This window comes from Xanthomonas vasicola (genome assembly GCF_000772705.2).
In the GTDB taxonomy this organism is placed as follows: Bacteria; Pseudomonadota; Gammaproteobacteria; order Xanthomonadales; family Xanthomonadaceae; genus Xanthomonas; species Xanthomonas vasicola.
Genome location: NZ_JSBW02000050.1, coordinates 57672 through 100478, shown reverse-complemented (window position 1 = coordinate 100478; position 42807 = coordinate 57672). Strand labels below are relative to the sequence as shown.

Below are 42807 nucleotides of genomic sequence, written 5' to 3'. Positions count from 1 at the left end.
CATGGGCGGAAATTGCAAGAAACCAGCCTTCAGCGTAGCGAACACTGGTAGTTTTAGCACGCCGGTGCAGACATCAAGGCCTTGCGGTCGTTGGGTGGTTGGGGTTTTTCAGGGGCGACTAATTGACCAGTTGAGCCGTGCCGACATAGGCGTGGAACAGCTCGGGACTGGCCTTGGTGATAGTGACCGCCAGTGCCGAGCCACGATCCACCCATCAGGATGAGTTTGGATTTGCACAGCCGTTGCGTGGCATAGCGGGCAACCTCGCTACCGTCCTGGGTCAGCCGCTGCATGGTCAGCGTCTCACCCTCGGCAGGCTTGCTTGTGGCCTAGGTCTGCCGGAGCCGCGCTGGTCCCATTGCACGATGGTGAAGTTGCGCGTCCAGCGGCTGAACAGGCGATGCGCGAACGGCGTGTTGGGGTTGCCTGGCCCGCCATGGACAATCAGCACCACGGGAACCACGGGAACCACGGGAACCACGGGAACCACGGGAACCACGGGATTGCGGCAGTCCTGGCCTTCGATCGTGACCCATTGCTGGATGCCTCCCATCTGGACAAGACCTGCCTCGTGCACGGCGTTGCCGGGGACACGACAAGCGTCATTCAACGAGGTTTTTCCTGACGCTGCAGCGCTCACTCCCGGCACGCAAAACAGCACTAAAGCGACAGCTATCCAGCATTTCTCCATGTGATCCCCGTTGCATGGCGTTCCGTCATTGCGTCAGCCACCTGTTCTGCGGCTCCCGGTTCCGGGCGTCGCGTCTATGCGAGTTCGACTGCAAGGATTGCCTCGAATAGGGGCAGTTGCGGAACGAACTTTCAATCCATCTATTTAAAATGTGAATCATTCCCATTAAAATACCGCGTTGCCGGTGCTAAGGCACCCCGTTCTCCCCCTTGTTGCCGGCGCTATGCCTGTGCGGTGCGTGCGGCCCGATCCGTCTGCGTTGGAGTCACCCGATGAACCGTAGTACCGAAATGCGTCTTGTTTCTACGGGCGCCCGCCGCCACACCCTGCCATGCGCACTGTTCGCTGCGCTGTGCACGCTGGCCGCCGGCCAGGCCCTGGCCGAAGCGCCCGCCGCCGCCGATGCCGAGGTCACCACGCTGGACCGGATGACCGTGCAGGGTGAGCAGGTCAAGGGCTACACGGTGGAAAAAACCTCTGCCGGGACGCGCATGAACCTGGCGCTGCGCGAGATTCCGCAGTCGGTCACCGTGATCACCCGCGACCGCATGGACGACCAGAACCTGCAGAGCATCACCGACGTGCTCAACAACGTCACCGGGATCTCCGCGTCGCAGAACGACAGCGAACGGGTGGATTTCTATGCGCGCGGCTTCTACATCGACAACTACCAGTTCGATGGCATCCCCGTGTACATGGAGCAGGCGTGGAGTTACGGCGATTCGGCGCTGGACCTGGCGCTGTACGACCGCGTGGAAGTGGTACGCGGTGCGACCGGTCTGTTGACCGGTTCTGGTAACCCGTCGGCTTCGATCAATCTGGTGCGCAAGCATGCGGTCAGCCGCGATTTCACCGGCACCGTGTCGGTGGGTGGCGGCGACTTCAACAAGACCCGCAGCGTAGCCGATGTCACCGTGCCGTTGAGTCCCGAAGGCACCGTGCGCGCACGCGTGGTGGGCGTGTATCAGGACGGCGAATCCGACATGGACCGCTACAGCCTGCGCAAGAAGATCGGCTCGGCGATCATCGATGCCGACCTTACCGACAGCACGCTGTTGAGCGTGGGCTACGAGTATCAGAAGAAGGAATCGAACGATGTCACCTGGGGCGGCTTCCCGCTGTTCTACAGCGACGGCACGCGCACCGACTACAAGCGCTCGTTCAATCCGGCGGCCGACTGGACGTTCTGGAACACGCGTCTGCAGCGCACCTTCGCCAGCCTGCAGCAGAGCTTCGACAACGGCTGGACCCTCAAGGCCAATGTGAGCCACGAAGAGACCGAAGCGACGAACCACCTGTTCTATCCGTACTACACGATCTTCGGTTTCGATCGCGCCACCGGTGGCGGCGTGGTGCCGTATTCGGGCAACTACCAGACCGAGCGCAAGGCCGATGGCGCCGATGTGTATGCGCAAGGCCCGTTCCAGTTGTTCGGCCGTGAGCATCAATTGGTGGCCGGCGCCAGCTACAACCGCCGCGAGTACGTCAATAACGGCACCTTCGATTTCCCGGCGCCGCTGGACAGCTACCTCGGCTGGAATGGCGCGTACCCGGAGCCCAACTGGAGCCCGCGCGCGGTACAGAGCGAAGGCACCAGCAAGCAGAAGGCCGCCTATGTGGCTGCACGTTTCTCGCTGGCCGATCCGCTGACGCTGCTGGTGGGCGCGCGCTATACCGATTGGCAGATCGATGGTGGCAACTTCGACGCGGCCCAGGGATTGCTGCCGTTCTCCGACAACCAGAAAGAAGTCACCCCATACGCCGGTCTGGTCTACGACATCGACGATGTGTGGTCGACCTACGTTAGTTACACCGAGATCTTCAACCCGCAGACCCTGCGCGATGCCAATGGCGGCTATCTGGAACCGTTGAGCGGCAAGGGCTACGAAGCCGGCGTCAAGGCAGCGTGGTTCGATGATCAGCTCAACGCCTCGCTGGCAGTATTCCGCATCGAGCAGGACAACTTGGGTGTGGCTACGACGACTTTGGTTCCGGGTAGCAGCGATTTTGCTTACGTAGCAGCCAATGGCGTGGTCAGCGAAGGCTTCGATTTCGAACTGTCCGGGCGTCTGACCCAGGGCTGGAATGCTACCTTCGGTGCGTCCCATTACACCGTGCGCGACGACAGCGGCACATCGATCAACACGCAGCTGCCGCGCACCACCATCAAGCTGTTCAGTAGCTACACTCCGCAGGGCGCGTGGAGCGATCTGACCGTGGGCGGTGGCGTCAACTGGCAAAACCGTTCGTACTATGTGGACTCGGTATATGGCACCTTCCAGCAGAGTGCCTACGCACTGGTCAGCGCATTCGCGCGCTACCGCCTGTCGCCGCAGTTTTCGGTACAGCTCAACGTCGATAATCTGCTCGACAAGCGCTACTACGCGCAGTTCAACGGTGGCTACGGCGCATGGGGCGCATCGCGTAACGGCATGCTGACCTTCAACTACACGTTCTGATTAAGAACCACATCGGGCGTTGGTGACGCTTGAGGTGATTGATAAATGGCACAGACATCTTGCGAAGATGTCTGTGCTTTTTTGTATGTGTGCCTGACTCAGAGCGGCTTGCAGATATGGCGTAACAGACGTGTCAGTTACGTTCATCGCACGATCACTGCAGCGCACGGATATGCAGGTGTGTTGCTCTGAAACGTGTGCTGTGTCATTGAACAACACCTGCGCGATGCTCTGGCCGTCAACGACGCTACGCGTGCGCTACAAGAATCGCGATGCCGGCATTTGCTGTGCATGACTCCAGTGGCCGCGCAGCAGGCTGCGCTGATGCGCGTGCCGCTTATTGCGATAGCGGCCGCAGATGCGGCGCCATCACATCGGCCACCCAGTCCATAAAGGCGCGTACGCGTTGCGGCAGATGGCGGCGCTGCGCGTAGAGCAACGTGACCGGCATCGGTTCTGCGGCCAAATTGGGCAGGATTTCGACCAGTGCGCCGCTATGCAGATGCGCACGTAGCGGGCTGGCCGGCGCCTGGATGATGCCCAGCCCCGCCAACGCGGCAGCAAGATAGCCATCGCCGTTATTCACCGTTACCGGGCCGCGCATCGGCAGCAGTTGATAGGCCTGCCCGTCGTAGTACTCGAAGCCGGGCGAGCGCTGGCCCAGCGTGGGCACGTAGTGCACCAGATCGTGCGGGGCCAGGTCGTCCAGGCAGTGCGGTGTGCCGCGGCGGGCGAGGTACTGCGCGCTGGCGCAGCTGACGATGCGAAAAGCACCGAGCGGGCGCGCGACCAGATTGGTGTCTTCCAGCGTGCCAACGCGCAGCACGCAATCGAAACCCTCGCGCACCACATCCACGCGTCGATCGGTGCCGCTGATTTCCACTTCCAACTGCGGGTGCTGCGCCAGAAAGGCAGGCAAGGCCGGTATGACGAAGTGGCGCGCGATGCCAGCCGACATATCCACGCGCAAGCGACCACGCAACTGGCTACGCTCGCGCTGGAACATGCTCTGCAATTCGTCCATGTCATCGAGCAGGTCGCGGCTGCGCTGATAGAACGCGGTGCCGTCGCCGGTGAGCTGCACACGCCGGGTGGTGCGGTGCAGGAGCTGGGTGCCGAGCGAGGCTTCGAGCCGTTGCACGGCGGTCGAGACGCTGGCCTTCGGCAGCCCTAGGGTTTGGGCAGCGCGGGTGAAACTGCCCAGCTCGGCCACGCGCAGGAAAGCGCGCAACGACTCCATGGTGTCCATTGATTGGTCGTTGATCTTGAACGGTGCAATCAGGGTGAGCGGATTTATGCGGCACGGCAAGCGCAATAGCCTAGCTACTCCCTAATCACCGAGTACGCGCATGTCGACGACCATCACCACACCCATCACCCTGATAACGGGCGGCAGCCGCGGCCTGGGTCGCAACGCGGCGCTTGCGCTCGCTGTCAACGGCAGCGACATCGTGCTCACCTACCGCAGCCAGGCCGATGAGGCCGCTGCTGTGGTTGCAGAGATTCACAAGCGTGGTCGGCGCGCGCATGCCTTGCAGCTCGATGTTGCCGATGCCGACGCTTTCGCCGCCTTCGCCACGCAGCTGAAGCAAGTGCTGGCGGGTTGGGGACGCAGCCAGTTCGATGCGCTGGTCAACAACGCCGGCACCGGCCTGCACGCGGCCTTTGCCGACACCACGCCGGCACAGTTCGATGCCTTGGTCGCCATCCATCTCAAGGGCCCGTATTTTTTGACGCAGGCGTTGTTGCCGCTGATTGCCGATGGCGGGCGCATTCTCAACGTATCCAGCGGGCTGGCGCGTTTTGCGCTGCCGGGTTCATCGGCTTACGCGATGATGAAGGGCGGGGTGGAGGTGTTCACTCGCTATCTGGCCAAAGAGCTGGGCGCACGCGGTATTCGTGCCAACACGCTGGCGCCCGGTGCGATCGAGACCGATTTCAACGGCGGCACCGTGCGCGATACCGCGCAGGTCAATGCGATGGTGTCCTCGGTCACTGCGTTGGGCCGCCCCGGGCTACCGGACGATATCGGGCCGGTGGTGGCCGCGTTGCTTGCACCAGGCACTGGTTGGGTCAATGCACAACGCATCGAAGTCTCGGGTGGGATGTTGATTTAGCTGTAGCGGGTCACATGGTTGGGTCGCTGCGACGAGCGCTGATCCAGATGCGTGACGCTATGCGCCGCATCCACTGAATTGCAGGGTAATGAAGCGCTGTGTATGAATAGATCGATGGACTGCTGCTTTCAGAAAATCAGGAACTGCTAACGACGAAAGGTCTGCACAACGCGCGCAGGCCCTTGGTCGTATTCATTCGGATCGCCTTTCTTAGTGCAAGGCCTGATCGTCGTGCAACGCCGGATAGGGATTCAACGCCTCTCCCTTCCACCATTCTTTTTCCGGCCCCAGCCGATGGATCTCGAAGTGCAGATGCGGGGCGGCGGGATTCGCGTTGCCGGTGCTGCCGACGTAGCCGATGACCTGGCCGCGCTTGATCGATTGTTTCTCTGCCAAACCGTCGGCATAGCGCTCCAGGTGCGCGTAGTAGTAGCAATACGTGCCGCCGGGCTCGAACTGGTACACGGTCAGGCCACCGCGGTCGCTGGTGAAGAGTTTTTCGACCTTGCCGTCGGCAACTGCCACAACCGGTGTGCCGGTTGGCGCAAGGATGTCGATGGCATCGTGCACACGGCCTTGGCTGCGCGCATCGATGAAGGTGTCTTGCAGCTGGTTGGCGCTGATGCCTTGCACTGGAATCAGCAGGCCGCTGCCCGGGGTCGCGGTATCAGCAGTTGTCGTTGTCGTTGTCGTTGACGCCACCGGCGTGCTGGTTGGTGCCGCGTGGGTTGCTGACGCAGTGGCAACCGACGGTGTCGCCGCAGGTACTGGAGCAGGCGCTGCCATCGCTGCGGCACCCGCTGCAGTGTTGTCTGCCGTCACTGGTGCAGTGCTGGACAGCGACTCCACCTTTGCTCCCGGCGCAGTGCGTTCTAGCCACCAATAGCCGGCTGCACCCAGCACGACACCCACCAACAATGTCATCAGCAATTTCATGCTTACTCCTGCATCACCACCGGCATCGACGGGCCCACCACACTGGCGAGATTGACCACGTCCCAGTTGGTCAGACGCACGCAGCCGTGCGATTGGGTCTTGCCGACATGGCCGGGTTCGGGCGTGCCATGCAAACCGTAATGCGGCTTGGACAGATCGATCCAGACACGGCCGACCGGGTTGTTCGGACCCGCTGGCAACGTGGCCTTTTGATCGCCCTTTTTCGCGTCCCAGAACAGTTTGGGGTTGTACTTGAACACCGGGTCGCGTGCGACGCCGAGGATCTTCCAGTGGCCGATCGGCAGCGGGTCATGCTTGCTACCGGACGACACCGGGAATTGCGCATACATCTTGCCGTCGGCATCGAATAGCCGCAGCGTCGAATCGGATTTATCCACCACCAGCTTTGCCGGCTTAGCTAACGGCGGCACGCCATCAATGTTCGGCACCTGGATCACGCTGCCGGCTTTGCTCAGATCCACGCCAGGATTGAGTTGGCGCAGCAGTGCGGGGTCTGCATGGAAACGTTCGCCCAGTGCTTCATCGACCGAGGCGTAACCCAGTGCGGTGAGCTTGGCCTGTTCGGCCGGTCCTTTGGGAATGGGTTGGAACGGGCCAGCGACATCGGCGTCGGTGAGCGTGTACTGCACCAGGGCCGGCGTGGTGTCGGCCTGCAAGGCCTGCCAGGTGGCGTCATCCAGCTCGCCGCTGACCTTGATGTTGTGTGCGGCCTGGAAGCCGGACACCGCGCGTTTTTGATTGGAGCCGCGCTCGCCGTCGATCTGGCCCGGCGAAAAATGTGCGCGATCCAACAACACTTGCGCGTGCAGATCCGAACGCACCCCGGTGGGCACGGCCTTGCCCGCTGGAGCGGCGGCGGGTGCCGGGGCAGCGGCAGGCGCGGGCTGCTGCGCTTGCGCCAGCGCCGACAAGGAGGTGCCCAGTGCAAGGGCAAGCAAGCAGACGCGAACGTAGGAGCGTGGTGGCATGTGCAGGTCCGAAAGAGGCATGCGCGCACCTTGCCGCAGCCGCCTGCGTTTTCTGCGTGAAATCGCTGCACCGGCCCTGACTGGGGAAAGCGGTGCGATGCGTCTGCCCTGCGAGTGGCCACGCATGCTGTGCACGACAGCGGTCGACTTCTTTGGTCGAGGACCGGTATACCAATGTCGTGGCATAACGATGAGGTCGCGATGCAGTTGCGCACCAGGCAATGCCAGTGCTCCATCCGCTACATCGCGCGCACGTAACAGCAGCAGCGGCGTCTTGCATACGCAAGATCACCGCTGCAGCGTGCCTGCCGCTCCCGATCAGTAGGTGTAGCCCAAGGTCAGCATGTAGGTCCGCCCGGTTTGCACATAGGCACCGTCGGCGCCGGGATCGTAGGCCATGTAGCGTTTGGACTTACCCTGCGTTTCGTTGAAGGTGGCAGCATTGAGCAGATTCTTTGCCGCCACGCCGACATCGATGTGGTGCGGCAAGTGATAGGTCGCGTTGAAATCCAACGACTTCACCGGCTGCAGGTAGTAATTGAGGCGGTCGGTGGTGAGCCCCAGCAGTTGCAGGCCGGTGTAGTTGTAGCTCAGGTCGGTGCGCAGATGGGTGTCGTCGTAGAACAGGTCCAGGTTGTAGATGCGCTCCGGCGCACGCGGTAGCCAGGTCTTTTCCGGCTGATCACTGCGTTTGCTATCGGCTTCGCTGTGTTGCAGCGTGAGGTTGGCGGTGACGCCCAGATTGCTCCACAGCCCGGGCAATTGTTGCAGCCGTTTGCTCGCTGCCAACTCCAGCCCATATAGCTTTGCGGTGCCGCCATTCTGCGGCATGGTCACCGGCACGCCGTTTTCGAACGTGGTGCCGGTTGGCACCAGGCCGCCCAGGGTGCTGTCGTTGCTGGTGGCCGATTGCGAGGTGTAAATGAAACCGTTGATGCGCTTGTAGTACGTCGATGCGCTGAGCACGCCGCCGCTGTGGTCGTAGAACTCGGCAGACAGGTCGGCATTGTCGGCGGTGCTCGCCTGCAGGTTGGGATTGGGTTTGGAAATGCCGACCACTTTTTGGGTGTCGTCGATCGAATACACCGTCTCGCCGGAAATCAGCCCAAACGCCGGGCGGCTGAAACTGCGCCGCACCGCCGCGCGATACACGGTGAGATCGTCCGGGCGATAGTTGATGCTGATGCCCGGCAAGACCTTGCCATAGGTGCTGCCGGTGCCGACGAAACTGCCGGTGCTGCCATCGCCGCTGGATTGCCAGGAATCGGCCGAGTACCGCGTCAATTCGTAACGCACGCCGGGCAGCACGCTCACCGCGCCAATGTGCAGCGCGGCCATCGCGTAGCCCGAATAAATTGCCTCGGTGCTGGAGGTGGTGTTGGCGTTGTAGTCGTTGGCGGTGTAATTGCCTGCGCCGTTCGGATCGTCAACATATTTGTACGGCAGCGCCTGCGCGCGCATCCAGCTGCGGTCGAGCAGTTTGAACGGCCCCGCGTAGTGGCCATCGAATGCGTTGTAAGTGATGCGGCCGGGGATCGCGCTCAGCGGCGCACCGCCGGCAGTGGGGAATGCGTAATTGGGTCCGCCAAAGTACGGACCGTTGGTGACGAAATTGCCATCCTTGTGGAAGAACGGATGGTCGTAGGCGCCGCGCTCTGAGTGATCGGCCGACAGGCCGAGCTTGACGCTATCCAGTACAGCGCCATCGACTTGATACGCGATATCGGTATGCGCGTTGAAGCGGTTGTCATGGCTGCCGGCATCGTGGCCTTGCACCTTCCACAACAGCGACGAATCCAGGTTGTAGAAAAAGTCCTTCAACGCCGGTGAACTTGGGCCGATGCTTGGGTAGGTCGGGTCGCTGAGGTCGAAGGCAAAACTGCCCGGCGTAAATCCATACAGGCTGGCGGACACGTAATCCGGCCGGCTGCGCGTGCCACGCCCGACCGAGGTGCCGTAATCGAAGTGCAAGCGATCGAGCGTGGTCTGGCCTCCCAGTTGCAAGGTGGCCAGCGTCTCGTCGATATCGTGCGTATTGAAGTACCCACCGCGCACCGCGGTGGGCTGGTTGCGATAGGTTTCCAGGCGTGCACTGGACTGGTCCTGCGTGCCCGTGACGCCGTAACTGCCGTAGATGGCACGCGCATACAGCGCGCTGGTGTCGCCTTGCCAATCCAGCGACAGGTTGCCGCCATAGCGTTCGATCTGGCTGGTGTAGAGGCTGTACTTGTAGCGGGTGCTGATCAACGGGCCGACATCGCGCAGGTCGGTGGCGTTGGCAAGCGTAGGGTCTGCCGGAACATATTTGCTGTTGGGCGCCGGTGCCTGCGCCATGTTGTTGTTCTTGCCGTAATAGGCCGATGCGTAGATGCCGAAGGCATCGCCTTGCCCGAATTTCCAGGCTAGCTCTTGCTGGAAGGTGCCGCCGCTGTCCTTGCCACCCAGGTGGTGGGCCAATGCGTTGAACTGACCTTGCGCGGTGCTCTTGGCATAGACGTCTTGACCGAAATCGAACGCATTGGGGGTGCGCATATCAATCGCGCCGCCGATCGAATCGCCGGGCATGTCAGGCGTGGGCGATTTGGAGACCTGCACCGACTGGATGCCGAACGGTGCCAGCATGTTCAACGAAATGGCGCGTGTCGACGAGTCGGTTTCCGGCATGCCAAACCCGTTGAGGGTGTACGCGTTGTAGCTGGCGTCCATGCCGCGAATGCTGACGTAAGCATTCTCGCCGGTGGTGGCCTGCCCAAGATGCATGTCACTATAGGACGACAGCCCCGGCATATGCGCCACCACATCGGCAATGCCGCCGGATGGAATCGCATCAATTTCCTGCTTGCTCATCACGCTGTTGACGGAATTGGATAAGCGCTGTTCGTTGAGCGATCCCGGTGCTGCGGCGTGGGTGGCTTGCACGTTGACCGAGTCCAACGTGGTGGTGGTCATCTCGGCAGCGCACGCAAGCGCGGGTGCGGAGAGCACCACGGCAATGGCGCAGCTCAAACGATGGAAGGTGCTGGGGAACTGCATGCTGGGGGCTCGCGTGATGGGATAGGGAAGTCCGCGCCCGATAAGCGGGTGCGGTGATAGATTGCCGACGCCTTCCATTGCGATAGGTCTGCTACGTGGGGATGGCTTGCGCCTGCGCGCGCATTGCTGCGCTCAGTGGTGCAGGTCGATGCCGTCGCAATGCGCGCTTGGTCGCTGCGGATTGCAACGCGCCACGGCATCGTTATCGAAACGCACCACGTAGCCGTTATCGGCCGGTTCGTTGATCGGGAAATCGGTGCTAAGCAATTGCGCGCCGCTGGCCAGCATGGCGTCGCGCCGGGAGGCGTCGTTGCGCTGCGCTTCCTTCAAGTCTGCATCGGTACGCGTGCGCACCAGATAGCCGGCCTTGACCAGCTTCCTGATGTCATCTGCAGGGCCGTCGTTGAGCTCCACGAAGGCTGCATCGTCCTCGCCTGGTGCCGCATTGGTGAAACACACGCGGCCGCGCAGCGATGGGTGACCGGGCAGGTAGCTGGCGCCGGCAACACGTTGGTCGAGCAGAAACACCACCTTGCCGCGCGCCTGGGCCAAGGACGGCCAGCCATGCGCAAGCACGCCGGCATTGAGCGTACGTGCGTTGCCACGCACCTGATCGGGGCTGATGTATTCACCGGGTTGGAAGACCGAGCGTAATTCGGCATCCAGCGCATCCATCGCCTTCGCATCGAACGGTTCGGGTTGCACCGTGGGGAACGCCAACTGGATTGGCGACTGCTTGGTTTCGAGCAGGATGAAGATCGGCACATGGCCCGGGTGCTGCTTCGACCAGGTGCGGATTTCCTGCAGGCAGGCGATCAAGGGTTGGCAGTTGCTGCGCTGGTCCAGATCCTGCACGTGCATGACCTTGAAGCCGGGCTTGTCCATCACCCCTGCGGGCGCACTTGCCGGCGCGGCCGGCAGACCGGCCTTGGCGATCTGCGCAACGATGGCCGGATGCACGTAACGCCCGCCTCGTGCATCGGCGAAGACATCCAGTTCGAGTTGGCGCACGCCATCGTCGAGTTGCTGCGTCAGTACAGGATGGCGGTAGTCCAGCGCGGCAAACAGTTCTGGGTTTAGTTGCTTCAACAACGCTGCTTCGCTGGGCGCAAAGCCGGCGTGGTAGCTATTGTGGCTGCCGATGTACTGCAGGTCGGTAAGGCGTGGCGCAGCTTGCGCAACAAGACCGCTCAGCAATAGCACGCTGAAGATGGCAGTGCGCGGCATTTTTCTTCGCTTTGCGCGCAGCAACTTCGTTTTGCGATTGAGACCAGAGGCAACAGCAATAAAGGCGCGAAAAAGAGGCATGCAGCACAGCCGGAAAGCGACGAGGTCGCCATCATCGCGGCCAAGTTTGACGCATATCTTTCCGCTGTGTGTCCGTGATGCGTCAGGCTGTGCCGCTGTGTTGATGCCGTTTGCAAATCGCGGCACTGTTTTTTTTATGAAGCGGCGGTCTGTCGCAGCGCATAGCTCAGCAGCCGCGCCTGCAGGCGATCGCCAAGGTTTCTTGGTGCATCCAGCGCCATGCGTTGCAGGCAGGCCACATCAGTGGCGTTCGACACCCCGCGCGTGAGCAGTGCGCGGCTCACCGTGGCGATTTTTCCGCCAGTGCTGGCGGTCGCACGTTTGAGCCAACTCAATGCCGGCAGCAGACGCTGTTCGATCTCGGTGAAGTCGCTGCCGAGCGGGTAATCGGGCAGGCTGCCGTCACGCCGAAATGGGGCCAGGGCCTGTTCGAGTGCCTGTGGGGTATTACGTTGCGCACGGACTGGCAATACTGGCGCTGTGCGCAGCTTGCGCGATTGTTTGGCCTGGGCAAGCAGGTCTTGCTGGAAGCGAGCATCGCAGATGGCGGCCATTTCCAGCGCGCAGTCCTGATCGGTTTTGTGGCGCAGGTCGGCGATGCCGTATTCGGTGATGTAGAGATCGCGCAGATGGCGCGGAATGGTGGTGTGGCCGTAGTTCCAACGCACGTTGCTGGCCGTGTTTGCGCCCGCCTCGCGGGTGGCGCGCAGCATCAAGGCGCTACGTGCCTGCGGCAATGCATGCGCCATCGCCACGAAGTTGTATTGCCCGCCAACGCCGGACACAATGCGGCCATCCTCCAGCCCATCGGATACTGCCGCACCCAACGCGGTGGCCATCATGCAGGAATTGAAAAAGCGTGCATCCTTGCGCTTCAACCGGCCCAACGCCTCGTTGCCATTGTAGAGCTGATTGATCTCGCTGATGCGACGCATGCCGATCGCCGCGCGTGTCGGTGCATCCAGATCGCGCAGCCATTGATAAAACGCCGGCGAGCCGAGGTAGAAGGCGCCATGCAGGAACTCGCCTTCCTCGGCAAGACGTGCACGGTCGGCTGCGTCGGCGCTGCCATCGGCAATGCGCTGCATCAGCGCTACATCGTCGTGCACCTTGCGACGGATAACGCCGCTGTCCACCAACTGTTTGAAGCCTTCGTTGAGCATTTCGCTACAGCCGTACAAGCCGTTAGCGAACGGCTCCAGGCCGCCGCTGGCCTGCACGGCCGGGTGGTGCTCCAGTGCCGGATCCAGTGCATGCAGCACGCGGCGATAGGTCGCATTATCGGTATGCCGCAGTATCAAGGCATGGCTTAGTGCGTCGGCGAGCGTGCCGATGCCGATCTGCAGGGTGCCGCCATCGCGCACCAGGGTGCTGGCATACAGGCCGATGGCGTAGTCGACACTCGTCACCGGCTGTCGCGGCAAACCGAACAGGTGTGGTGACGGGCCAGGTAGATCGATGATCAGATCGAAGAACGCGGCATCCACTGCTGCGGTGCCACCCATCCATGGCAGCTGCGGGTCCACTTCGGCCACCAGCATCGGCCGCGGCAAGCCGAGTGCCCGCACCGCATCCAGCGTGTCCTGGGTGATGTCGTTGTTGCACGACAACGACAGCCGCGTGCCGCCGGGTTCGCGCGCCACCTTTTGCACGATCAGGTTGGGCGCGCGTTGCGCCACCGCTGTGGCGGCATGCGTGTAGTTGAGACTCGTGTAGTCGGCCTGCGCCTGGGTGGAATGCAACAGCCCGCCGGACTGCATGTAGAACTCTTCCACCTGCACATGCGCGGGCAAGGCGTCGCGCAGCATCGCGTCGACATAGGCAAGGCGCGGGAAATCGTCACCAAAATGACGCGCGATGAACGCTGCGGCGAAGCGCGCTTCGAGTCCGGTACCCGGCTTGGGCGGGTTGAGCGATAACGCCGTGTAAATTGCCAGTGGCCGCGACGGCGTGTCCTGGATCTGCGCGTATAGGGCGTTCAACAGCCGGTGCGGCTTGCCGATGCCCAGCGGTGCGCCGACGCGCAGCGGGCCGTCGATACGTTGCAGGATCCGCTCCACGGCGGCGCTCAGGTCAGTGAGAGATTCGGTCATCCGCGCAGGGTAGCCGAGCCGGTCGTGTGCTGCCTGCCTACCAATACCCGCGCGCTATGCCTGACCGCCATCAATGCGGGAAGGTCTCCGGAATCCGGGTCGTGATCGAAGAGGGCGGCTTGATTAGGCCAGCTCACGCCTATCGCGCGGCAACGCAATGGCACGCAGTGAACTGAGTGACTAACGAAGACGGACAAAGATCGTCCAGGCTGGCATCGATATCCATCTGAGAACACGTTACACGCAAACTCCGTATCAACGTGCAGTCCACCTTCAATCCAGCACATGCACGCTATCAGCAATACGCTGTACTTCATCGGCGTTGTGGCTGACGTAGAGCATCGGCAGGCGAATCTCGTCGCGCACGCGCTGCAGATACGGGATCAATTCTTCGCGGCGCGCCTGATCCAGTGCCGATAGCGGTTCGTCGAATAGCAGGATCGCCGGTTGCGCCAACAATGCGCGGCCAATCGCCACGCGCTGCGCCTCGCCACCAGAGAGGTTGTGCGGCCGGCGTTGCAACAGCGGCGCAATGCCGAGCAAAGCCACCACATCGTCGAAGCCGAACGGCGCCGTGCCGTGCGCATGCCGGCCATAGCGCAGATTGCTGCGCACATCCAGGTGCGGGAACAGCCGCGCATCCTGAAACACGTAACCGATCCGACGCTTGTGCGTGGGCAGGTCGATGCCTTGCCCAGCGTCGTACAGGCAACGCCCATCGATATGAATATGCCCAGCATGCGGGCGCATCAATCCGGCAATCGCGTTGAGCACCGTGGTCTTTCCCGCGCCGGACGGACCCACCAGCGCTACCACGCGCGCATCATCTTGGATGCGGATGTGGCGTTCGAATGTGCCGCGTTGTAGCTGCAGATCGATATCCAGCATTAGTCTTCCTCGCGCGGATGCGGCCGACGCACCAGCCACTCGGACAACAGCAACGCGGCCAGCGAAATCGCCAGCGCCACGCCCGCCAGCCGCCAGATGCCCGATTCCATGCCCGGCACCTGCATCAGCCCATAAATGGCCGACGACAAGGTCTGCGTTTCACCAGGGATATTCGAGACGAAGGTGATGGTGGCGCCGAATTCGCCCAGCGCCTTGGCGAACGCGAGCGCCACGCCGGCGACCAGGCCTGGCCATGCCAGCGGCAAGGTGATGCTGAAAAATACCCGCCACGGCCCGGCGCCCAGCGTGGCGGCGGCCGCTTCCAGCCGGTGATCGGTTGCTTCGATGGAGAGGCGAATTGCGCGCACCATCAGCGGGAATCCCATCACCGCGCAGGCCAGCGCCGCGCCGGTCCAACGGAACGCGAACTGGATGCCGAAATGTTCCAGCAACCAACTGCCCACCGGCCCCTGCGTGCCCAGCACCACCAGCAGCGCATAGCCGGTGACCACCGGCGGCATCACCAGCGGCAGATGCAGTAGCGCGTCCAGCAAGGCCTTACCCGGGAAGCGACGCCTTGCCAGCAGCCAGCCGCAGGCAATGCCCGGTGGCAGGCTGGCGAGCGCCGCCACGATCGCGACCTTGAGACTCAAGCCGATCGCGGTCAGCTCTTCCGGGGTGAACATCGACAAGCGGTGTGCCTCAGTCCTTCAACGAAAAACCACGGCGCGCGAAGATCGCCTTGGCCGGCTTGCTTCCCAGCCAGTTCACGAATGCGGCAGTGGCGGGGTTGCGGCTGTTTTTCAATGCAGCAACCGGATACACGATGGCGTCGTGGCTGTCGTCAGGAAAGGTGGCGATCACGCGCACCTTGGCATCGGCACGTGCGTCTGAGCCATACACGATGCCCAGCGGCGCTTCGCCGCGCGAGACCAGCATCAGCGCCGCGCGCACGCTTTCCGATTCGGCAAGACGTTTGCTGACGCTGTCCCATTGGCCGAGCTTGCGCAACGCAGCGGCGGCATATTTGCCGGCTGGCACACTGGCGGTCTGGCCAACGGCCAGGCGGCCGTTCTCGCCAAGCGCCTTGGCAATGGCGCCAGGCGTGCGCGGGTCCACGCGCAGCTTGCTGTTCGCCGGTGCGACCAATACCAGCGTGTTGCCGAGCAGGTTATGCCGCTGCGCCGGCAGCACCAGGCCACACTGCTGCAGATAATCCATCCACTCCAGGTCGGCCGAGAAGAACACGTCCGCCGGTGCGCCTTGTTCGATCTGGCGTGCCAGCGCAGAGCTCGCTGCATACGACACCCGCACCGACGTGCCGGTCGCTTTCTCGTATGCGGCCGCGGCGTCGTCCATCGATTCTTTCAGGCTGGCAGCCGCAAACACCGTGACCGATGCGGTCTGCGCACTCGCCAGCATCGGTAGTGCCAGCATCAGCACGCACAACGCGCGCTGCCAAAAACCGATTATCCGCATGGGACGTCCTCATCAGGTAGACCCCGATCATAACGGCTGCGCGATGTGGCCCGCGTGGCGGGCATGCGCTAGCGCGACGGAACCACTCCCGTGCAGCGCCCCGCCTGAAGATTGGTCTGCAAGGCAGGCCGGATCAGCTTGGGCGCAGGCAAGCTGGCATCGCGCGCCTGCCGCTGCGCCACAAACACTTCGACATCCACACCGTCGCGCACATGGATATTGCTGCGCCGCTGTTCGCCAATGCTGGTCTGATGCGCCACAGCGCGCCCGCCCGGGCCGTAGTCGTGGCAGACGAATACACGGGTATTTTCCGGCAGTGCATACAGGCGCTGGATCGACGCAAACAACTTGCGCGCATCGCCGCCGGGGAAATCGCAACGCGCCGTGCCCGCATCGGGCATGAACAACGAATCGCCAGGAAACAGCGCATCCCCGATCAGATAGGCAATGCTGTCGCTGGTGTGCCCGGGCACCGCGATGACGCGTGCTTCAATATCCCCAAGCAGGAAGCGCTCGTCATCGGCAAACAGATGATCGAACTGTGAGCCATCGGCACGAAAGTCTTCCGGCAATGCGTACTGCGGTGCGAGGGTCTGCTGCACCTGGCGAATGCCTTCGCCGATGCCAACACGCGCCTGCGGCCAGTGCTGTTTCAGCCATTGCGCAGCAGACAGGTGATCGGCATGCGCATGGGTTTCCAATAGCCACTGCAGCTGCCATCCGTGTTGCGCGATGGCAGCGAGAATGGCTTGCGCCGTGTGCGTTTCAATGGCGCCGGTATCGGCCACGTAGTCCAGGGCTGGGTCAATGACCGCCGCCGCACCGGTGGACGCATCGGCGACCACATAGGTGAAGGTGTTGCTGTCGGCATGAAAGAACGTAAGCACCTGGGGCTGCATCGTCGTCTCCACGTCAGGGGCTGGCCAGCGCCGCGTTGAGGATGGCAGCGAGCCGGTCTCCGGCGATGCGCAGCTGCGTTTCAGCGACCGGGCGGTAGGTGGCGATGTACGTGGGAGGCAACCCGTGCGCGCTCGGGTACACACCCGGCGTGATGGCGATCTTGCACGAGGCCTGCGCCCATGCCGCAGCCGGCGGTGGCAGTACTGGAGACACTGCGGCAGCTGCCGGTAATGCGAGCAAGCGTTGCAGGTAGGCATCGTCGCTCAGATGGCTGTCGTTGAGCATGCCGCTGTCCCACAGCGCATGCAGGTTGCTGCCCTTGCCGTCGATCTGCAGCTGGAAATCGTTGCCGCCCTTGTCATGCGCATAGCCGGCGTGCATCGGCTGATGGATGTCGCCGACAAAATGCACCACGAACTTCAAGGCCTGGCGGCGCACGTCCAGCGGCTGTGTGCGATCTGCAAGCAGGGCGGTTTGCTGGTCGAGCGCGGCGATCACGCAATTGCCGTCCGGGCAGTCGCGGGACGGCGAATACGCGCAGTCGTGTTCGCCCAGATTGACGTAGTGCCATGGCCCGGAGCGCTTGCCCAGGCCGGGGTCGTGTTCGCGCAACGCATCTGCCCAGGAGGCCACGCCGTGCAGCGTCGGGTCGGGCTCGCCGGCCAGCAACTGCGCCACTCGCGCGCGTGCCTGTGGGCTCAGTTCGGTTTCGGCGATGCGCGCCACCAGACGGTGGCCTTGCGGGCCCCAGGCCAAGGCGGTGGTGGGGTGGATCGCGGCGGCCATCGCCGTCGCAACAACGAATGCTGGGAGGGAGAAAGTTTTCATCCCGCGATTGTACGCATCGGTCCGGGACGGTTTGATGGCGTCCCGGCCATGCGACAGCCACGCCTCAGCATGGCGCCGCCACTGTGTAAATCGGCGAGCAACACGTAGCGCGCGGTCCGTCGGGTGGATATGGATGGCACGCTCAGACCCGCAATGTGCGAGTTGCATGCTGCACCGAGCACCGGCAGCGCCGTCTGGCAGTCGCGCAGTCGTGTTGTTGGCTGCTCTTAGTAATACACCAGGTACGACACGCCATAGGTCAGTGGATCGATGCGCGCCTTGCCCAGCCGCGCACCGTTGAAGTCAACGTTGCTGCGCGAATCGGTCCAGCGCGCATCCACGCGCAGGCCGCTGCGCTCGTTGAAGATGAAGTCCACGCCGACATGCGCGGTGGCACCGACCGAATCGCTGAAGCGCAGATCGCCATTACCAAATGTCGGCTCGGTATCTTCGCCCAGGAAGGTGGTGTAGTTGATGCCCATGCCCACGAAGGGCGAGACCGTGCCATAGCCGTTGATGTGGTACTGCAACAGCACGCTCGGCGGTACCGACCAATAGCTACCCACCTTGCCCACACCCTGCACTTGGAGGTCGTGCTTGCCCGCCACTGCGGCATGCACTTCGATCCCCAGGTTGTTGCGCAGGAAGTATTCGTAGGTGAACGACAGCGCCGGCGCGCCCTTGATCTCGGCCTGGATGCCGCCGAAGGTGCCGCTATTGGACTTAGGCGAGACATAGCCGGCACCGTAACCGGTCGTCCAATGACCGGCCGACTGTGCAAGGGCGGGTGCGGCCGAGGCGGCCAGTACGATGGCGAAGGCGGTGCGAGTCAGCGTGTTCATGGAATCCCCGGTAGGTCGGACAGACGGGCGACGTGACCGACCTGTCCGCAACTCCGGCGGTGGATGCACGTCCCTGTACGGCAAGTGTGCCAGAGATGCGCCGCCCACGCCGTGGGGATCAGAACCGGTGCACGTAGGCCACGCCGTAGACCAGCGGGTCGATATTGACCGTGCCAATACGGTTGCCGTCCAGGCGCGCCTGGGTATCGATATCGATCCAGCGCAGGTTGACGCGCAGCGCACCGCGGTCGCTGAGCTTGTAGTCAACGCCTGCATGCAGTGCCAGGCCCCAGGAATCGTCCAGCTCCAGCTTGCTGCCGGCCAGCGCGCCGCGGGTGTCGGTGCCGAACAAGCGGGTGTCGTTGATACCGGCGCCAACGAACGGCGAGAGCGTGCCTTGGGCGTTGAAGTGGTACTGCAGTGAGATCACCGGCGTCAGATGCTTGGTGCTGCCCACCCGGCCCAGACCGCGGATCGCAATGTCGTGCTCAAACGGCAGCGCCGCCAGCACTTCGATGCCCAGGTTGTCGGCGATGAAATATTCCGTGGTAAACGTGGGCTTGATGTCCTTGCCCACTTCCACATCGAGCGTGCCGCCGACCAGGCTGCCGTTATCGGACTTGGGGGCGACCTGGTGGGCACCGACGGCAACGGTCCAGTCGCCTTTGGATTGCGCCAGTGCGGGGGCGCTGACAAAGAAGCGGCGAGGCCGGCGAGCAGAAGGGTAGGGCGCATGCGCGGAGCTCTCATGGTGTGCAATGGATGTCGTAAGTCTTGGGGCTTGGCGCCGCCGCCTTGATCCTGATCAATTGGGCTGCGTGCTCAGGCGCGCGGGCCTGCGGTGGCTGCAGTAACAACCCGGACGGTGGGCAGCGTTACGCGCGTGATGGCGGTCGCAGCAGCGCATCGCGCTGATGGCATTACGCGATGCGCGTGGCACAGCTGTCGGCGGGGGAGTGACGCAGACGGCTGTGTGTGCTGGCGCCGACAGCGACTCGATGACCGGTGCGATGCAGCACTTACTTGGCTTTGGCGACCTTGGCTGCATCCACTTCCGGCATCGCCGAGCTGTGGTGATTGATGATCAGCCACTTGCCGTCGCGCTTTTCGTACACGGAGGTGTAGCGGGCCTGCACGTCGCTCTTCCTGCCGTCCTTGTCGGTCAGCGTGAAGGTGTACACGCCGGCATCCACGGCGCTGTCGTCATCGAGCAGGCGCACGGTGCGGTAATTGACCACGCCCTGCGGCTTCTTGGTCAGGAACAGTTCGAAGTAATTTTCGATCTGCTCGCGCGAGGCGCGCACTTCGTTGGAGACGGTCGGCAGCAATACGCTGTCCGGGGCGTACAGATCGGCCACCTCGTGCGGGTTGCCGGTGGCCAGCGCCGCGTTCCAGGTGTCGAACAGCGCAGCGACTTCGCGCTCTTCGCCGCCGGCCGGCAGCATGGCCTTGTCGGTGTAATGCATCACGCCGCCAGCCAGCGCCGGGGTGGCAGCCAGAGCCAGAACCAGAGAGAAAAGTGTGCGACGCATGGGAATCTCCGTGTGCTCGATGGGGGTGCCTCAGCAGGCAGGGCCGGTATCGAAATCCACGGGGTGCCGAAATTCTGCTTTTCGGCATAGCGTTGAATATGCTTTTCGGCGTATTGGATGTAGATTTAAGTAAATGAAATGCATGGGATATGGCTGGTTTCATCGTGCTGGATGAAATGGCGCTTCATTCGATTGACATGAGGTCATCTGGAAACGATCGGTCATGGATGCTGGCGCGCGGATTGGCCGGTCACGCGCGCTTACTGATGGCCGAGCGCAGTGGCAGGCCAGTCTTCGCGAAGCGACGCGTCGAGTTCCTTCACTGGCGAACCGCTAGCCGCTCTCAATCCCCAATCCCGGCCCGCAACAACACGGCCGCAGACAGGTGACGCTGCTAGAATGACGTCCCCTTTCCATCCGCCGCGCTGTCGCGGCCGCAGGAGCTTGTGAACATGGCAATCAAGGTTGGCATCAACGGATTCGGTCGCATCGGCCGCAACGTGCTGCGCTCTGCGGTGCAGAACTTCGCCAATGACATCGAGATCGTGGCCATCAATGACCTGCTCGAGCCCGACTACCTGGCCTACATGCTGCAGTACGACTCGGTGCATGGCCGCTTCAAGGCCGACGTCTCGGTTGACGGCAACACGCTGATCGTCAACGGCAAGAAGATCCGCCTGACCCAGGAACGTGACCCCGCCAACCTCAAGTGGGATGCCGTCGGCGCCGATGTGGTGATCGAGTCCACCGGCCTGTTCCTGACCAAGGAAACCGCACAGAAGCACATCGACGCCGGTGCCAAGAAGGTGATCCTGTCGGCACCGTCCAAGGACGACACCCCGATGTTCGTCTACGGCGTCAACGACAAGACCTACAAGGGCGAAGCGATCATCTCCAATGCATCGTGCACCACCAACTGTCTGGCGCCGTTGGCAAAGGTGATCAACGACAAGTGGGGCATCAAGCGCGGCCTGATGACCACCGTGCATGCGGCCACTGCAACGCAGAAGACCGTCGATGGCCCGTCCAACAAGGATTGGCGCGGCGGCCGCGGCATCCTGGAGAACATCATTCCGTCCTCCACCGGCGCTGCCAAGGCCGTGGGCGTGGTGATCCCCGAGCTCAACAAGAAGCTCACCGGCATGAGCTTCCGCGTGCCGACCTCGGACGTCTCGGTGGTCGACCTCACCGTTGAACTGGAAAAGCCGGCCACCTACGCCGAAATCTGCGCCGAAGTGAAGGCACAGAGCGAAGGCGCACTGAAGGGCGTGCTGGGTTACACCGAAGACAAAGTGGTGGCCACCGATTTCCGCGGCGAAACCTGCACCTCGGTGTTCGACGCCGACGCCGGCATCGCGCTGGATTCCACCTTCGTCAAGCTGGTGTCCTGGTACGACAACGAGTGGGGCTACTCCAACAAGTGCCTGGAAATGGTGCGCGTTGTCGCCAAGTAAGTTTTTGGCTCAGTGATGAAAGAGGCCCCGGCATGCCGGGGCTTTTTTTTGCTATCAATTTTGTGTTTCTTGCACTGCGACGTCTTCCTCGGTCGCTCAGAAGTGGACTTTGCTGGACTCACGTGCGCTAATTTGCGTGCACGGCGTCCGTTCCCGTGTCGTGTACGAAGGATCGGGGAACTCCATGGATCGAGAGAACAGTGATGAATAAGTTTCTGGCAGGCGCTTTGGCGCTGAGTGTGGTTGTTGCGTTTTCCATGCCGTCTAACAGTTGGGCTGCAAAAAAGCAGACCGGTACGCCGGCCTGGATGAATGCCGATGGCGAGGTGATCAAGTCGTCCGATGTTGAGGCGGGCTACGGCGAGACGGTCAAGGGCGTCAACGATTACGAAGGCGAGATCACCGGCAAGCCGGCGCCGGACAGCAAGTTCACCCAGCTCAAGATCGGCATGCCGATGAAGCAGGTGACTGATCTGATCGGACAGCCGACTGACCAAGGGTCGTATGTCACCGGCAAGGCCTTCATCCCGTTCTTTTACGGTGGCGACCGCTACCGTCATGAAATGGCTTACAAAGGCCAGGGTCGTTTGGTGTTTGCTGGCAAGTCGATGGATACCGGCGGCAACTTGATCTGGATCATCCATAACAAGAACGACAGCGGCTACCGCGAATAACTCGTCAAAAACGCCCGGTTCTCCGGGCGTTTTCTCGTATAAGGCGCGCACGGAATCACGCGTGCGGCTGCTGCTAGTCGGCTCTTCAACCAATCGCCTGATCGAGAGGTCGGCTGCCCAGTCGTGGCCTGACGCTGTATGGTTCGCGCATTCGGCTGGACGCCGGCTCGGGGTTGGTGCGTTGGAAACGATAATCGTGTTGGCGGTCCTGGTGCTGCTTGCTGTGCCGGTGGGCGTGGTGGTGGCGCTGGTGTGGATTGCCGGGCTGCGGCGGCGGGTTGTAGTGCTGGAGCAGCGGCTTGCGCAGTGGCAGACGGGTACTGCGGAGCGCGCGGATGCGCCAGCGCAAGCACCAGCGCAAGCACCAGCGTACGCGCCGGGCAGGGCTTGGGAGCGGCCCGAGGTGCCGGATCTCGACGCGGGGCTAGGTTCCAGTGCGGACAACGCTGCGCATGTGTCCGCAGCTCAACGCGGCGACGGCTGGCATATGGCTGCTGCTGCGGAGCAGAACGCGGCCGATGGGTCCGCGGTGCCACCACCGTTGCCTGCGCAGACCACTGCAGCTGCGGCGCGCGATGTAAACGCGATGTTGCAAGTTCCCGGCCAAGACTCTCAGCCCGCGCAATCTCAGGCACCGCACGCTCAGTCGGCGCAATCTCAAGCAGCACACTCTGAGTCAGGGCAACCTCAAGCAGCGCAACGGCAGCCCACACAGCCGCAGCCACCGCAACCGGCTTATGCCCCGGCCCAGCCAGGCCCCGTCGCGCGCGCGGCGACCGCATTGAAGCGCTGGTTCACCGAAGGCAATGTGCCGGTCAAGGTGGGCATGTTGGTGTTGTTGGCCGGCGTAGCGTCGCTGTTGAAGTACGCCAGCGACCAGGGCTGGATGCGCATGCCGATCGAGCTGCGCTTGGCCGGCATCAGCGTTCTCGCATTGGTCGGCCTGGTGTTTGGTTGGAAGCAACGCGCGCAGCGGCCAGGCTTTGCGTTGGCATTGCAGGGCGGCGCCATCGGCGGCTTGTTGTTGACGGTGTTTGCGGCCTTCAAGTTGTACGGATTGCTGGATGCTGGACCGGCGCTGGGCATCAGCGTGGTGCTGATCGCGGGCATGTGCGTGCTGGCCGTGTTGCAGGATTCGCGCACGTTGGCGGTGCTGGGGGTGCTGGCCGGCTTCCTTGCACCGATCTGGCTGTCTACCGGCAGCGGCAATCATGTCGGGCTGTTTACGTATTACGCCGTGCTCAACGCCGGCATCGTGGCGATTGCGTGGCTACGTCCGTGGCGCGCGCTGAACCTGCTGGGGTTTGCGTTCACCTTCGGCATCGGCACTTTGTGGGGAGCGCTGCAATACACCCCGGCAAAATTCGCCACCACCGAGCCATTCCTATTGCTGTTCTTCGCCATGTACGTGGCCATTCTGGTGCTGCACGCGCGCCGCGGCGATGGCAGCGCAGGCAAGGTCATTGATGGAAGCCTGTTGTTCGGCACGCCGCTGGTCGCTTTCGCGCTGCAGGCACGCTTGCTTGAGGGCGATCGACTGCCGTTGGCGTTGTGCGCGGTCGCAGTGGCCGCGTTGTACGCAGGCCTGGCGAGCTGGTTGTTGCGCCGTACCTGCACGCGTTTGCTGGGCCAGGCGCACGCGATGCTGGCGGTCGGCTTCGCTACCCTGGCGATCCCGCTAGCACTGTCGGCACGTGCCACTGCAAGCGTGTTTGCGCTGGAGGGTGTCGGCTTGTTGTGGCTGGGTTTACGCCAGCAACGGCGGATCCCGCAGGTCAGCGGCGTGGCGCTGCAGGTACTCGCGGCGGTCGGTGTCGCCTTCGGCGTGGATGCCTGGCGCTACGACGCGGTAGCGGTGGCCAATGCGACCTGCATGAGCACCTTGCTGATCGCACTTGCCGGTTGGGCTAGTGCCTGGTTCCTGCGCGATGCAGAGCATCCAGGGCGCGCGCTGGTGGCGTATCTGTGGGGGCTGGGCTGGTGGGCGCTGTGCGGCGTGCATGAGGTGCTGCGCTTTGCCGATCTGCGCAGCGAACCCGATCTGCTGCTGGGCTTTGTCGCACTTAGCCTGTGGCTGGCGGCCGACGTGCATCGCCGTCGTCCCACAACGGCACTGGTATGGACGGTGATGTCGGGTCTGGCGCTGGCGGCGCCGTTGGCGCTGTGGCAGGTCGAAGCGCATACCCAGCCGTTCGCGCATTGGGGCGCGCTGGCCTGGGGCGTTTTTGCGCTGGCAGGTACGCGTGCGCTGTGGTGCCTGCGCAGGCAGCAGGGCGCTGGCGCGATGGCCGCACAGTTCATCTGGTGGTTGCTGTGGCCGCTGGTGGTGTCATTGGGTGCCGCCTGGTTGGCCGATGCGTTCTTGCTGGCGAACGGCTGGCGTTGCGCTTTGCTGGCGGCGCCGTGGCTGATTGTGGCGACGCTGGGATTGTTGCGTTGGCCGTGGCTGGCATGGCCTCAGGCTGCGAGCTTCGATCCAGCACGCAACGCCTTGCTGAGTTGCGTGTTCGCGGTGTTGGGGCTCGGCTGGCTGCTCGTGTTGCTGGACCCGGTAAGCGCGGCGCCATTGCCGTGGCTGCCGCTGTTCAATCCGGCCGAGCTGGCGCAGCTTGCGGTGCTCGCATTGCTCGCGCGCTGGGCCTGGTCGCCACCCGCGCCGGCACTACTGCAGCGCTGGCGCGTGACCGCGCTGGGTGTGCTGGGTTGGGCGTTGATCACCGGCAGCACCTTGCACAGCGTGCATCACTGGGGCGGCGTGCCGTGGGATTCCGCCTTGATTAGCGCCACCTTGTCGCAGACCAGCCTCACCATCGTGTGGAGCGTGCTGGGCGTGCTGGGTTGGGTGATCGGCTCGCGCCGCGGGCAGCGTGGGTTGTGGCTGGGTGGCGCGTTGCTGATGGGCCTGGTGTTGGCGAAGTTGGTGTTGGTCGACCGCCAGCATCTGGGCAACTTGCTGGGCATCGGCTCGTTCATGGCCTATGGGCTGTTGTGCACCGTGGTGGGCTATCTGGCGCCGGCACCACCGCGTCCGCTGGCTGCTGCTGAAGAACATGCTGTCGAAGACGACGGCGTCGAAAAGGATCAGGCATGAAATCGATGCGATGGGCGCTGTTGGTGATGGTGCCGATGCTGGCGCAGGCCGCCGATGTGCGGCAGGACTACCGCCAGCAGTGGCCGCTGCAGGTGACAGGCTCGGATGCCGGCATTTATCAGTTGAGCTTGAACGAAGCGGTGTATCGCACCGCGCACGACGCGGCACTGCGTGATGTCACGGTGATTGATGCGCGTGGCCAAGAGCTGCCCACCGCCTGGTTGCCGGCGGATGCAGCACCGGCGGCTGCGGCGCGCCGGCAGCGCCTGCCCCTGTTTGCACTGCCGGCCGGTGCGGCGCCGGCCAATGGCGATCTGCAACTGATTGCCGAGCGCGATGCCAGCGGCGCAGTGCGCAGGCTGGAAGGCCGCTTTGCGACCGGTGCAGCTGCCGCGGCACGAAACGGTGGGAGTTGGTTGATCGATGCCAGCGCATTGCACGATCGCCCGCGCGCGCTACTGCTGGATTGGGATGGCGACATGCCCGTGCAGGCGCAGTTACGCGTGGAAGGCAGCGACGATCTGCGCGACTGGCGCGTGCTCGCCTCAGACGCCACGGTCATGGCGCTAGACAACCAGACCCAGCGATTGCAGCAGCGCCGCATCGCACTCGACGGCGGCGCGCGTTATGTGCGCCTGGTGCCGGTGTCGGGCCAGTTGCCGGCGTTGCGCGTGGTCGAGGCAGAGCTGGAGGGCATCACCGCATCCGCACTGCCGCAGTGGCTGGAACTGCCAGGCACCGCGAAAGATGCAGCGGTGGTGTACGCCTTGCCGGGACGCTTTCCGATCACTCAGCTCGATGTCGGTGGCAGTCAGGCCGAGGCGGTCGAATGGATCGTGGCAAGCCGCGATGCCGACGATGCGCCATGGTTGCAGCGTGCTGGCCCGTGGTTGGCATATCGGCTGGGCAAGGGCGCTGCGGCCGCGTCGCCACCGCAGGTGCTGTCTGCCCCGGTGCGCGATCGCCAATGGCGGTTGGTTGCTGCGCAAGGGCGTAGCACTGCGGTGCCTAGATTACGTGTGGGGTATCAACCCGAGCGGCTGATGTTTCTGGCCCAGGGGCAGCCGCCGTATGCGCTGGTCGCTGGCAGTGCGCGTGCGCAACGCACCGATGCACCGCTGGCCTCGATGCTGCAGGCACTGCGGCGCGACCGCGGCGCGCAGTGGCAACCGGCGCAGGCCAATGTTGCTGCGCAGGCACAGCCGCTGGCGGGTGAGGCCGCGCTGCAGCCGGCCGTCACACCGCGTGACTGGAAGCGCTGGCTGCTGTGGGGCCTGTTGGTCGGTGGCGCCTTGTTGGTTGGTGCTTTCGCGGTGAGTCTGCTGCGTAGTTCATCGGCCAATCGCAACGGCTGAGCGCACCGGCGTCGCACGGCGGTTTGCCGCTGCGGCGCGAAGGTCGGACAATAGACGTCCCCCGTGACCCAGGCAGCCGTATTGCCCGTCGTGTTCGACCAAGCGTCCCCCGCGTTGCCAACCGCGTTGGCGGCGTCACGCGTGGTGAGCAATGCGCGCGGCACGCGATCCGCAAGACGGGCCAACGACATCGCAATGGCGATTCACAGCCATGGGCCATCGCAACCATCTGCCGCTACGGCACAGCGCCCACATGCTGCCCCAGCACGTCTGCTGCGTGCTTCTGCATGACCAATTCTTATCCCCCTCCTAGACCGAACGAGCTGAGCCCATGTCCATTGTCCGCATGACCGACCTCGATCTCTCCGGCAAGCGCGTGTTGATCCGCCAGGATCTCAACGTGCCGATCGACAACGGCCAGATCACCTCCGAGCAGCGCATTACCGCCTCGGTGCCCACCATCAAGCTGGCGCTGGAAAAGGGCGCGGCCGTCATGGTGACCTCGCACCTGGGTCGCCCCAAAGAAGGTAGCTGGACCGAAGAAGATTCGCTGGCGCCGGTGGCCACGCGCCTGGCTGCGTTGCTGGGCGTGGACGTGCCGCTGGTGCGCGACTGGGTCGACGGCGTGGAAGTCGCGCCGGGCCAAGTGGTGCTGCTGGAAAACTGCCGCATGAATGTCGGCGAGGGCAAGGACGACGAGACGCTGGCGCGCAAGTACGCCGCGTTGTGCGACGTGTTCGTGATGGATGCCTTCGGCACCGCGCACCGCGCGCAGGCGTCCACGCATGGCGTGATCCGCTTCGCGCCGGTCGCAGCGGGTGGCCCGCTGTTGATGGCCGAACTCGACGCCCTGGCAAAGGCGCTGGACAACCCGGCCAAGCCACTGCTGGCGATCGTGGCCGGCAGCAAGGTCTCCACCAAGCTGGAGTTGCTGTCCAACCTGGTCAACAAGGTCGACCAGCTGATCGTCGGCGGCGGCATCGCCAATACCTTCATCGCCGCAGCCGGTCACGACGTGGGCAAGTCGTTGAACGAGCCAGACTTGATCCCGACCGCCAACCAGATCGTGGCCGATGCCAAGACCCGTGGCGCAGAAATTCCGCTGCCCACCGACGTGGTCGTTGCCAAGCAGTTCCTGCCCGACGCCGAAGCCAGCGTGAAGTCGCTCGATGCGGTCGATGCCGATGACCTGATCCTGGATATCGGCCCGCAAACCGCGCAGCGCTATGCCGAGCTGATCGCCAGCGCCGGCACGGTGGTGTGGAACGGGCCAGTCGGCGTGTTCGAATTCGAGTCCTTCAGTCACGGCACCGAAACGTTGGCACGCGCGATCGCCAGCTCCAAGGCGTTCTCGATCGCCGGCGGTGGCGACACCTTGGCCGCAGTGGACAAGTACGACATCGCCAAGGACGTCACCTACATTTCCACCGGCGGCGGTGCGTTTCTGGAGTTTCTGGAAGGCAAGACCTTGCCGGCGGTTGCCGCACTCGAGGCCCGCGGTCAGTGAGCGCAGCCACGCTGTTTTTCGATCTGGACGGCACGCTGGTCGATTCGGAACCTGGCATCGTCGCCAGCATCGTGCATGCCTTCGACGAACTCGGGCAGCCGCGTCCCTCCGCGCAGACCTTGCGCGCCTGGATCGGCCCGCCCTTGCGTGACAGCTTCACCGAGTGTTTTCCGAATGATCCGGAGTTGGTGCAGCGTGCGCTCGGGCTCTACCGCGCGCGCTACGACGCGATGGGCTGGACCGAGCTCAGTGTGTTCGACGGCATTGGCGAGGTGGTCACCGGCCTGCAGCGCGCCGGTCACCGTCTTGCGGTGGTCACGTCCAAGAACGAACGCTATGCGCGGCGCATCGTCGAGCATTTGCCGTTCGGCGTGTGCTTCGAAGAAGTGATTGGTGCCAGCGAAGACGGCGAACGTCGCTTCAAGCCAGACCTCATTGCCGAAGCGTTGCGCCGTTTGCAGATCGAGAAAACTGGCTGCGTGATGATCGGCGACCGGCGCATGGATATCGATGGCGCCAATCACCATGGCATCCATAGCATCGGCGTGTTGTGGGGCTTCGGCAACGAGGACGAATTGCGGGACGCCGGTGCCGGTGCGCTGGCACGCACGCCGGCTGAACTGGCGGCGTTGCTTCAGTGACGAACAATGCGCGTCAGCCGTTGCGTTCGCTTGGTCGACGCGCCTGCAACGGCGGTTCGCAGCGCGCAGAATACTCTTCACCGCTGCCGGGTTAGGGTGGCGACCGCCCGCGTTGCTCATGGCAATGCAGGCGTAGGCGTACGTACTGTCCCGCACTGTCTGTAAGACATGCCGGAAACGGAGGAAGGCTATGCCGCAATGCCATCCTTGGTGCGTGACGTGTGTGTTAAGTTTCGCGGCTTTTACAGGGAGGCCATCATGAAAGAACGTCAACGCCGCACCAAAATCCTCGCCACCCTCGGACCGGCAACGGATGCGCCCGGTGTGCTGGATACGCTGTTCAAGGCGGGCGTCAACGTGGTGCGCCTCAACTTCAGCCATGGCGACCCGTCCGGGCAGGCCAAGCGTGCTGCCGAAGTGCGTGCCGCTGCGGCCCGCGTCGGCGCCGAAGTCGGCATCCTGGCCGATTTGCCGGGCCCGAAGATTCGTATCGAGCGTTTTGCCGAAGGCAAGATCAAGCTGACCATGGGCGAGCGCTTCGACCTGGTGGCCGATGCCAATGCGCCGGCCGGCGACCAGCACCAGGTCGGCGTCAGCTACCTGGGCCTGCCGCAGGATGTGACCGCTGGCGACGTGCTGCTGCTCGACGATGGCCTGGTGCAGCTGCAGGTCACCGACGTGCAGGGCGCGCGCATCGTCACCACCGTGCTCAACGATGGGGTGTTGTCCGACCGCAAGGGCCTCAACAAGCAGGGCGGCGGCTTGTCGCTGGGCGCGCTGACCGAGCGCGACAAAGAGCTGATCGGCATCGTTGCCAAGATCGGCGTGGACTTTATTGCGGTGTCGTTCTGTCGCAATGCGCAGGACATGCACGACGCGCGCCAGATCGCCCAGCAGCACGGCTGCGACGCGCAGCTGGTGTCCAAGATCGAGCGCACCGAAGCGATCGAAAACCTGGTCGAGATCGTCGAAGCTTCCGACGTGGTGATGGTGGCGCGTGGCGACCTGGGCGTGGAAATCGGCGACGCCGAATTGCCGGGCCTGCAGAAGAAGATCATTCGCGAATCGCTGGCGCAGAACAAGGTGGTGATCACCGCCACGCAGATGCTGCAGTCGATGGTGGAAAGCCCGATCCCGACCCGCGCCGAAGTGCTGGACGTGGCCAATGCGGTCATCGACGGCACCGATGCGGTGATGCTCTCGGCCGAAACCGCTGCCGGTGCCTACCCGGTGCGTGCGGTGGAAGCGATGGCGCGTATCTGCCTGGGTGCCGAGCACCAGTTTGAATTCGATACCGACTTCGAAGCGGCGCAGCGTAATCTGCAGCGCGCCGACCAGGCCATCGCGATGGCGACCATGTTCCTGTCCGAGCACATCGGCCTGGGTGGCGTGGTGGCGTTGACCGAATCCGGCGGCACCCCGCGCTTCCTGTCGCGCTTCCGCTCCAACATGCCGATCTACGCCTTCACCCGTCACGATGGCGCGCGTCGCCAGATGGCCATGATGCGTGGCGTGTTCCCGATCAACTTCGACAGCCGCGGCCTGACCCCGCGCGAAGCCGCACGTGCGGCGATCCGTCTGTTGGTAGAGAACGAGCGCATGGGCCCAGGCGATCGCGTGGTATTTACCAGCGGCGAGCACATGGAAACGCATGGCGCTACCAACACCCTGCGTCTGCTGGAAGTGGGCGAAGACGGCCGCGCTACCGGCCTGGGCGAGCTGTAATGCCTGGTGACCGCATCCGGCGCATGAGCTGAGTCGGAAGAGAAGGTTCACGCAGCGGCGGCCCCGGGGTCGCCGTTGTGCTGTGTGGCAATGGGGCGCGCGGGGGCAAGGGCTCAGCCGCGGCTGGAGTGTTGGCCAACCGCCGGATCCGATGAATGCCCAGTCCGCGCAACATCGCCACGTGCTGCCGCAAGGCGTCGATATAGCGGGCTATGTGTGCACAAGCTCGAGCCTGTTCGCGATGTGCCGCATGCCACATTGCCACATGCCACGCTCGCAGTTCTACGGCACAGACCAAGCGTCAAAGCGGCCAACACCACGAGCGCTACCAACTCAGGCATGGCTCGGTGTCAACCGCGCTGTTGCACATCACTGCCTCGATACATCACAGCACCGCATGCAACAAGCCACGCGCCATGCTCAGCTCTTACGATTCCCGATTCCCGGTTCCCGATTCAAGGGATACGAGCAGCACCACACATCCTGTCACGCACATCACGTGTAATCGGTTGCAGACATTCCGTGAAGGAATGTCTACGACTTTCGTCGCTATACTTTCGTTCTCCCCCGCAGCTGCCACAGGAACCACATGAGCATCGAACAGCTTGCCGAAACCGCCCAGGCCATGGTCGCCCCGGGTAAGGGCATCATCGCCATCGACGAATCGACCAGCACGATCGCCAAGCGTTTTGCCAGCGTCGGCATCGAGAACATCGAAGAAAACCGTCGTGCCTACCGCGAACTGTTGCTGACCACGCCCAAGCTGAGCGACTACATCTCCGGCGCCATCTTGTTCGATGAGACCATCCGTCAGAAGACCAAGGACGGCGTGCCGTTCGCCGAGTACATGACCGCCCACGGCATCATCCCGGGCATCAAGGTCGACAAGGGCGCGCAGCCGCTGGCCGGCATGCCGGGCGAACTGGTCACCGAAGGCCTGGACGGCCTGCGTGCACGTCTTGAGGAGTACTACACGCTGGGCGCGCGCTTCGCCAAGTGGCGTGCAGTGATCAACATCGGCGAAGACATCCCGTCCGGCACCTGCATCGAGGCCAACTCGCACGCGCTGGCGCGTTACGCCGCGCTGTGTCAGGAGCAGGGCCTGGTGCCGATGGTCGAGCCGGAAGTGATCATGGACGGCAGCCACGACATCGAAACCTGCTACGAGGTCACCGAAGCCACGCTGCGTTCGCTGTTCGGCGCACTGTATGAGCAGAACGTCGTGCTCGAAGGCACCATCCTGAAGGCCTCGATGGTCATCTCCGGCAAGAGCTGCGAAGAGCAGGCCAGCATCGAAGAGGTGGCCGAGTCCACCGTGATGTGCCTGAAGTCGACTGTGCCGGCGATCCTGCCGGGCATCGTGTTCCTGTCCGGCGGCCAGACCGACGAGCAGTCCACCGCCCACCTCAACGAAATGCACCAGCTTGGCAACCTGCCGTGGCCGCTGAGCTTCTCCTACGGCCGCGCCATGCAGCAGGCCGCACTGAAGCTGTGGGCCAAGGACATGACCGGCAACTTCGCCAAGGCGCAGCAGGTCATTTATGAGCGCGCCAAGGAAAACGGCCTGGCCGCGCTGGGTAAGTGGAAGGGTTGATCAATTGATGACGGCCGCAAGGCCGCTGCATCGAGAAGACAAAAACGCCGGCAGCGATGCCGGCGTTTTTGTTTGTGGCATCCGTAAGTGCATAGAGATGCAGCGCTTAAACACTAAAGGCGCCTTGCGGCGCCTTTGCTTCAATCAAAGTGCTTCAATTTATCTGTTGATGCGACATCCCGTCGGCCTCAAGCCAAAGCTCAGGCCGCCGCACTGTCCTGCGTCGCCAACGCTTGCTGATACGCCTTGTAGGTCGCCTCGTTGTAAGCCACCAGCACGATGTGTTTGGGCACTTGGTGCGAGCGCTGCCAATCGCGCGTTTCGGTCACGGCGATGCGGGCTGCCTGATGTAGCGGGTAGCCGTAAATGCTACAGCTGATCGCTGGGAACGCGATCGAGTGCAGCATCATCTGCTCGGCCAGTTTCAGCGATTGCCAGTAGCAGTTGGCCAGCTGTTCCGGCTCGTTGTGCTTGCCGTCGCGCCACACCGGGCCGACGGTATGGAACACATGCCGCGCCTTTAGATTGAAACCGTCGGTGATGCGGATTTCGCCGGTGGGGCAACGCACGCCGGGACGCACTTGCGGCAATGCTTCGCAGGCTTCCAGCAGACGCGGACCGGCGGCACGGTGGATGGCGCCATCGACTCCGCCACCGCCCAGCAGTGATTCGTTTGCAGCGTTGACGATGACGTCAACGTCGAGTTCGGTAATGTCGCCTTGCCAGACTTCGATTCTCATAGCCCGATAATTATTGGATTTGCATGATGAGCGTGTGATGGGAAGCACGCTGCGGAATCCGCATGCTAGCGGCCATTCATCTCATCTGCTGCGACTGTCGCGCGGGTTGGAATGTGCGCCGTTCAACGCCATCCACCGCCTTTTCATAGCGCTGGGCTGCATCAATTGCCGCGCACATGTTGTGCATGTCACGCGTTACAACCAGCGGCGGACGCGCGCGCAATAGTCGTTGTAGTGGCGGCCGAATTCGGCGCGCAGACGCGTCTCTTCAAACGGGATGACATAGAGCTGCAGGGCAAGCCACGGCAGCGGCACCAGCGCGACGGCCCATAGCAGCCCAAGCTGCAGGCAGAGGCCGACGTAGCTCAGTACCAGCGCCAGATACATCGGGTTGCGGGTGAAGCGATACGTGCCGTCCAGCACCAGACGCGAGGGATGACCACTCGGCATGATGGTGGTGCGGCGACGTGCGAACAGAATGAAACAGCTCACTGCCAATGCCAGACCGAGACAGGCGATGACGCCGCCAGCCAGTTCGATGATTGCGAGCGGCGTGGGAGCGGGCAGCGGCAGCTCCAGCGCGTCCTGCAACCACGCGCCCAGACCCAGAGCCAGCGCAAAGTGGACCGGGGAGGTCATCTTCACCAGCCACGGCGCCCGCGAGGCGCGGGTGTCGCTGTGTCCATACGGGCGGTTGTTCACACATCTCTCCCTGCAGTACGGTCGTGATCTTAACGCTTCCTTGACATCGGCGGGGTGCAGGCGTTCTGGAGTCTGAAAAGCAGGGGAGATGCTTGCACGCAGCGCCGGTACGGCTCGGCGACTGCGCCGTCACACTGCGAAGCCAATAGCCAATAGCCAATAGCCAATAGCCAATAGCCAATAGCCAATAGCCAATAGCCAATAGCCAATAGCCAATAGCCAATTGCCAATTGCCGATAGCCGGAAGGACGGACGAATCCAAGACCGCCAATTGCCCGCCACCATGCATCGCGTCGGGCGCGCAATCCCTGCACATCTCGGCCGAAAAAAAGCCGCGCATCGCGCGGCTTCATCCCTCGTCATCCATTGCGATGGATCAGGGCAGCCCGGCCAGCCAGTCGTCGTCGGAGCCTTCATTGATGTCGGCAAACAGAGGCGTGGAGAAGTAGCGTTCGCCAGTGTCGGGCAGCATCGCCAGGATCACGGCGCCGTGCTCGGCGCCTTCGGCCACGCGCAGCGCGGTCGCGACGGTGGCGCCGCCGGAGATGCCGGTAAAGATGCCTTCCTCGGCGGCCAGGCGGCGTGCGACGCTAATCGCGTCGGTGTCTTCCACGCTCAGCACTTCATGCGCGACGTCGCGGTTGAGCACTTCGGGCACGAAGTCGGGGGTCCAGCCCTGGATCTTGTGCGGCTTCCAGTCCTGGCCCTGCAGCAGGGCGGCGCCCGCTGGCTCGGAAGCGGTAATGCGTACTTCCGGGCGGGCAATACGCAGTACCTCGCCCACGCCGGTCAGGGTGCCGCCGGTGCCCCAGCCGGTGACGAAATGGTCCAGCCGGTGGCCGGCGAAGTCGCGCAGGACCTCGGCGGCGGTGGTGTTGCGGTGGTAGGCCGGGTTGGCCGGATTGGCGAACTGGCTGGCCAGGAACCAGCCGTGCTGTTCGGCCAGTTCCTTGGCTTTGCGCACCATGCCGCTGCCGCGCTCGGCAGCCGGGGTCAGGATGACCTTGGCGCCATAGGCGCGCATCAGCTTGCGGCGTTCGATGGAGAAGGTTTCCACCATGGTGGCGACGAACTTGTAGCCGCGCGCTGCGGCCACCATGGCCAAGGCCACGCCCGTGTTGCCGGAGGTGGCTTCGACGATGGTGTCGCCGGGCTTGAGCAGGCCGCGCTGTTCGGCGTCCAGGATGATCGCCAGCGCCAGCCGGTCCTTGACCGAGCCGCCGGGATTGAACGATTCCACCTTGACGTACAAGGTCACATTGTCCGGGGCGAGGCGTTGGAGCTTGACCACCGGGGTGCGGCCGATGGTGTCGAGGATGTTGTCGTACAGGGCCATGGGGTCTCCGTCGGGATCAGGCTGCGTGGGCGAGTGTGGGCGTGTTGGGCGTTGCGAGAGGTGAGTGCGGCAGTGGCTGTGCGCTCAGCGGCGCGCTGCCGAACCAATGCAGTGTCTGCGCCAGCGCCGCGACCTCGCCCAGGATCAGCAATGCCGGTGCGGCCACGGCGTGCTGCCGGGCGGTGCTGGCCAGGCTGGCAAGCGTGCCGGTGATCACGCGTTGCTGCGGGCGTGAGCCGTTTTCCACCAGCGCAAATGGGGTGGATGCTGCGCGCCCGGCCTGCAGCAGCCGCTGCTGGATGGCATCCAGGCCGGCCACGCCCATGTAAAAAGCAAGCGTCTGGCGATCCTGGCCGAGCGCGTGCCAGTCCAGCGTGTCCAGCGAATCCTTGCAGTGCGCGGTGATCAGCCGCAGCGATTGCGCATGGTCGCGATGGGTGAGCGGGATGCCGGCATAGGCGGCGCAGGCGATGGCGGCGGTGATGCCGGGAATCACTTGGAAGCCGATGCCGTGCTCGCGCAGGAATTCCAGCTCTTCACCGCCACGACCGAACACGAACGAATCGCCGCCCTTCAGCCGCACCACGCGGCGACCGGCGCGGGCGTGTTCCAGCATCAGCGTGTGAATCTGCTCCTGCCGGGTGCTATGGCCATGCGCCGACTTGCCTACTTCGACGAGACGCGCGTCGTGTCGTGCCAGGCGCAGGATGTGCGGGCTGACCAGGCGGTCGTACAGCACCACCTCGGCCTGACGCAGTGCACGCAGCGCATGCCGGGTGAGCAGGCCGGGATCGCCGGGGCCGGCGCCGACCAGGCTCACGCTGCCAGGCGCCAGCGTGCCGATTGCACTGCGCGGCGCGGGGGAGCGTGCAGGCATCGTTGCGGAAGCGGCAGATGTTGCATCGTGGGTCAGCAACCGGTGCGCGCTCGCCGCATGCCGCAGGGCGTCGTTGAGCGTTGCCGATTCGCTGGCGGCGATGGCGAGCCATACCGGTTGATCGGGCAGTGCCAACCATGCCGGATCGAAGCGCCCTTGCAGCCAGCGCAGTTGCCCCGCTTGCGCCCAGCGCCGCAACTGCGCGGTGAGCTCGGGCGCGCCCACCAGCGGCAGCGCACCGGCCTGCAGCAGCTGGGCGGTGGCGCGTTCGGCATCGGCACCGCCGCCGACCACCAGGACGGCACGGCCACGCAGGTCGGCAAGCAGCGGGAACGCAGAAGTCACGGAGCGGCAGCATCGATGGGGGAGGGCAAGACCGTAACGCTGGCTTATAGCCGTCGGAAATGACTTCATACATCCCAAAAATAGCGTTCGGTTATAAGCTGGCCCGCAGAACTCCTCTACAGTCGAAGCCCTTGTAGCGCCTCGCGCTTTTTTGGATATAAGCCATGACGCTGACCCAACTTCGCTATCTGGTGGCCATTGCCGATGCCGAGCTGAACATCACGCTGGCCGCCGCGCGCGTGCACGCAACCCAGCCCGGCCTGTCCAAGCAGCTTAAGCAGCTGGAGGACGAATTGGGCTTTCTATTATTCGTGCGCAAGGGGCGCAGCCTGGATGCGGTAACGCCGGCCGGTGTGGAAGTGATCGAGCGCGCGCGCGCGGTGCTGTCGGAGGCCAGCAATATCCGCACCTATGCGGCCAACCAGCGCCGCGAGAGCCAGGGCCAGCTGACCCTGACAACCACGCATACCCAAGCGCGTTTCGTGCTGCCACCGGCAGTGGCGCAGATCAAGAACGCCTACCCACAGGTGAGCGTGCATCTGCAGCAGGCCGCCGAAAGCGCGGCGCTGGATCTGCTCAGCCAGGGTGATGCGGATATTGCCGTGGTCAGCACCGCCGGCAGCGAGCCGAGTGCCGGGATTGCGGTGCCGCTGTACCGCTGGAGGCGGCTGGTGGTGGTGCCGCGCGGGCATGCGCTGGACAACCCGCGCATGGCACCGGACATGCAGGCGCTGTCCGAGCACCCGCTGATCAGCTACGAATCCTCCACGCGGCCGGGGTCGTCGCTGCAGCGGGCGTTTGCGCAGGTGGGGCTGGAGCCGAGCATCGCGTTGACCGCGCTGGACGCGGACCTGATCAAGACGTATGTGCGCGCCGGGCTTGGCGTGGGTTTGGTCGCGGAGATGGCGGTCAATGCATTCGACGAGGATCTGCTCGCCTGGCCGGCGCCCGCGCCGATTGCCGAGTGCATCGCCTGGGCGGTGCTGCCGCGTGATCGCGTGTTGCGCGACTACGCACTGGACCTGGTGCATGTGCTCGCGCCGCAGATCGACAAGCGCGACCTGCGGCGCGTGCTGGACGGCAATCAGGCGCCGAACTGGCCATTGCCGCCGACCTGGGAATCGCTGACTCAGACCATCACCAGCTGAGCTGCCCACAATGACCGACCCACTGCGTCCTTCCCTCAGCAGGCTCTGGTCGTCCGAGCCGGACGGCGGCATGTCGCTGCAGCTCTCGGCCACGATCGAGGGCCGAGAGCACGAGGTTCTGACGGTGCTGGCCGACCCACGCGACGAAGCGTTATGGGTGGCGCTGCAGGTGGGCGACACGCGCGTGCAGATCCCGCTGGAAATACTGCGCAAGGCGTTGGAAGTTGCCGCCGAGGATGTGCATTCGGCGGAGTGGTTTGCACGCCAGGATGCAGATGCGTCCGGGTTCTGAAGTTGCGAGCGGCCAACGGGCCGGCGCGGGCAGTCGTCCGGCGTTGTGGACGGCGCACGGGAGCTGGAGTGGACGCGTGTAGATGCGGTTCGGGCGCATTGGCCGCATGCTGCTGCTGTTACGCCGGTTTGTTTGCTGTTCTGTCGCGGTTGAGGCAGCTTTTTTTTACGCGCTGATAGTGTTGATGCAATGAGACGCGGCTTTCCCGGAAACCAGCGGATTGGTGGTTGCAGTAACCCGTGCGTTGAAACGTGATCCCTGCGCATCGCAGCCGTGTTTGCTTGGTCGCTGTAGCGACGCGATCTGGCGTCTCCGGTTGGGTTCGCTCTTCACGCCTGCTGCGCTGCAGCGTAATGGCGACGAAAAAAATCCAGCGCAATCAATGTGATACGCTTGTGCTCGGCATATCCGCGATGCGTGCTGTCAGTGATTTCCCCTACCAGTGTCAGGGCTACGCAGTCGGCGTCGGCGTAGCGCATCAAGTTGCGCGCTGTCTTGTCGAAAACCCTTATAGCAACCATGACACGACACTCTTGAACGTCTAGGGGTGGACGGCGCAGAGCCTGCGATGCAGTTGATTGCATTGCCGGGGTGTTTCGCGGTGTCGTCGAAGGGTTGCTAGCGCTGTCGCATCACTGTTGCACGAGGCTGTGCACAGAGCGGCTGGCGCACCTGGGTCCCTGGGGAGAGACCTGGCGTGCTTGGTGGCGGATCCGGGTCGAGAGCCCGGGTCCGCTTTTTTTTTGGATTGTGTTCCGTCCGGGGACACTTTCTTTGAGATGACACAGCGCGAGGACGGGCCGTGTGCGATGCGGTGGTCCGCGATGAGCGCTAGCGCGTCGCTACGGCAAGTTTGCCCGGTCTCCGCAGCGCCGCTCACATGCGACATCGCATCGCATATGGTGTGCGCTGCTGCAATGTTGGCTGGGCGGGATTTCACTGGCAGCCTTGTTTCGAGCGGCTAACAAAACGTAGCGAGCAGTCGTCAGGCGGGTGCGGGCGGCGCACAGGAACCGGAGTGTACGAGTGGTACATGAGGATTCCGAGCACCGGCCGCGCCCGCCTGGCGGCTGCGCAGTAGTTTTGTTAGCTGCTCTTAGTCCGGCTGCACACCAGCGCCCTAACGTAAGATCCCAGGCTTAGCCGCAGATTGCCGAAACAATTTGCGCGCTACAGACCTTAAGCTAAGGGAATCCGCACCGAAAAACAGGTGCCGCCTTGCGGGCGCGGACGCACGTCTACTTCGCATCCCAATGTCTCGGCAGTGCGGTGCACGATCCATAGACCGATGCCCAAGCCGTCGCTGCGCGGGTCGGCTTGGCGGAACGCCTGGAAGACCTGCTCGGGGTGCTCCAGATTCAAGCCAATGCCGCTGTCGATGATTTCCACCACTGCAAAACCGGGGCGGCGGCGGGTGCCGACCAGCACGCGACCGCGTTCGGTGTACTTGATGGCATTGCCGACCAGGTTGCCGATCAAGGTGGTCAACAAGCTGGGATGGCTGCGCACGCGGAGCGAGGTAGGTACATGGCGCAGTGCCAGGCACTTGTCGATGGCCTGCTGCCGCCACACGCCGAGCACCGAATGCAGCACGTCTTCCAGCTGCAGCGATTGCAGGTCCGGCATGGCAGCCTTGCTCGAGGCCGCCAGCGTGGCCAATTCGTCCAGGCTACGGCCGACCAGGCTGATCGCATCGCGCGCGGTCACCAGGGGCGGGATGGAATCGACGTTGGCATGCCGGCGCATCTTGTCGATGGCGTAAGCAGCAGTGCGCAGCGGAGTCTTCAGATCATGACCGGCGATGGCCATCAGGCGGCTGCGGTAGCGATCGGATTCCTCGGCGATTGCCAGCGCGCGGCGCAATTCCAACTGCGCCATGGTCTGGCGTGCCAGCGCGCGCAGGGCTTCCACCTGCTCATCGGTGAGCTGACGCGGTTTCCGGTCCAGCACGCAGACGGTTCCCAGCGGCAGACCGTCGGGCGTCTTCAACAAGGCACCCGCATAAAAGTGTAGCGGCGCCTCGCCGGTGACCAGCGGGTTGCGCGCAAAGCGGATGTCTTCGCGCGTGTCTGGCACCACCAGCACGTCATTGTCGAGCAGCGCGTACGCGCACATCGATTTGAACAACGGCGTCTCGCGCTCGCCCAGCCCGAGTTCGCTCTTGAACCACTGGCGATCTGCATCCACTAGGCTGATCAGCGCGATTGGCGTCTGGCAGATGATCGAGGCGAGCCGGGTGATGTCTTCGAACGCCGCTTCGCGCGGAGTGTCGAGAATGCCGTAGCTGCGCAGCGCCTGGAGGCGCAGCGTTTCGCTGGGGGGCTTGGGTGCGCAAGGAAGCGGTTCGGCCGCGATATCGGACAGGACGGTACTCATGCGCGCAGGTAAAGAGTGGTAAGCCGCAAGCATAGGGCATGCCAAGGCACGTCATGTGCCTGGCGTCACGGAGGTGAGAAAAAAGTGTGGCTGCCGACCTGGACGGTGGGTTGGCGTGAGGCTGGTGTGATGGCAGAGAGTCTGGGGACGGCTGGCATCCAGGTCTGCTCTCCGCAGTGTTGCCATGCTCTGGTCGCCTGCGTGTGCCCGCGACGGGCCAGCGGGTGCAACAGCCCCAATCAGGTGCGACATCCGGTCGCGCATCGGCCGCAACCATCGCCCCGGGAGACATGGCGGCTTACACTCGCAGGCATGCGTCGCTCGTTCCGCCACCATCGGTTATTGCCTCTGCTTGCCTGTCTGGCGGTGGTACTGATGCTGGTGGCTCCGCTGATCAGCCGCTGGAGCCAGGCACAGTCGGCTGAGCCGATGTGCATGAGCGCCCCGGCATTGTCGGCAGAGAGCTCGCTGCATGCCGGTCATCGAACCCGGCCGCCAGGGATTGCGACGCATGCGCACTCCGATTCCGCGACGGCGACGCAGCACGCCGGCAGCCACGAGGCAGCGACACATGGCGAGGCCTGCGACTACTGCGTATTGGCCGCACGCTTGCTCCTATTGCTCATCGTGGCATTGCTGTGCCTGCTGCAGCTGCGGCCGACGCCTGCGCCAGCGTACACCCAGGCAAGCGCAGGCCCGGTCTTTCGGTGGGCCGCGCTCGGCGCACGTGGACCACCGCTGCCCGCGTAAGGTTGCCCCTGCGCGGGCGTCCATGCAGTCATGCCCTGTGCGCGCGTGAGGTATCGCGCGCTGCAGGGTATCGCGGACGACTCGCATCTTATTCGAGTGATGCCGATGCGCGCCACAGTGGTGGCAGCGCACGGCTGTGCGGCCGTGCTCCCACGGCGAAGGGTTGGTAATGCGTCTACGGTTGTTGAAAACGATGTGGTATGCGCCGTCGTTGGCGTTGGTGTGGGGGCCTGCATGCAATGTGCAGGCGCAGGACGCGGCACTGACGCTGGGCAAGGTGCTGGTCAGCGAACACGCGCAGCGCAGCCCGAGCACGGCGCGCGTGTTGAGCTCGGTGGATGTGATCGGCGGCGAGCTGCTGCACGATCAACATGTGGATTACAGCTGGGAACTGCTGATGCGCGCGCCCGGAGTGCAGGTGACCCAGTTCCGCATGGGCACGGATGCAGGGCGTTTTTCGTTCCGCGGTTTCAACGGCGAGGGACGCATCAATGCGGTGAAATTGCTGATCGACGGCATTCCCAGCAACGACAATGCCGGCGCCATGCCGTATCTGGATGCGGTATTTCCGCAAGACATCAGCGCGATCGAGATCGTGCGTGGCACCAACGACGCGCGCTATGGTTTGAACGCCATTGCCGGCAGCGTGGACGTGCTGACCCGCACTGGCGGCAACGATGGCCGCTTGAGCGTGACGGCCGGCAGCTTCGATGAGCGCGAGGTGCAACTCAGCAAAGGTTTCGAACAGGGCGCGTGGAGCCAGAACTATGTGCTGGCCTGGCGCGACTCGGACGGCTATCGCGATCATGCCGATGCGCGCAAACTCAGCGTGGCGGGCAAGTGGTTTTACACCGACCCGGATGGTGCATTCCGCGCCGGGCTCACCACGCGGTATTACGACAACCATGCATTGGAAGCGGGCTATCTGGACGCCGCTACCGCACGCGCAGCGCCGCGAAGCTCGCCGGACTATGCGCAGAACGATCGCAGCGAGCGTCGTCTGCGCCAGACTGCGCTGCATGCGGACGGCGAGCTCGGTGAACAGGCGCAATGGAGTGCCAAGGCCTACCAGAACGACTACCGCAATCAGCGCTGGGTGCGGTTTTCCCAGGCGGGGCTGCAGCAGGAACGCGATACCGATGAAACCCATCGCGGGCTGCTGCTGCGGAGTAACTGGCAGCCGAATTGGGGCGCGCTGAATGCCAATCTCGAAGCAGGGATAGATGCGCAGTGGCAGGAAAATCAGTCGCAGCGGTATCGCACCGTGGCCCGCGTTCGCAGCGCGCAGTTGCGCGATTGGGATTACGACCTGCGCACACGTGGCGCGTATGTGCAGGCGGTGCTGACGCCGTTTGCGCGCTTGCAGCTGGTGCCGGGGTATCGCATCGATCGCGTCGATGGGCAACTGCACGATGTGCTGGCCGGCACCGTTGCGCCGACCTATGACTACGGCACCATCAAGCAACCCAAATTCAGTGCGAGCTACCGCGTGGGTGAGCAGAGCAGCGTGTATGCGAACTGGGGACGCACCTTCCAGATCGGCAGCGGCGATGGCGCCTACCGTCGCCAGCCCGGCAACCTGGGGCCGTCGATCAATGACGGCTGGGAGACCGGCCTCAAGTTCGCACCGTCGACTCTGTTGGACGGGCGCCTGGCCTATTGGGAGCAACGCGCATCCGGTGAGGTGGCGACCGTCTTTGGTGTGAATGGCGTGGTGGGCATTGGCGATGTGGCCAATGTCGGCCGCACGCTGCGGCGCGGTTGGGATGCGCAGCTCAACCTGCAGCCGGCTGAGCACTGGCGTGCTTGGGTGTCGTATTCGCGACAGAAGGCCACGATCGCCACGCCCGATCCGAGTGCCCCGGCCACGCGCGGCAAGGAGATCGAAAACGTGCCGCACTGGTTGGCGACCGCCGGGCTGGAGTGGCAGGTCAGTTCGGCGGTGCAGTTGAGCGCCTGGGGCAATGCGCAAGGCGACTACTACCTGGAGCGCACCAACACGCTTGGCCGCACCGGCGGCTATGCCTTGCTCAATCTGGGCGCGCGCTGGAATGTGGATGCGCGCAACGCGCTGAGCCTGCAGCTGCGCAATGTCACCGATCGTG

The 42807-nt window shown here is 63.6% G+C and carries 34 protein-coding genes, 1 other RNA gene and 2 pseudogenes (1 of these 37 cut by a window edge); 14 read left to right on the top strand and 23 right to left on the bottom strand.

Annotated features, from left to right (window positions below):
* Nucleotides 1-121 precede the first annotated feature (121 nt).
* A pseudogene (locus NX05_RS24960) lies at nucleotides 122-553 on the bottom strand (alpha/beta fold hydrolase); the annotation flags it as partial.
* A gap of 410 nt (nucleotides 554-963) precedes the next feature.
* Between NX05_RS24960 and fhuE the strand changes: the two are divergent.
* The gene (gene fhuE, locus NX05_RS14165) at nucleotides 964-3150 is read left to right on the top strand and encodes a ferric-rhodotorulic acid/ferric-coprogen receptor FhuE (protein ID WP_039436402.1); all 2187 of its coding nucleotides are present in this window, start codon (nucleotides 964-966) and stop codon (nucleotides 3148-3150) included.
* A 337-nt stretch (nucleotides 3151-3487) separates the two neighbouring features.
* Here fhuE and NX05_RS14160 read toward each other — a convergent pair whose 3' ends face one another.
* Nucleotides 3488-4465: a LysR family transcriptional regulator gene (locus tag NX05_RS14160; protein WP_039436400.1), complete on the bottom strand. Its 978-nt coding sequence runs from the start codon at nucleotides 4463-4465 to the stop codon at nucleotides 3488-3490.
* Nucleotides 4466-4499: 34 nt separating this feature from the next.
* Between NX05_RS14160 and NX05_RS14155 the strand changes: the two genes are divergently transcribed.
* Entirely contained in the window at nucleotides 4500-5267 is a 768-nt protein-coding gene (locus tag NX05_RS14155; protein WP_039436395.1) for an SDR family NAD(P)-dependent oxidoreductase, read from the top strand.
* Between the two features lie 210 nt (nucleotides 5268-5477).
* Here the strand turns inward: NX05_RS14155 and NX05_RS14150 are convergent, their stop codons facing one another.
* From NX05_RS14150 to NX05_RS14090, 13 genes and pseudogenes are all read right to left on the bottom strand, one after another.
* Nucleotides 5478-6203: a M23 family metallopeptidase gene (locus NX05_RS14150; RefSeq protein WP_039436389.1), complete on the bottom strand. Its 726-nt coding sequence runs from the start codon at nucleotides 6201-6203 to the stop codon at nucleotides 5478-5480.
* A 2-nt stretch (nucleotides 6204-6205) separates the two neighbouring features.
* Entirely contained in the window at nucleotides 6206-7135 is a 930-nt protein-coding gene (locus tag NX05_RS14145; RefSeq protein ID WP_039436466.1) for a L,D-transpeptidase family protein, read from the bottom strand.
* Between the two features lie 375 nt (nucleotides 7136-7510).
* Nucleotides 7511-10225 (bottom strand): TonB-dependent receptor, encoded by a 2715-nt coding sequence (locus tag NX05_RS14140; RefSeq protein WP_039436387.1) that lies wholly within the window; start codon nucleotides 10223-10225, stop codon nucleotides 7511-7513.
* 132 nt (nucleotides 10226-10357) lie between these two features.
* A complete protein-coding gene (locus tag NX05_RS14135) occupies nucleotides 10358-11533 on the bottom strand; it encodes a phosphatidylinositol-specific phospholipase C1-like protein (protein WP_039436385.1) in 1176 nt (391 codons plus the stop codon).
* Between the two features lie 134 nt (nucleotides 11534-11667).
* A complete protein-coding gene (locus tag NX05_RS14130) occupies nucleotides 11668-13626 on the bottom strand; it encodes an acetyl-CoA hydrolase/transferase C-terminal domain-containing protein (RefSeq protein ID WP_039436383.1) in 1959 nt (652 codons plus the stop codon).
* Nucleotides 13627-13899: 273 nt separating this feature from the next.
* Nucleotides 13900-14514, bottom strand: coding sequence for a molybdenum ABC transporter ATP-binding protein (gene modC / locus NX05_RS14125; RefSeq protein WP_039436382.1), 615 nt, complete (start codon nucleotides 14512-14514; stop codon nucleotides 13900-13902).
* A complete protein-coding gene (modB, locus tag NX05_RS14120) occupies nucleotides 14514-15200 on the bottom strand; it encodes a molybdate ABC transporter permease subunit (RefSeq protein WP_172645756.1) in 687 nt (228 codons plus the stop codon). The genes modC and modB overlap by 1 nt, the downstream gene beginning before the upstream one ends.
* Before the next feature lie 16 nt (nucleotides 15201-15216).
* The gene (gene modA / locus NX05_RS14115; RefSeq protein ID WP_039436378.1) at nucleotides 15217-15993 is read right to left on the bottom strand and encodes a molybdate ABC transporter substrate-binding protein; all 777 of its coding nucleotides are present in this window, start codon (nucleotides 15991-15993) and stop codon (nucleotides 15217-15219) included.
* 68 nt (nucleotides 15994-16061) lie between these two features.
* Nucleotides 16062-16892: an MBL fold metallo-hydrolase gene (locus NX05_RS14110; RefSeq protein WP_039436465.1), complete on the bottom strand. Its 831-nt coding sequence runs from the start codon at nucleotides 16890-16892 to the stop codon at nucleotides 16062-16064.
* 13 nt (nucleotides 16893-16905) lie between these two features.
* A complete protein-coding gene (locus tag NX05_RS14105; RefSeq protein WP_039436377.1) occupies nucleotides 16906-17679 on the bottom strand; it encodes a S1/P1 nuclease in 774 nt (257 codons plus the stop codon).
* A 269-nt stretch (nucleotides 17680-17948) separates the two neighbouring features.
* The gene (locus NX05_RS14100; protein ID WP_039436376.1) at nucleotides 17949-18563 is read right to left on the bottom strand and encodes an OmpW/AlkL family protein; all 615 of its coding nucleotides are present in this window, start codon (nucleotides 18561-18563) and stop codon (nucleotides 17949-17951) included.
* Nucleotides 18564-18681: 118 nt separating this feature from the next.
* Nucleotides 18682-19298, bottom strand: a pseudogene (locus NX05_RS14095) (OmpW/AlkL family protein).
* 284 nt (nucleotides 19299-19582) lie between these two features.
* Entirely contained in the window at nucleotides 19583-20095 is a 513-nt protein-coding gene (locus NX05_RS14090; protein WP_039447245.1) for an SgcJ/EcaC family oxidoreductase, read from the bottom strand.
* 452 nt (nucleotides 20096-20547) lie between these two features.
* Here NX05_RS14090 and gap point away from each other — a divergent pair, with 452 nt between their 5' ends.
* The 8 genes from gap (at nucleotide 20548) to NX05_RS14050 (ending at nucleotide 32136) form a co-directional block, all read left to right on the top strand.
* Nucleotides 20548-21549, top strand: coding sequence for a type I glyceraldehyde-3-phosphate dehydrogenase (gene gap / locus NX05_RS14085; RefSeq protein ID WP_003490161.1), 1002 nt, complete (start codon nucleotides 20548-20550; stop codon nucleotides 21547-21549).
* 257 nt (nucleotides 21550-21806) lie between these two features.
* Nucleotides 21807-22223 carry a hypothetical protein gene (locus NX05_RS14080; protein WP_172645757.1) on the top strand — a complete coding sequence of 139 codons (417 nt, stop codon included), beginning with the start codon at nucleotides 21807-21809 and terminating at the stop codon, nucleotides 22221-22223.
* A 181-nt stretch (nucleotides 22224-22404) separates the two neighbouring features.
* Entirely contained in the window at nucleotides 22405-25314 is a 2910-nt protein-coding gene (locus tag NX05_RS14075) for a DUF2339 domain-containing protein (protein ID WP_039436369.1), read from the top strand.
* Nucleotides 25311-26669: a DUF3999 domain-containing protein gene (locus tag NX05_RS14070; protein ID WP_039436367.1), complete on the top strand. Its 1359-nt coding sequence runs from the start codon at nucleotides 25311-25313 to the stop codon at nucleotides 26667-26669. The genes NX05_RS14075 and NX05_RS14070 overlap by 4 nt, the downstream gene beginning before the upstream one ends.
* Nucleotides 26670-27000: 331 nt before the next feature.
* Nucleotides 27001-28176 carry a phosphoglycerate kinase gene (locus NX05_RS14065; RefSeq protein WP_039436365.1) on the top strand — a complete coding sequence of 392 codons (1176 nt, stop codon included), beginning with the start codon at nucleotides 27001-27003 and terminating at the stop codon, nucleotides 28174-28176.
* Nucleotides 28173-28817 (top strand): HAD family hydrolase, encoded by a 645-nt coding sequence (locus NX05_RS14060; protein WP_010377939.1) that lies wholly within the window; start codon nucleotides 28173-28175, stop codon nucleotides 28815-28817. Before NX05_RS14065 ends, NX05_RS14060 begins: the two co-directional genes overlap by 4 nt.
* Before the next feature lie 258 nt (nucleotides 28818-29075).
* Complete coding sequence (pyk, locus tag NX05_RS14055) at nucleotides 29076-30542, top strand: pyruvate kinase (protein ID WP_039436362.1); 1467 nt, start codon at nucleotides 29076-29078, stop codon at nucleotides 30540-30542.
* 589 nt (nucleotides 30543-31131) lie between these two features.
* Nucleotides 31132-32136, top strand: coding sequence for a class I fructose-bisphosphate aldolase (locus tag NX05_RS14050; RefSeq protein WP_003487259.1), 1005 nt, complete (start codon nucleotides 31132-31134; stop codon nucleotides 32134-32136).
* A gap of 200 nt (nucleotides 32137-32336) precedes the next feature.
* Here the strand turns inward: NX05_RS14050 and NX05_RS14045 are convergent, their stop codons facing one another.
* The 5 genes from NX05_RS14045 to cobA all read right to left on the bottom strand — a co-directional run bounded on the left by NX05_RS14045 (nucleotide 32337) and on the right by cobA (nucleotide 36136).
* On the bottom strand, nucleotides 32337-32876 hold the full coding sequence (locus NX05_RS14045; protein ID WP_039436359.1) for an O-acetyl-ADP-ribose deacetylase: 540 nt from the start codon (nucleotides 32874-32876) through the stop codon (nucleotides 32337-32339).
* Between the two features lie 195 nt (nucleotides 32877-33071).
* The gene (locus tag NX05_RS14040) at nucleotides 33072-33578 is read right to left on the bottom strand and encodes a methyltransferase family protein (RefSeq protein ID WP_010370880.1); all 507 of its coding nucleotides are present in this window, start codon (nucleotides 33576-33578) and stop codon (nucleotides 33072-33074) included.
* Between the two features lie 29 nt (nucleotides 33579-33607).
* Nucleotides 33608-33931, bottom strand: coding sequence for a hypothetical protein (locus tag NX05_RS23805; RefSeq protein WP_155550129.1), 324 nt, complete (start codon nucleotides 33929-33931; stop codon nucleotides 33608-33610).
* A 23-nt stretch (nucleotides 33932-33954) separates the two neighbouring features.
* The gene (gene cysK, locus NX05_RS14035) at nucleotides 33955-34914 is read right to left on the bottom strand and encodes a cysteine synthase A (protein ID WP_039436354.1); all 960 of its coding nucleotides are present in this window, start codon (nucleotides 34912-34914) and stop codon (nucleotides 33955-33957) included.
* Between the two features lie 16 nt (nucleotides 34915-34930).
* Nucleotides 34931-36136 (bottom strand): uroporphyrinogen-III C-methyltransferase, encoded by a 1206-nt coding sequence (gene cobA / locus NX05_RS14030; RefSeq protein WP_080764582.1) that lies wholly within the window; start codon nucleotides 36134-36136, stop codon nucleotides 34931-34933.
* Nucleotides 36137-36300: 164 nt separating this feature from the next.
* Between cobA and NX05_RS14025 the strand changes: the two genes are divergently transcribed.
* On the top strand, nucleotides 36301-37284 hold the full coding sequence (locus NX05_RS14025) for a LysR family transcriptional regulator (RefSeq protein ID WP_039436350.1): 984 nt from the start codon (nucleotides 36301-36303) through the stop codon (nucleotides 37282-37284).
* Between the two features lie 10 nt (nucleotides 37285-37294).
* Nucleotides 37295-37576 carry a hypothetical protein gene (locus tag NX05_RS14020; RefSeq protein ID WP_039436331.1) on the top strand — a complete coding sequence of 94 codons (282 nt, stop codon included), beginning with the start codon at nucleotides 37295-37297 and terminating at the stop codon, nucleotides 37574-37576.
* A 329-nt stretch (nucleotides 37577-37905) separates the two neighbouring features.
* On the opposite strand, the gene NX05_RS23800 is transcribed toward NX05_RS14020, so the two are convergent.
* From NX05_RS23800 to NX05_RS14015, 3 genes are all read right to left on the bottom strand, one after another.
* Complete coding sequence (locus tag NX05_RS23800; RefSeq protein WP_134810981.1) at nucleotides 37906-38160, bottom strand: hypothetical protein; 255 nt, start codon at nucleotides 38158-38160, stop codon at nucleotides 37906-37908.
* Between the two features lie 375 nt (nucleotides 38161-38535).
* A non-coding RNA gene (locus NX05_RS14175) (sX9 sRNA) lies at nucleotides 38536-38611 on the bottom strand.
* 144 nt (nucleotides 38612-38755) lie between these two features.
* Nucleotides 38756-39952 (bottom strand): sensor histidine kinase, encoded by a 1197-nt coding sequence (locus NX05_RS14015; protein WP_039436327.1) that lies wholly within the window; start codon nucleotides 39950-39952, stop codon nucleotides 38756-38758.
* Nucleotides 39953-40264: 312 nt separating this feature from the next.
* On the opposite strand from NX05_RS14015, the gene NX05_RS14010 reads away from it, so the two are divergent.
* Together NX05_RS14010 and NX05_RS14005 are read left to right on the top strand one after the other, a co-directional pair.
* Entirely contained in the window at nucleotides 40265-40702 is a 438-nt protein-coding gene (locus NX05_RS14010; protein ID WP_039436324.1) for a DUF2946 family protein, read from the top strand.
* A gap of 193 nt (nucleotides 40703-40895) precedes the next feature.
* Nucleotides 40896-42807, top strand: the 5' portion of a protein-coding gene (locus tag NX05_RS14005; RefSeq protein ID WP_039436314.1) for a TonB-dependent receptor. 92 nt of this gene lie beyond the right edge of the window; the window shows 1912 of its 2004 coding nt (coding positions 1-1912); it begins with the start codon at nucleotides 40896-40898; its stop codon lies off the right edge, out of view.

Bases quoted from the DNA above. Each gene is read 5' to 3' on its own strand.
- fhuE (WP_039436402.1), top strand. From the start codon at position 964: ATGAACCGTAGTACCGAAATGCGTCTTGTTTCTACGGGCGCCCGCCGC.
- NX05_RS14155 (WP_039436395.1), top strand. From the start codon at position 4,500: ATGTCGACGACCATCACCACACCCATCACCCTGATAACGGGCGGCAGC.
- NX05_RS14150 (WP_039436389.1), bottom strand. From the start codon at position 6,203: ATGAAATTGCTGATGACATTGTTGGTGGGTGTCGTGCTGGGTGCAGCC.
- NX05_RS14140 (WP_039436387.1), bottom strand. From the start codon at position 10,225: ATGCAGTTCCCCAGCACCTTCCATCGTTTGAGCTGCGCCATTGCCGTG.
- NX05_RS14135 (WP_039436385.1), bottom strand. From the start codon at position 11,533: ATGCCTCTTTTTCGCGCCTTTATTGCTGTTGCCTCTGGTCTCAATCGC.
- NX05_RS14130 (WP_039436383.1), bottom strand. From the start codon at position 13,626: ATGACCGAATCTCTCACTGACCTGAGCGCCGCCGTGGAGCGGATCCTG.
- modC (WP_039436382.1), bottom strand. From the start codon at position 14,514: ATGCTGGATATCGATCTGCAGCTACAACGCGGCACATTCGAACGCCAC.
- modB (WP_172645756.1), bottom strand. From the start codon at position 15,200: ATGTTCACCCCGGAAGAGCTGACCGCGATCGGCTTGAGTCTCAAGGTC.
- modA (WP_039436378.1), bottom strand. From the start codon at position 15,993: ATGCGGATAATCGGTTTTTGGCAGCGCGCGTTGTGCGTGCTGATGCTG.
- NX05_RS14110 (WP_039436465.1), bottom strand. From the start codon at position 16,892: ATGCAGCCCCAGGTGCTTACGTTCTTTCATGCCGACAGCAACACCTTC.
- NX05_RS14105 (WP_039436377.1), bottom strand. From the start codon at position 17,679: ATGGCCGCCGCGATCCACCCCACCACCGCCTTGGCCTGGGGCCCGCAA.
- NX05_RS14100 (WP_039436376.1), bottom strand. From the start codon at position 18,563: ATGAACACGCTGACTCGCACCGCCTTCGCCATCGTACTGGCCGCCTCG.
- NX05_RS14090 (WP_039447245.1), bottom strand. From the start codon at position 20,095: ATGCGTCGCACACTTTTCTCTCTGGTTCTGGCTCTGGCTGCCACCCCG.
- gap (WP_003490161.1), top strand. From the start codon at position 20,548: ATGGCAATCAAGGTTGGCATCAACGGATTCGGTCGCATCGGCCGCAAC.
- NX05_RS14080 (WP_172645757.1), top strand. From the start codon at position 21,807: ATGCCGTCTAACAGTTGGGCTGCAAAAAAGCAGACCGGTACGCCGGCC.
- NX05_RS14070 (WP_039436367.1), top strand. From the start codon at position 25,311: ATGAAATCGATGCGATGGGCGCTGTTGGTGATGGTGCCGATGCTGGCG.
- NX05_RS14065 (WP_039436365.1), top strand. From the start codon at position 27,001: ATGTCCATTGTCCGCATGACCGACCTCGATCTCTCCGGCAAGCGCGTG.
- pyk (WP_039436362.1), top strand. From the start codon at position 29,076: ATGAAAGAACGTCAACGCCGCACCAAAATCCTCGCCACCCTCGGACCG.
- NX05_RS14050 (WP_003487259.1), top strand. From the start codon at position 31,132: ATGAGCATCGAACAGCTTGCCGAAACCGCCCAGGCCATGGTCGCCCCG.
- NX05_RS14045 (WP_039436359.1), bottom strand. From the start codon at position 32,876: ATGAGAATCGAAGTCTGGCAAGGCGACATTACCGAACTCGACGTTGAC.
- NX05_RS23805 (WP_155550129.1), bottom strand. From the start codon at position 33,931: ATGAAGCCGCGCGATGCGCGGCTTTTTTTCGGCCGAGATGTGCAGGGA.
- cysK (WP_039436354.1), bottom strand. From the start codon at position 34,914: ATGGCCCTGTACGACAACATCCTCGACACCATCGGCCGCACCCCGGTG.
- NX05_RS14025 (WP_039436350.1), top strand. From the start codon at position 36,301: ATGACGCTGACCCAACTTCGCTATCTGGTGGCCATTGCCGATGCCGAG.
- NX05_RS14020 (WP_039436331.1), top strand. From the start codon at position 37,295: ATGACCGACCCACTGCGTCCTTCCCTCAGCAGGCTCTGGTCGTCCGAG.
- NX05_RS23800 (WP_134810981.1), bottom strand. From the start codon at position 38,160: ATGCAATCAACTGCATCGCAGGCTCTGCGCCGTCCACCCCTAGACGTT.
- NX05_RS14015 (WP_039436327.1), bottom strand. From the start codon at position 39,952: ATGAGTACCGTCCTGTCCGATATCGCGGCCGAACCGCTTCCTTGCGCA.
- NX05_RS14010 (WP_039436324.1), top strand. From the start codon at position 40,265: ATGCGTCGCTCGTTCCGCCACCATCGGTTATTGCCTCTGCTTGCCTGT.